The organism is Amycolatopsis sp. NPDC033938 (genome assembly GCF_055575975.1).
On the sequence record NZ_JBVIRO010000023.1, the window covers coordinates 56,551 to 112,604 of the forward strand.

Consider the following 56,054-nt stretch of genomic DNA (forward strand, 5'->3'; position numbering starts at 1 on the left):
ATCAAGGCCACCGTGACCCTCTATGACGGCACGGTGCACCGGATCCACGCCGTCTATACCGGCTATGTCCACGGCGAGTCGCACGACACGATCCTCCGGGTACTCAGGTGAGCCGCTCCGCGCGCCGGGTCAGGTAGTGCTTTTCGGGCTCGCTCGCGGTCTTCCCGGCGGCCCGGAGGTAGGCCTCGCGCGCGGCCCCGGTCTCCCCGGCCAGTTCCAGCAGATGTCCGCGGACCGAGTCGAGCCGGTGTGTCTGGTCCATCCGGGTGTCGCCGTCGAGGGTGGTGAGCAGCTCGAGGCCCGCTTCCGGCCCGTGAACCTCGGCGACCGCGACGGCGCGGTTGAGCGTGACGACCGGCCCCGGCGAGACCTTCTCGAGGACGTCGTAGAGCGCGAGGATCTGGGGCCAGTCGGTGTCGGCCGCGGTGGGCGCCTCGTCGTGGACGGCGGCGATCGCTGCCTGCACCTGATAGGGCCCGACAGGCCCGGTTTCGAGCACCCCGCTCACCAGCGAGACCCCTTCGGCGATCATGGCCGCGTCCCACCGTGAGCGGTCCTGATCGGCGAGGGAGATGAGCGAGCCGTCGTCGCCGGCGCGGGCGGCGCGGCGGGCGTCGGTCAGCAGCATGAGCGCGAGCAGGCCGGTGACCTCGTCCTCGCCGGGCATCAGCCGGTGCAGGAGCCGGGTCAGCCGCACGGCCTCGGCGGTCAGGTCGGCGCGGTGCAGCTCGGGGCCGCCGCTGGTCGTGTAGCCCTCGTTGAACATCAGATACAGCACGTGGAGGACGACGCGGAGGCGTTCGGCGAGTTCGGCGGGCGGCGGCAGGACGAACTCCGCGCCCGCCTTCTTGATGGTCTGTTTCGCCCGGCTGACACGCTGGGCCAGTGTCGATTCCGGGACAAGGAACGCGCTCGCGATCTCGCCGGTGGTCAGGCCGCCGACCGCGCGCAGCGTGAGCGCGAGTTGCGACGGCGCGGACAGGGAGGGGTGGCAGCACAGGAAGAGCACGGTGAGCGTGTCGTCCGAATCGGACACAGTGGACGCTTCGTCCGGGCCGGACGGGTCCATCAGCGCGGAGTTCTCCTCGCGCCGCCGCCGCGCGCTCTCGCTGCGCCACTCGTCCACCAGCCGCCGCGAAGCCACTGTCGCGAGCCAGGACTTCGGGTTGTCCGGGATGCCCTGCTCCGGCCATTGTTGCGCGGCCGAAAGCAGGGCCTCCTGGACGGCGTCCTCGCACGCGTCGAACTGCCCGTGCCGCCGCGCCAGCAGACCGATGACCTGCGGCGCCAGCTCCCTGAGCAGCGCTTCCACCTGGCGTTCCACATTCACGACGCCAGTCTTACCGCATTTGGTCCTCTCAATGCGTACCGACGGGGGAGTAGTGCGAAGCGTCGCCTTCGAGGGATTCGCTCGGCACCCCGTCGACGCCGACCGGGACGTCGCCCGCCACCGTCACCCGGTTCAAGCGGCGGGGCAGGTCGTCGTAGTTGTCGACGGCGTAGTGCTGGGTGATGCGGTTGTCGAACAGCACCAGCTGGTTCGGCGCCCAGGTCACCCGGACGACGTTCTCCGGCCGCGTCACGTACGACTGCAGCAGCCGCAGGATGTCCCGCGACTCGCCCTTGGACAGCCCGATGATCCGCTGCGCGAACCCGCCGATGTACAGCCCGCGCTCGCCGGTCACCGGATGGACCCGCACCACCGGATGCACCGAGCGGAACTTCCGCGAGATGAACACCTGGCGGCGTTCCTCCTCCGCTTCGTCGAGGGACTCCGGTGCCTTCGCGTAGTCGTAGTCGTTGGTGTGCTCGGCGCGCAGCGTGTCCGCGAACGCGCGGAGCGGCTCCGGCAGGTCACGGTAGGCGGCGGCCGAGTTGGCGATCAGCGTTTCGCCCCCGTACGGAGGCACGACCAGGCTGCGCAGCGTGCTGGCCTTCGGCGGGTTGTGCACGAAGGTGACGTCGGTGTGCCACTGGTTCGCGCGGCCCCGTTCGCTGTCGACCGGCAGGATCGCGGGCTCGCCGTCGACCGAGGGGACGGTCGGGTGCGCCTTCGTCAACTCCCCGAAGTACGCGGCGAAGCGCTGCTGGCCCGCGTCGTCGAGGTCGACGTTTCGGAAGACGAGCGCCTTGTGTTCGTGCAGGGCGTCGGTGAGGAAAGCGACGGTCGTGGTGTCCAGCTCGGCGGCGGGATCGACACCGAGCACCTCGGCGCCGATGCGGCCGGTGATCTTGCGGACCTCGACCTGGGTGTTGAGGGCGGTCATGCGGCGTGCTCCTTCACTGTGGTGGTGACGGTGGTGCGGTTGACGGGCCGGGCGAGGCCGTAGTGGCCGCGCAGGGTCGTGGCGGTGTACTCGGTGCGGAACAGGCCGCGCCTGCGCAGTTCCGGCACCACGAGATCGACGAAGTCCTCGAGTCCTCCGGGCAGCGTGGGCGGCATGACGTTGAAGCCGTCGGCGGCGCCTTCGGTGAACCAGTGCTCCAGTTGGTCGGCGACCTGGGTGGCGGTGCCGGCGAAGACGCGATGGCCGCGGCCGCCCGCGAGCCGTTCGATGAGCTGGCGGATGGTCAGGTTCTCGCGTCTGGCCAGGCCGGTGACCAGTTCGAACCGGCTCTGCGCGCCCTCGGTGAACGTGCCGACGTCGGGCAGCGGTCCGTCGAGCGGGTACGGCGTGAGGTCGTGGTCGAGCATCGTCGACAGCTGTCGCACGCCGTACGCGGGCGTGATGAGGGCGTTGAGTTCGGCCTCGCGTTCCTTCGCCTCGGCCTCGGTGCGGCCGAGGATCGGGCTGATCCCGGGCAGGATCTTGATCTCCTCAGGCGAACGTCCGTAGTTCGCGAGCCTGCCCCTGACGTCGTCGTAGAACGCCTTGCCCTCGGCGAAAGTCTGCTGCGCGGTGAAGACCGCTTCGGCGAACCGTGCCGCGTACTCCTTGCCCGTCTCCGACGAACCGGCTTGGACCAGCAAGGGGTGTCCCTGCACCGGACGGGGGATGTTCAATGGCCCGCGTACCTGGAAATGCGGGCCGTCGTGGTCGATCGGGTGGATGAGGCCGGTGTCGGCGTAGATCCCGCTCTCCCGGTCGATCCGGGTCGCGTCGTCGTCCCAGCTGTCCCAGAGTTTCTTGGCCACCTCGACGAATTCGGTGGCGCGTTCGTAGCGCAGCGCGTGCGAGGGCCGGGCGTCGCGGTTGAAGTTGCGGGCTTCGTCCTCGCCCGCCGACGTCACGATGTTCCAGCCCGCGCGGCCGCCGCTGAGATGGTCGAGCGACGCGAACTTGCGGGCCAGGTGGTACGGCTCATTGTAGGTCGTCGACGCGGTGGCGATCAGGCCGATGTGCTCGGTGGCCCCGGCCAGCGCGGAAAGCAGCGTCAGCGGCTCGAACAGGGTGTGCGAGTTGTAGCGGACGTTGCCCCACAAGGCGACGCCGTCGGCGAGGAACAGCGAGTCCAGCTTGCCGCGCTCCGCCGTGCGGGCGATGTCGACATAGTGCTTCAGTGTCGACGCGCGATGCGGATCCGTGCTCGGATGCCGCCACGCGGCCTCGTGATGACCGTTGGGCATGACGAACGCGTTGAGGTGCAACTGTTTCTTGACCGAGGTCATGCCTTCTCCTTGACACGCCAGGTGGAGAACCGCCGCTCCAGCGCGACGAAACCCGCGTTGATGGCCAGGCCGAGCACCGAAACCGTGATGATCGCGGCGTACATCTGCTGGATCTGGAAGTTGACCTGGGAGTTGTTGATCAGATAACCGAGTCCGGCCTTGGCACCGACCATTTCGGCGGCGATCAGGATGAGGATCGAGTACGCCGCCGCCATCCGGATGCCGGTGAAGATGGTCGGTACCGCCGACGGCAGGATCACCTTCCGGAAGAGGTTCGGACTGGACAGGCCCAGCGAACGCGCGGCCTTGACCAGCAAGGGGTCCACGGTGTTGACCCCGGCGATCGTGTTGAGCAGGACCGGCCAGACGCAGGCGTAGACGATCAGGGCGATCTTGGACACCTCGCCGATGCCGAGCAGGAGCGTGAACACCGGCAGCAGGGCCAGCGCGGCGGTGTTGCGGGCCAGCTCCAGCAGCGGGTTCAGGAACTCCGCGAGCGGGCGGTACCAGGCGATCAGCAGTCCGAGCGGCACCGCGACGCCGACGGCGAGCACGAATCCGGCGGCGGACCGGCCGAGACTCGCCAGCAGATGGTCGGCCAGCTGCCCGTTGAGGACCAGTTCCCAGAGGGCGGCGAGATCTTCCGACAGCGGCGGGAGGAAGGTCCGCGTGCCTTCGTCGAGGACGAAGCGGGGCGCGAGTTCCCAGACGGCGAGGAAGAGCAGGATCGCGGCCGAGCTGCGGAATCCCTTGCCCAGCCAGGTGTTCTTCTTCCGGGTCTTCCCAACCGGTTTCGCTCCGGTGTGGACGGTGGGTGCTTCGAGTGTGGCGGTCATCAGGCTGCCCTCCGGATCTCGTCGTGCAGGAGTTCCCACAGTCGATGCCGATGCGCCACGAACGCGGGCGCCGAACGCAGATCCGCGTTCGAACGATCGCCGAGGTCGATGTCGACGACGTCCTTGAGCCTGCCCGGCCGCGAGGTGAGCACCGCGACCTTCTGTCCCAAATAGACGGCTTCTTCGATGCTGTGGGTGATGAACACGATGGTCTTGCCGGTGCGGCTCCAGATCCGCCGCAGTTCCTCTTGCAGCAGCTCGCGGGTCTGCGCGTCCAGTGCCGCGAACGGCTCGTCCATCAGCAGCACGTCCGGGTCGTAGGCGAGGCTCCTCGCGATCGCGACGCGCTGCTTCATCCCACCGGAAAGCTGATGCGGGAAGTGGTCTTCGAATCCGGAAAGCCCGACGAGGCCGAGGAATTCCCGCGCCCGCTCCGCGCGCTGCCGTTTGGTGAGGGTGCCGCCTTCCAGGCCGAATTCGACGTTGGCGCGTGCGGTGCGCCAGGGGAACAGCGCGTACTGCTGGAACACGACCCCGCGATCCAGCCCCGGTCCGTTGACGGGTTTCCCGTCGATCAGCACCTCGCCGGAGGTGGGTTTCGCGAGCCCGCCGAGCAGGTCCAGCAGGGTCGACTTTCCGGACCCGCTCGGCCCGACGAGGGAAAGGAACGTGCCGTCCTCGACGTCCAGTGAGACGTCGTCGAGCGCGGTCAGGGCGCCGAAGGTCTTGGAAACCGACCGGAGGCTGATCTTGGCGGTCATGCGCCACCGCCTTCGCGGAACGGGTTGAACTCGTTGGTGTAGAGCTTCTTCAGGTCGATCTCGTCGTTCTTGACGAACCCGGACTGCTTGAGCCAGTCCGCCCAGAGTGTGTAGTCGTGATCCGAGATCAGGCCGCCCTTGGTGATGCCGACGCTCTTCCAGTACTTGAGCGTTTCGGTGTTCTCGTTGCGGCCGCGGTTCTGGATGATCTTGGTGAACCGGGCGATGACCTCGTCGCGGGGTGTGGTGCGTTCCCATTCGATCGCCTTGGCCACCCCGGTGACGAAGGTCTTGGTGGTTTCCGGGTACTTCTTGATGAAGTCGGTCCTCAGCACGTACGGGCCGCCGTTGTACGGACCGAACGCTTCGACGTCCTTGACGACGGGCCGTAGCCCACCTGCGGCGACGGCGCGGTCCTGCAGGACGCCGTTGAGCGCGGCGACGTCGATCTGGCCGTTGCGCAAAGCCTGTTCGGTGTTGATCGGCGGGATGACGACCAGTTGCACCTGGTCGATTTCCGCGTCGGACAGGCCGCTTCGCTTGAGCCAGGTGTCGAGCGCGGCTTCGAGGTTCGCGCCGACGGTGTTGACGCCGACCTTCTTGCCGATCAGGTCCCGCGGCGTGCGGATCGGGCTGTCGTCCTTGACGTAGAAGCCGAGGAAGGACTTTTCGTCGGAGCCGTAGTAGTTGACGACGGCCTTGATCGGTGCGCCCGCCTCGACGAGTTTCACCACCGCGCCGGTGAAAGCGCCGCCGAAGTCGGTCTGGTCGGTCGCGGCGGACTGGATGTCCTGCGGCCCGCTGATCGTGTTGCCGACCCATTTCAGCTTGATGGGGCCGAAGTAGCCGAGATCCTCGGCGAGTTCCGGCAGGGTGACGGCGTTCGCCGAGCCCTGGTAACGGAGTTCGAGTTTCTCTGGCTGCCCGGCCACGCCGACCGGGGTCGCGGAGGCGCCGCAGCCCGACAGCGCCAATCCGGCGAGTAGCGCGGCGATCAAGGGCACTGGTTTCTTCACGGTGGGCTCTTTCGTTCGGGTTCGCGTCGGTGAAGAAGATTCTTCGCAGCCCGTACGTGAGCGTCAATTTTGCGATTTTGTGAAGTAATCCGAGTGGATCACGAAGCGCGCGGCAGCTTCGCGAAAAGGGGATCCTCGAAAAGGGTTTTCAGCACGACCGCGCCACCGGCCGTCGCCAGCTCGGTGCCCGGGAAACTGGACGCCACAACGGAGTTCTTCGCGTCCTGGCAGATCCAGGAGCGCTGAGCGACCTCGTCCCGGATCGTGGAAAGGCAGTCCTCGACATCCCTTACACTCTGGTCGAGCACGATGAGGATCTCCGGGTTCAGGACGTCGAACAGCAAAGCGACGGCCTGTCCGATGATCCGGGCTCGATCCCGGAAAAGGGCAATCGCGTTTTCGTCGCCCGATTTCGCCAAATGGAGCACGTCGGCGAAATTCCGCGTGGTGACGATCCCGCTTTCGAAGGCCTTGCGGGCGACTGTGCGTTCGGACACCGTGGCCTCGAGACAGCCGGACCGCCCGCAGCGGCAAGGCTCGTCGCTGTCGTCGACCCGCAGATGCGCCACCGCGCCCGCCGCCGACCGAGGTCCATAATGGACGGTGTCGCCGGTGGCGAAGGCGGCGTCGACCACGTTGCCGGTGAACAACTGCACGACACTGCTGCGCGCTCTCGGGTGCCCCAGCAGCCTTTCGGCGTGAATCAGCGCGCGTGAATGCCCGTCGACCCGGACGTCGAGGCCGGTGGCCTCGCCGAGGAGATCGCGCAACGGGACCCCGTGCCAGCCGAGCAGACCGTGTTCCACCACCGTCCCCGACGCTTCGTCGACCCACCCGCCGGTGGCCACCCCCAACCCGAGCGGCGTGCGCTCCGGCGCGTGTCCGACGAGGAGGTCGTCGAGCAGCTCCGCGATCTGCGCGACCTGTTCGCCAGGCTCGGCGCCGTGATGCGGGACCTCCTGCTGTGTCAGCACTTTCCCGCGCAGGTCGAGCAACCCGACGGTGAGATTCTCGACGGCGACATGCGCGCCGCACACCACGAACCGCTCGGTGTCGAGATCCACCGGCACGGACGGCCTGCCGACCGCGCCGGCGACTTCGGGCAGCTCGGTGAGGAACCCCCGGTGGATCAGTTCCGCCACATGCCCGGTGACGGCCGCGGCGCTCAGCCCGGTACGGCGCGCGATGGTGCTGCGCGCTATCGCCCCTTCGTCCAGCACCACGCGGAGCACCGCACTGGCACTGGCGCTCCGCCTGCCGGTCACGGTGCCGATGTTCGCAAGCGGGGGCGGGCTGGCCCAGTGCTCTCAGGATGCGGGAGCTGGTCAGACCTCCAGCTGTCGCGTGAACCGGGCGCTGCGTTCGCAGCGGTCCTCGTACCCTCGCGCTCGGTAGAAGGCGTGCGCACCGGTCCGGTGACGGGAACTGGTGACCTCCATGGCGTGACAACCCCAGCGCAGCGCCTCCGCTTCGGCCGCGGCGACCAGCTCACGTCCGACGCCCGAACCGCGCTGGGTCTCGTCCACCACCAAAGCCACGATCCGGCCCGCGGAGCCTTCCCGCTCGAAAAGCGGGATCGCGACGACCGCGACGACACCGGCCACCGTGCCCTCCGATTCGGCGACGAGCGCGGCGCCTTCGGGATGACGAGACCAGCGCTCGATCCGGCGGCGCACGTCTTCCACGTCGTTGTCCGGGTAACCCAGCTCGGCGAGCAGCCTGGTCACGGCGGGGGCGTCGGTGCTGAGCGCGGGGCGGATCTTCATGAAACTCATTAAAGCGGAGGTCGCTACGCGGTCGGCCGGTCCGAGCGGAGCCCGGCGCTCGTGAGGTGTGGCTCGGCGGGGGGGGGGGGCGTCTTTGCGCGTGAAGGCCCCCTTCCCTCGGCTCAGCCGAGGGAAGGGGGCCTTCACGCGCACCAGAACCGGGCGTCAGGGGCCCCACACAGCTGCGGTGATCGGACCGGTCACGCGGGAGGCTGCGAGGCAGCGCGTGACATTAAAGCGGAGGGTCGCTGGGCGCCACGCCGGCTCCCGGACCGGGGCCACCGAGCCCGGCAAAGGTGAAAATCGCAGGTCAAAGACCTATGGTCGGGGTCCGTGAGGCCCTTTCAAGCCCCTCGCGCCAGGTACGGCGACTCCTGGAGATGGCAGAGGCGTGGCCAGATCAGCAAGTAGGTGATATACGTCACGTCCAGTCGCGCCGGACCGCTCGTCAGATCGGTGAGTCCGAGATCGACGAGCTGGCCGCCGCCTACGTGGCTGGAGCCACTGTGCGCGAGCTGGCCAATCGGTTCGGCGTGCATCGCAGCACGATCGGCAAGCATCTTCGTGCACGTGGCATCGACGCCACATCGCCTGGGCTTGCCCCGAACGATGTGCCTGTGGCTCTCGACCTCTACCGGGCTGGCTGGACATACGCCCAGATCGCCCAGAAATTCAGCGTGGGCCAAACAACGGTCAGGGAGCGGCTGCATGAGGCGGGAGTACCTAAAGCGGAACAATTTGGGCGGAGCGGTCGTAATCTGCCGAAAATCTAATTTTGGTAGGACTTGATTTTCTTGAACCACGCACTTGCCCGTTCGAGCTCAGTTGCCATGCGTTCTACAGTCGGTGCAACGAAGTTGGTGTCCTCGCTCTTGTCATGGCGACGCGCCCACTCGGAGACTTCACCGTACCCTTCCTGGAAAACTCGGTTGTCGTCTTCGGTGATCTTGGCGAGCATTCGAAATTTTAGGGGAGAGACAATGGTAGTCGCTCGATCGACAACCTGGTTGATTATGTTTGAGCGTACGATACGCTCGTAGGTCTGGGACAGATCGCCCGCCCACTCGCTCACGCGGCGAAGATATTCGTCTTGGGTCCATGTGTCACGCTCGCGCCTAATTTCGGCGAGTGTCTGCTCCAGGTCATGGAATCGCTTAGCCGCATCTTTCGACTTCCATGGATGTTCATTGCTAATCAAGCCAGGAATATCGCCGCCAGTTCGGTCAATACACCTCTCGGTAACAGCTACACCGTCACCTGCAGCAAATTTTACTAGATAGCCGAGAAAAGTCAGGTCGTGCGTAAACACGATGACCTGTCGATCGGCGGCTATCTCGACTACGCGTTTGGCTACATCGTTGCGTCTTGAATGAGACAGCGACGAGACTGGGTCATCTAGTATGACTGTTGATTTACTCTCATCGAAGTTGATCTCAGTGAACAAACCTGCAAGGCCCATTGCTGTCTGTTCCCCCTCGCTCAACACTACTTTGGGGGACTTGCTTGCACCGGCACCTAATAGTGATGGTTTGTGGCGTAGAAGTCCTTTCGTGCCACCTCGATCTGCAAGTGCTACCTTGTCGAGTCGAAGCCGGGCAGACTCACGAATGAACCGGTCGCTGACCTGGCTCGTCACATACGAGCGCGTCAAAGCGGCTGACTTTTGAGTAATTGCACCTGTTGAGACGCTATCGCGCGCCTTCTTGATCCTGCTCACTTGTGCAAGACGACTGACTTCTTGGATAATAATGTGCTTACCGTTCGCAAGTCCTACTTGAGCTGTCAGGCTTTGCCTTCTGGATCGAATGTCGGCAACCTGTCTTTTGAATTCGGTATCGTCGATTTTTTCTGCGCGATCTTCAAGGTTCTTGGCGAGTTCCCGAAGTTCAGCCGTATCGATGTCTAGTAACTGCAACGGCTCCGCAGTGGTCTCGTTGTTAAGTCGGCCGAGAAGTCGATTCTTTACAAGCTCCGCTAACTCAAGCCCCTTTCGGAGTGTGTCAGCAAGCTGTTCGTCCTCTGCTTGCAGGGCAAGAAGTGCGTCGGTCGTGGACGCGGTTGATACGGTGATGGTGGCTATCTCTGAGACTCCTTGTCGAAAGCGGGTCTCGGCCTCTGTTGCTCTCTTGCCGGTCTCGTCGTGTACGAAGTGGTGGAAGCGTGCAAGCCGGTCGCGTGCGTCTTCGGCGACCGGTTGCTGACAGAGTGGACAGCGATCAGTGTCGTGAGTCGGCGGGAACTCGCCGGTGGAATAAGGCCCTGATGTCGCAAAAGCTTCAGCGGCAGACCACAAGGCGCGCCAGGATGCGCTGCCGACTCCAGCAAGTGGCTCATCGGAAAAACTAGCTGTCGAAGCGAGATCGGCCACTGCGCGGAGACTTTGAGCGGCTTGCTGCTCCTCAATGAGGCTATGTGCCCGGGCGTGACCGATTTTAGACTTGAGGGTTTTGAAGTGTTCAGCGGTTGACGCGATCGAAGACGCAGCCGCCTTCAAGCGTGAACGCTCTCTTGCGGGGTTCGTTGCCTGAAGTCGTGCGTCTTCCTGTACAAGTCGTCCCAGTGTATCTTCCGCATCATCTTCCACTTTGCAGGCAGCTTCAATGTCTTCGAGTGTTGTTCGAGTAGAAAGGTTTTGTAGAAAAATGGCCGCCGCAGTTCCTGAGTCAACTTGAGGTAGAGCGGACGGTGTAGAAATGAGTTGTAGGCGCTCATCTAGTACCGTGCGCAGAGCGTCCGCTGAGGCGATGATGTCATCGAAGATTTTTAGAACTGATGGCCTGTATGACACATCGGTGTCAGATGTGATGTAGTCGTTACCGCAGGCTTCGTCGTAGAAGTGGATTGATTTGAGATCGGCAGCATCGTTGAGCTCGGGCCAGGTTGCTGATTTGTTGGCCCCGTCAACGGAGTACTCGATACCGGCCGCCTGCGGAACACCGTCGGCTGATGGATCGAAAGCGTTTGGAAGAACTTTCTCCTTGTGTCTTGCTCCCACAATCTCCTTGATGAGACGAGCGTAGCCAGACTTACCACTTCCGTTGTCACCGTAGACAAGGGTGAGTCCCGACGCGCCGAAGCCAAGCCTCTGGCCGGGCAACAAAGCGTTGACGTTGCTGAGGTCTCCAACGCTAACCAGTTGTACGCGCGAGTCAGGAGTGCCGCCAGCCGGTAGGTCTTTGGCTTGGAGGGGGTGAGTGGTGAGTTCAAGCGTTTCGTTGATTAGGTTGCTGGCAGTCTCATCCAGAAAAGCTTGATCGGCTTTACCGTCGCGAACTACTTGAGCGATGACATTCTGAAGCCAAACGGGCCTTCCTGTAACCCACTGGATTATTTCGTCTTCAATCGATGACATCGCGGTCTGCACCCACTTTAAATAGAATATGACTCGGGACAGGTTGGCCTGTGGTTAGCCGGTCTTGATGTATTATCAATGAAATCAATTAATGTGGCTAGGCTATCGCTTGGCTGGGCGGCACTTTCACTGCCGTGAACGTTCCTAGCACCGCGCCGTACAGCACAAAAGAGTTCACCAGCGCGGTGAACGACGGCTGGAGTACCCGGAAGATCGGCTTGGGCTGGTTCGGAACAGGCTGGCCGTCGTCTCCGATGACGGCCGCGCCCGGCCGAGACGCGATCAGGGAGACGAGGCCGAACAGGGCACAGAGGGCGAACGGGAACCACCCGCCGCGCGGCGGACCCCACAGGCTTTGGCCGCCACCCCAGGCCGCGGCGATGGCTCCGGTCATAGCAGCGAAGTTGGTCAGCGACTGCACCGTGATGAAGTCACTGACACTCGTAGTGCCGGCCGGAGCGTTCGCCAGGTTTCCGGTGGATGGCTCGTCTGCGGCGGCGGTGGTGCCGAAAGCTGCGGCAAGTGACATGGCTGGCTCGCTTCCTCGCGTTGAGCTGGCCCTGCCCTAACTGCTTAGTCAGCTCCGTAATGCCTCGGAGTCGACAGGAGGCTGGCAACCGTTACGCCGTGTAGCTGTTTGTTACCACTCGTCCATCTGGGCGCGATATAGGTCAGCCAAATGAGGCAGCTCATGCCAGGAGCCCCGCTTGCACCTCAACGGTCGTGACGCTGCGAATACGAGCAGGAACACTTTGCGCTCACCGGGTGACGGGTTCGCAACGACTCTAAGTCATCGTTGCGAATCCTCCGGCGACCTCGACATCACCTACGCAATGACAGCTGACCGGGAGGTATCCGTGAGCTCCAGCAGCGCTCGAGCGCAGCAAGCCACACTTTTGGGCAGCATGCGAGCTGCATCCGAGCATTCCGTGGCAACCCATGGTACAACTGTGACCACCGAAAGTTACTTCAGTCTTGCGCCACGCGGGTCTACTGCGGTATCATGCCCCGCCTTTTGGTGTATGATTTAGGTGCCACTAACTAAGGAGTGAGGTCATGGGCAACGGCGACGAGTAAGGTAATCCATGAGCATGTTGAGCAGCGTGACCCGTTGGTCCACGTCCGTTCGCATAGGCATCAGAGGCGCCAAGGCGAGATACAGCCTTGGCGTTTTTCTGTTGCTACTATTTGGCGTCGCCGGAGAGCTACTGGGACACCAACTGCTTGACGAGCACACCGTTGGCTACACAATCGTTCTTGGGCTTAGCGAAGCCCTGATATTAAGCGCCATACTCGCTGCCCTTGTTGATCCATACCTCAAAAAACGCATCCAGGACGAATCTGGCTGGAATGCCGTTTTTACTTTTCTTAACCCCAAGGCTCCGGAGAGCCTGCGAGAAGAGATTCAAGAGCTGACCACATTCGTCCGATATCACAAAAGAACCGTGTGGACGGCTGACTTCTCGTGGATTAACGAAGACAAGAAGATCCTCGCGGTCACGCTGGAAGCTCGCAATAAAGGACTCGTCTTAGGCAAAGAGCCATACGCACCTGCAGGCAAACCCTGGGTTCTTGCCTCGACCAGTGGCTACCAGAGTGAGTATCTTAGGTACGCTCTCAGCTGCCCGGACCATTTCGACTGGGTCGATATCGCGGACGGTGCCATGCAGCCATATGTTACTATTCAAAAAGATAAATCAGTTATCCTTGACGAAGCATCGGTGGTAAAAGGGAGACAAGTTCCACCCGGCTCATCGTACGAGAACACTCGTAAGACTCGCATGTACCGGCAACCAACAGGCTACATCCCTCTCCATCACGGCACATTTGGAGAGAATTTCCACGTAGAGTTGACCGGTGACGCACTCTGCGATCTAGAAGTCACGGTCGCCCACCCGCGACGTGAGGGTCTCCGAGCGCCAGACGAATGGAAAGTCACCCCAGCAATGGACGGTTCCCGTCGGCGGGAGTTCGGGCGAGTCATGCCAGGCCATGTGACACTAATTTCGTGGAGTCCGGCAGTATAGGCGCGTCTAGAAAAAGAATGCTTCTGAGACTCGCTCATATGACACGCGACTACGAACCGGCCTCTGCTCGTTGGAACGACTGGAGTTGTCGCTATGCTCCGCGCCCAAACTCCCCATACAGCACTTCGCCGTCAATCAGCGCGCGGTGCGCCAGCTCAACCCGCCGGGCCATGGACGGCCGCAGGCGCAGCTTGGCGGCGTCCAGCTCCAGGAACTCGAAATGGCTGAGTTCGTCCGCCGGCTGAATCTGCTTGATCTGCTCTTCGCTGAGCTCGCCGCCGTCGAAGATCAGCTGAAGACTGTCGCGCCATACCCCATGCGTCGGCATCCAGTCCACGAGCAGCAGCCGCCCCACGGTCAGGTCAATGCCGAGTTCCTCGCGGACCTCGCGGCGGCAGGCGGCCAGCGGCGACTCCTCATCTTCGGTCAGGCCGCCGGGAATTTCGAGAAACGGCTTGTAGGTCGGCGATACGAACAGCACCCGCCCAGCTTCGTCGCGAATCAGGGTGCCAGCGGCCACGTTCTTGCGAGGCAGCCGTTCGGCAATGCCGGGGTTGAACTCGGCTTCCGGCTCGCCCTCATCCCGCAGGTCATGCGCGAACACCACACGGTCGCCGCAGTGGTTGGGCTGCTCTTCGCTAACGGTGCCTCGCTTGGTAGGAGCACGGCCACCTTGTCTGTCAGCTCCCGCACCGGTTGGAGCTGCCGATGCTCATCGAGACGAGCCAGCAGGTCACGAACGATTTGGTACATAGCGTTAGCTGACCTTCACCATGCGCGCCACCATGCCCGAAAAGCGTTACGGTAATGTAATAAGTTTCTTAGGTGTGGCTCCGTGATTCCCTTGATTCAGCGCGCTGGAATGGATTCCATGTTGATGCGTGACCCTCGAGCGAGTTGTCTGGCGAGTCCTTATTTGCCCTCACTGCCACGCGGCTCCCTCTTTCTCAAGTTGATCTTATGTGATTAAATTGTAATTGTTGTAGGCGATCAGCTTTAAGTGAGAGGTGGGCCGAGTGAACGGCACTACTACAGTCGAGCAGCTTGCAAATAAGGATCTTGTTAAACCCGAGCTCTGGAACCGTCTGGTGGCTCGAATAGTGCAAACGGAGGGCTGCGACAGCTCTTTGGCCGAAAGCATTATGGACCAAGCACTTGGCTTTCTGCGCCTGTGCGCGGAAAGCCCCCTTGGGTCTTACTCACCGTCTCCGCTCGTGGATATCGGTTGGCATACCTTCATCCTCTACACTCGCGAATACGCAGAGTTTTGTGAGCAGATCGCAGGTCAATTCATTCACCACGCGCCAGCGGATGAGGAGGGGGTCGACATCGAGATCGAGTCGATCGCCAAGACCGTCTCTGCCATGAAGGTGCACCGCATATTCGTCCTCGACGAACTGTGGACCATGTCCGCTAATTGTGACAATGGTGTATCCTGTGCAAATAACTGCCGAGGGTACAAGTAGTGCAAATACTCACCCCGTTCGCCCTATCTTGACAGCTGGAGCGAACGGGGTATTTCTACCTTACGCCACGAATCTAGCAACCTCGTCGATCTCTTGAAAAAAAGTGCGTCGTGGAACGCGGTAATATACAAGCTCTCCGTTTGTTGTAGTAACTTGCAGCTCTATCCACTCCCGGTCGATAGCCTGAGCATGATCAAACCAAGATTCCTTAGGGTCCGATGCCTCATCATTTTCCCCAACTGTGTTAGCCATGACGCCTCTCTTAACTGTTAACTGTGACCTAGTCTGCTACGGCTGTCGCCGCCGCTTGCTTCATTCGATACCTATGAATCGCTAGATACAACCCCTGGGCAAATGCGGTACCAATCGAGGTGTCGTACATTTTGTTAAATACATTGGTTTCATGAGTGTCCACGCATAGGAACCCTATTACCTCGCGCAACTCTGGATGCTGGTTCGCGGGAGGGTGAGTGCGACCTATGGGCCATACGATAGTAGCGAGGTACTCGAAAGACTTGTCGCGAAAAACCTGGTCATCCCAGTGCGAATTTTCATAGCCATTGTCGCGCTCCTTCAGTAAGTCATTACTGAAGAAGAAATCAACATTATCTACAAAGATTTTCTTAAAGTCAGTATTCCCTTCAATGCGATCAGGATTAACTCTGCTTGGTTCTCGCCCTTCATTGCTTCTGCATAATGTCGAGACATGAATGTCGTGAATGTCACTAGCCGCCTGAGTGCCCGCCGAGATGATCTTGATTGATACTCGACAGTCGTGATCAGTTATAAGGCTAAATGCTCGAGCAAGATTTCGAAGCGACTTCTTTAGGTGCTCGATAAAAAGCTCTTCGGACCCGTCCCCCTGGATTATTGTCCACGACGCATTGGCCAGGTCTGTAAATGCGAGACGTAATGGTACAGTGGCTGGCCCGTAGTGGGCGTCTCTATGCCGCCGACGCTCTTGCTGAATCAAAAGGTATAGCAAAAATGTGGCGAGCAGGCAGACATATACGGCAAGAACCGTGGCGGGAACGCTGGTTGAATCGCTCGTAATGATCGCTACAACCGTGGCCACGGGCGTCAGGATTGTCACGATCGCAGAGGTGTTCGCCATGATGACGGTGACCCTGGGCGGCTTCGAGGTCTCGTCTAAATAATGGCCAGCGATCGAAGCATTCTTAAGTGCTCGCATATTCCTTTCCCCGGCAGTCGGCGAAACTGTCAGCTTAAGACCGCGCTACTAGGCCCTGCACCGCCATCCGAGTTAACACTGGCACCGTTCCGGGTTCACTGCTTGTAAATAGATCTCCGCTCAACCTTTAGGTCAACCTAAAATCGGTAAGGTCTCGAATGACCTCGACTGCTCCGGCCTGCCGCAACGCGTCCTCGCTACTCTTCCCGCTCGTCACCGCAATCACCCGCACGCCCGCGGTCAGTGCGGCTCTCACGTCGTTGGGTGTGTCGCCAATGAGTACGACGTTGGCGCTGTCGAACTTCGTGCCAGTGCGCTCCTCCGCACGCTGACGAGCGATCTTCACCAGTTCCGCTCGGTCGGCGTGGTCGTCGCCGTAGGCGCTGCTGCTCAAATCGATGTAACTATCGAGCCCGAAGACCTCGAGCTTGATGCGCGCCACCGCGCGGAGGTTGCCCGTCAAGATGCCCTGGTGAACGGACGGGTCGGCGGCCAGCCGCTTGAGGGTTTCCCTGGCTCCCGGCAACGCCCGGCCGGTGGTGGCCAGTTCCTCTCGGGCATCCTCGTACCCCTGAACTAAGGCGGCCGCCAGCGTGCGCACCGCCTCGTCCGTCGGCTCAAGGCCGTTAACGCGCAGCGACTGGGCCATGATGTCGAGCTCGGTGCGTCCAGCGATGCGGGCAAGCTTGACCAGCGGCTTGCCGGTCGCGGCCGGAAACGCCCGGTCGTAGATCGCCCTGCCCACGCCCCGTGTCTCGATCAGGGTGTGGTCGATGTCCCACAGCACGAGCGTGCGCGGCGGCTCGGTGAGCGCGTTCATGCCGCCGAGTTTGCCACCCGTGACGGACCATGCCGGGCGCGATACCATTTGCGCTGGTCACGCCCCTAGATGGGATGGTACGGAAACGGCGATGAACGATCATTTGGCCCGCGTGGTGGGCGATCGCGTCCGGTTCTACCGGACGGCCGCCCACCGGACCAAGACCGTCGTGGCCGGGCTGGTCGGCATCACGCCGGATTACCTGTATCAAATCGAGCGCGGCCAGAAGCTGCCCACCATCGCGGTCTTGGCCGAGCTGGCCAGTGTCCTGGGCGTGGAGCCTGGCGATCTGCTCAGCACCATGCCGGCGGCCGACCGGCCGCGGACCTCCGGCCAGGCCGGAGACGCGCTGTACCGCGCACTTACCGGTCCGGTGCCCAACCCGCTCTCGCCACCGGCACTCGATGAACTGCACCGCGACGTCCTGGAGGCATGGGCCACCTGGCAAACCTCACCGCATCGCTACAGCCTCCTGACGGCCCGGCTGCCTGGACTCATCTCCGGGACCGAAGCGGCGCTCCGTGGTTCGCAGGCCAGCGACCGTCGCACCGCCCAGCGCTACGCCGCCGACTTGTATGGCCTGCTGCGAACCGTGACGAAGCGCATCGGCTGCGGTGACCTGTCGCTGCTGGTGGCCGACCGCGCCGTCCGGGCGGCCGAAGCCGCCGATGACCCCGTTCGGCTGGCGGCGGCGCAGTGGAACCTGACGCAGGTGCTGCTGGCAGATGGCCAGGCGCAAGGAGCGGAAGACGTCGCCGTTCACGCCAAAGACAGCCTGCGGAACCTGGTGGCGGGCGGCAACGCCGACGCCATGGCGCTGTCCGGCTCGCTGCTGCTGATCGCGGCCATTGCCGCCGCGCGCGGCGGGAACGCTTGGGTGGCGCGTGACCGTTTGCGCGAAGCGGTGCCGCTGGCCAAGCAGGTGGGCGAACGAAACACCTGTTGGACCGCCTTTGGCCCGACCAACGTTGCGATGTACGCGGTCACAGTGGAAGTCGAGTCCGGCGAAGCCGTGGAGGGTCTGCGGCTGGCCGAGAAGATCGACCACGACCGGTCGCCGTCCATTGAGCGGCGGGTAGCGTTTCTGCTGGATCAAGCTAAGGGCTATGGCCAGCGCCGGGACTACGCCAGCGCCTTGCTGCTACTCAATACGGCCGAACGCGAAGCGCCGGAAGACATCCGGTTTCGTCCAGCCGCCCACGCCGTGTTGCGCACCGTGGTGGAACGCGGCCGCCGGTCGGTATCCGCCGAAGCCGCCCGCTTGGCCACCCGCGTCGGCCTCCCGCTGTAGATCATCCGGACCGCCAAACCACCCGAACTGACAGTTCGGGTTACTGGCCGGTAATCGTCATACGGTCGTGAATCGGCACCCCGGCGGCCGGTTGACACTTCTTCGCCTCTCACCGGCCCGGACGGCTCCCGCAAGCAATACCGCTGTTCGTGGTCATTCGTCCCGGCCGCTGGGTGTGTCGTCCACCCGCTTACGACGAGGACGAAGAGGACAGGCACATGACCGGACGAACCCTCACCACGGCTGCATTGGTTGTCCCGGCCAGCTGGCAGCGTGGCCGCAACGGCTTCACGATGGCGCCGGAGCCACGGGTACCGCAGCCAGCGCAGCTCTACGCCTTAATCGTTCTGTACCTCCAGCTGCACGCCCCACCGCCGGAGGCCCGTTCCTCATCCGCTCGCTGCGTCAGCTGCGACCAGCCGTGGCCGTGCCGCTCGGCTCGCCTGGCGTATCGCCTGCGAGAGGGGTTCTAGCCGTGGCGAACGACGTTTTCCCCGAACTGCAAGCGTTGACGGCACGGCTCATTGCCATGCCGCCGGTCGAGGCGGAGGCGACGAGCGCCTTGCCCACGGTCTACGGCTACGTCTGGGCCGAGCACCCGAAGCCTGCCTACATCGAGGCCTGTGCCGACGTCCTGACCTGGTGGAGCGTCGCCCGGGGTCTGCGGCTTTCCGTGGTGTTCCGCGACGTCGGGCTTATGCCTGCCACCCTGCTGCGACCGGGGTTCACCGCGGCGACGGACGTATTGGGGCTGCCGGATGTCGGCGGCCTGCTGGTTCTGACCCGACGCCATTTGTCCACCGTGCCGTCGGTGGCGGATCGGCTGGCGCTGGCAATCCGCCGCACCGGCTCGTCCCTACGTGTCCTGACAGATGAGGTCCGCCGGTGAACCGCCAGACCGCCGAACTCGTCCGGGCCCTCACCGGGGTAACCAAACACGTCCCCCAGCTGACGACCGAACTGCTCGCGGGCACCTTGACGCCGGACCGGCAGCGCCAGTTTGCCGGACTGCTGGCCGAACTGGCCCAGCTGCTCCGGACCCACGCGGACCACCAGGACAGCGGCGTCATCCCGATACCGTCCGGTCTGGAGTCGCCAGCTCAGCTGGACACCCCGCCGGCGACCGCGGAGGGGCCGGACCTGTTCGAGCCGCCCGACCAACCAGGGCCATGACCTGGTTGGGCACCTACGCCTTCGTCATCTTGTCGCTGCCGCTAGTGCTGGTCATCCGATGGGTGGCGGCGGACTACCTCAAAGCTCGGCGACGAGCCAAGGTCGGGACCGGTCCGTCTGACGATCCCTGGCACGCCAACGCCATTGTGGCCAGAGTCAACAAGAACGCGCGGACGAGCAAGCGGCCGAAGCACCCACGGAAGTCCTGCCGGTGGTCCCGCCCGAGGACGAGCCGACGCAGCGGCTGCCGCCGGTGACGCTGCCGAAGCGCCAGCCCCGCGCCGCGCTGCGAACCCCGACCCCGTACCCCCGGAAGCCTTCGATCCCGCCAGACCCCGCGCTGATGCGGCGGGTTCTTAAGGGGTTGGAGGCGTTGCCTGACGACCCGCCCAACAGCCCTCACCGAGAAGAACGGTAAATGTCTCGTCCCATCATCGGCCGCGGAGCCCACCGCTCCACCCTCCCTGAGGTGATTGCCCACGTCATCAGGCGTGAGCTGGCCAACGAAAGCTCACCGTGGCACGCGGCTCTTCCCACCGCCCAACAGTTGGCCGAGCGCTACCGGACATCGCCGGGCACCGTGCGAAGCGCCTTGAAGCTGGTCCAGGCGCAAGGGCTCGTCACAAAGCACGCCGGGAGGTACGTATCGTCCCAGCAACCTAAGTTGCCGCTCACGCTGGTCGATCTGGCGAGCGAGCTCGCCGCCGCGATTATCGACCGGTCCATCACGGGAAGACTGCCTTACCAGCGGCGGCTCGCTGAGCGTTACGGCGCGCACCTGACCATGGTCAGCCGGGCCGTTGGGATCCTGATGCAGCAGGGGTTTGTCGAGCGTAGCGACGACGGTCACGTCGTCGCGGCAACCATACCGACCACGTTCACGGCTCCGAAGCTAGAGCGCTCACCGACACCCTTCACACCACCGCGGATTGTCCGCAAGACGCATGAGCGGAAGGTCTTTTCAGCAGCGCAGCTCATCGCCTACGACTTCCTTAGCCAGTGTTCGACTGGTCTTGAGGAGGCCGGGATCGCGGCGCCGGAAGATATTGCGGAGCGGTACGACGTGTCGATGGAGATCGCGGGGGACGTCTTCTTCCGCGTACTGGAGGAGTGGAAGGGCTGAGTAGGCCCTCTGACGTGTACCCGCCGGGGGGACGAATGCGAGCGACTAGATTTCAACATTACAGCCCAATAGTTGACTTGAATAGTCGAAAGTGATTAAATGTGTAATTCACGAAGTCAAACTCCTGCCTCTTAGGGGCAGGAGCCTGGCTTGGTGAAGTACCAAGCCTCAAGCCAATGAAGGGTTTGAGATGAAGAAAAAGCGCAGCCTGTATACCGTGCGACCAGGCCTCGACACAGCGCCAGACTTCACTATGGAAGAAGTTTTTTCTTGCCTCGCGACGCAGCGTCGTCATGCGCCTCGGACCATTGCGCTTGAAGTGCACCGCGAAATGCTATACGGCCGTGTTTCCAGGAGGGTGCAAGCATCAGCCAAGCAACTGGCCAAAAGGCAACCCAAAGCCCATGTGAACCATAATTTACCGTTTGTCACTATCCACGTGGTCCCCACCAATGTCCGAGTAATATATATCGCTGATTCCGACTAAGAATTGCCGGAGTATGAGATTGAAGGCTGGGTCTGCGCTGACCGCGATGAGCGCATATGGGTCCGCATCTCCGCCCGAACCGGCGACTCGCCCGACGTCGTCGAGGCGTCCGTCTATCGCCTGCGCCTCAACGAGCAGTATGGCACCGACAAGACTCCAGGCATCGACTAATGACGCCGATGCCGTCAAACAATCCCCCCGCAAATATGGGGGGGTTTTTCTTTTACCACTGCCAAGTCAGGCCGTATGACCAGCCTTCGCGGGCCAGTCCAAAGTCTTTGGCATAGAAAAGTGGCCGGACCGACTCCAGGGTCCGGCTTGGGTCGAGACCGCGAAAGCGGGAATTGATATCGGGGACTTGGTACCAGCCGATGCGTCGCGGCTGCTTTCGCTCATGAAACTTAGCTCGCATGATCAGGTGACCCCAGCTTCGCGTCGGTGACATCTGAGCATAGCCTTCATTCTGGTCGGGTATTGCGTCAGTCTCATAGTCGACTCGATACGTCAAAATATGCTGCGTGTCGAGGCACGCGGGAGGGTCAAGATTGACAATAACTGTAATTCCACCCTCAATTTCATTTGGACTCACTTCACGTACACTGCAACCAGTTAGTGGCGTGTACTCACATACCCCAGGTCGCCTATCAAGATTATAGACAGCATTCGTTCGCACCGTCTCCAGAAGCGGCACCAAAGAACGCACCTGCAGAAGCTGCTCGTGACTTTTTACCCGTCCCACTTCGTCATACGACATCGTCGCTTCGATACGATCTACCTCATAGCTAGTCGCCAGCGCGTACGTCAGGCCGTACAAACTCCCGGCCAGGACACGCAGCAGCTCTAGTTCTATTCCTTGTCCTGGGCGACGCCAAAGTTCATGATTAGGCACCGCGCCAAGCTTGATGGACGCCTCCTCTCGCCTTTTGCGCTGAGAAGCGTCTTGATACCTCGCTGACAGCCCAAGCAGCACGCGAAGGCACTCCTGCACCTGCACCGCAGAGGCGTCGAGGTTCAAAGAAGTAAAATGTTTAGGACCGCGAATATTCTTAATGCCATTAATAAGTTCATTGCGTAATTCCATCGCCAATTGTGCGTCAGATGGGTGATCTTGAAGAAACGTCCGAATATGGGGAAGTTCTCGCAGCGCCGAGCACCGGAGTAGCCACTTCGGCTCCGTTCCCCGGCCAGCTAGGAGCCTCAGCCCTACGGCCAGATCTTCGACGTCAGCGGAGCTTCCTTGACCTGCCACCGACCATCCTTTCTGCCACAAACCTGCCACGACGACACCGACTTGCCTCATGCTCAAAAGTTCTCCATGCACGCTCCTCTCGTCGTGGTGCCCTGGTCATATAGCCATCAGGGAAGAGACAGTATGACTGGCCAAGTATCGCCCGGCGCTGCTGACCGGGGCAGTCCCGGTCCGGAGTCTCAGCTCGTCGGTCGCGCCGCGGAGTGCGCGGCGTTACGCCAAGAGGCAGACGCCATCGGCGATCTGCTGGCTGGGCTCACGTGCGAGAACGACGACGTGATGCAGCTGGCCACGATGTGGACCGGGCTGCTCGACGCGCTACGTGTCGGCGCGTACGACCAGCCCGCGGGCACGGTCGAGGACGCCTTATGGCTGCTTGCTACGCCCGTCGTTGAGCCCGGCGGTAGCACCTGGGATCACTCGGCGGTCGAGACCATCACTCGTCCGATCCGTCGGCTGACGCGCTGGACGGCAACGTCGGCGCACTTCCACCCGGACGCTCTCGAACGGTTGGCGGAGATCGAGGAGACGTACGAGTTTCTCCTTCATCGGCTGTCGCCGGATGCCTGACTAGCCCTCGCGTTCGTGTGCGAGGGACACAACCAACAACAGAAAGAGGTTAGAAATGAATGACATCACCCGAAAAAGCCAGGGCGACCTCGTGCCGCTGCCGGCCGCTGTGCCCCGGCGGCTGCCGCGCGAGCTGCGCGAGCGGATCGTCGAGGAGATGGCCGAGGGCTACGTCAGCGCCGCTCGCGTGGAGGCCGCGGCGTGGGTGGCATCCCGCGCCACCGCGCAAACAGCGTTCCTGACCAACTTGGAGCTACGGCAGACGGCCCAGGACCCGGTGCGCGCTGAGCTATTCAACTCCTACATCGAGGATTTCGCCCTGGTCGCTCGGCAGTCCATCCGGCGTTTAGGGATGCGCCCATGACGACCGCACTGTGGGTGTCCGCCTCGTTGGGCCTCGTGTTCGCCCTGGTCTTGTTGCTGCTAGCCGTCTTCTATATCGACTACCTCATCGACCGGTGGCGCCGGCGGTTCGAGACCTACGGCCGGCTGGCCGCCGAGGACGTAGCCGCCCTCCGCGAGCTGCTCCGCATGATGGCCCGGCACTGGCGGACGGTTCGGCGGCTGCTGGCAGAGGCGGACGCTCGGGACGCTGCCGCGCACGCTCAGCATGGCGTAGGTGGTCAGCGATGATCGAGGTGGCGAATTCGTCCGGCTCCGCGCCGACCGATGCGCATCAGGCGATGAACGCGCTGCTGAGCCGCACGATCATCGAAGCGGCCCGGCAGCGACAGGACGAGCTCCCCGGACTGGTCGTTGTCCGGCGACCGCGGAGCACGGTTCCCGATGAAGCCGATGACGAGCCGGACAGCTCCCACAGCACCGTCACCACACCGCCGCCGGCCTCCCGGCCGAAGTACGTGTTCGCCTCGTGCCGGTGCCAGGTCGGTCGGCGGCCGGTGAAGCTGCGCGTCGCTCGTGGCTCGTGGCGACCGGGCGTCGTCCGGTGTACAGCCTGCGGCGAGAACTTCACGGAGTCTCTGACGGTTGACCGTCAAGCCGGACCGGGCAGGGCGTGAGCCTCGTGCGTCCCGAACTCGGCGTGGTGCTCGGGAGGGTCTTGGCAGTCATCGGCGGCCTGGTCCTGACGGGCATCGTGCTGCGGCTGCTGGTCGCCATCCTCCAGTCGATCTTGCCCCTGTTCCTCATGGACAGCTTGAATTCGGGGTGGACCACCTTGCTCGACATCTTGGCTCCCGCCATGGGCCCCATTGCGGCGGTGTTCATTCTGGCGGCGGGGTGCTGGATTTTCTTGGGACGGCGACGCTAGTGGCCAGGCAACACGGTGTCGATTCCCGGGGGCTGAAGCAACGAGTCATCTGGCTGACGGTCATCGCTGCGGGCGTCGTCATCTTCGAGCCGGTGGCGGCCATGGTGCTGCCAGTGCTGTTGTTCGCTGTCGTGGTCGTGATGTTGGTCGGCACGCGCAAATCGTAAACGTGGTCGCGAAGATATTTGAGTTCAACTCAATTGGGAAAGAGAGGTTTCATGTGCCCAGACGTACCCGCAAGCAAATCGTCGGCAAGACGGCCGAAAACAGCGAGATAGAGGCGCGAGAAGAGGCGTATCAATGGCTCGCGTCCGAGCTGCGCGTGGCGCAGATGAGGCGTGAAACATCGGGTATGGCAGAGAACCTTCATGCGCACAGAGTCCGGGACCTTAGCACTTATAACCGAACGGCGCAGGATTTTCCTCTGGCGTTTATCCAGAAGAACACCTTGTCAACGGGGTTTTCACAGGTGAAAACGTCCATTGCTTTACCTGGCGCAGCTCCGGAATAATTAATAGTCCTGAAGTGTGCCGCCGAACCGAAAAGGCAAAGAGATGTCGGAATCTCCTCGCCTGCTAGTTTCGACCGACGACACACACTCAGGTTGACGCACACAAGCAGACTCGGGACGAGCGCTGTGCGCATCTTCAATTATATGCCTACCGCACGTTTGCCTCAAGTGCGAAAAGGCGTGTTTGATGCGACCTGGCTACCTCGTTTCGAGCCCAACTCGAAAGGGGGTTTTATGTCCCGAAGTTCAGATCAACCCATCATTGTTACGGCGCAGGAGCGAGCGCATCCGGCCATTCGCCGCCTCGCCCGGGCATGTATCGCTCTAGCCCGGCAGAGCCTGAAGTCTTCTCCTGGCCCCACGCCGGCCGACGCCTCGCGGGCCATCCGGGAGGAGGGCGCCCATGATTGAACTCACCTGGCACGAAGCCGTCCCGCCGCGCGACGCCAGCCTCGCCGACATCACGCAGATGCTGCGTGTTCTGGCCGGACGGCCGCGCTACGGCCTGCGGCGCTTGCAACCGGTCGTGGTGTTTGAGGTCTGGGTGCACCCCGAACGCGTGCGCTGGCTCGTGGGGGTGGAACCGCGGATTGCACGAACGCTGCCCGGTGAACTGGTCGCTCAACTGCCCGGCCTGGTTTTGACGGAGACTCAGGCTCCCGAGCGCCCCGCGCCCATTACCGCCCGGCAGCTACGGATTACCAGCCTGATCTACCCGCTGCGGCTTGATACCGCTCGTGGCGTCACGTCCGGACTGCTCCAGTTGCGTACGCACTTGCGGCGCGGCGAGGCCGTTGTCCTGCAGTGGACGGTTGGGCCGAGCCAAACTTCAACGCGCCTACCCATGGCCGAAAATCCACTCGACTTCCTGGGATTTACCACGCCGCGCCAGCCGGACGGGGACGAACAGCGTGCTTGGAAGTCCAAGCTGGCCGAGCCGCTGTTCGGCGTACGTGGCCGGATTGGCGGCGTGGCGGGGCATCCTCGCCGGGCCGCTGAACTCCTCCGGCCCGCCGTCTCGGCCCTGGCGATGGCCAGTGGCGCCCATGCCCGCGTCTATGCCGGGCCGCAATCGAGCCGCACGGCTGATCAGCTGGTCCAGGTCATGGGCCGCACGCGCAGCTGGTCGAACATCGCCAACGCGGGTGAGCTGGCCGTCCTCTTGGGCTGGTGGCTCGCTGGGCTGAACGTGCCGGGGAGCGCTGGTCGGTTCGCGCCCCCATCACCGGCGCTCATGCCCGGCGAACGTCCCCGTCTTGCGGCCGCCGCCCGGCCATTGGGCGTGAGCACCCATCCCGCAAGCCGCGGCGGATTCGTCTGGCTGCCGCGTTCCAGCTACGCCACCGGCAGCTACATCGTCGGCCCTCCTGGACGCGGCAAGAGCACGCTGCTGGCGCAGTGGGCCCTGAGCGACGCGGCGGCCGGAACGTCAGTGGTCGTCCTGGAGCCCAAGGGCGACCTGATCACCGACATCGCCGCACGGCTGGTCGAGCACGGCAATGTCGTGGTGATCGACCCCGGAGCAGAGGGCCCGGTCGTCGGCCTCAACCCCTTATGCGGACCACGCGAAGACGCCGAACGCCGCGCCGACAGTATGCTGAACCTGCTGCGTGAACTATTTGGCTCCGCCATCGGTCCAAGATCAACAGACGTGTTGCTACACGCGTTGATCTTGGCCTCCCGGCTGGACGATGGCGCGCTGACCGACGTCATGCCGATCTTGACCAACCCAGCCTTTCGCCGCCGGGTCGTGGCGCGCGTCGGCGACCCCCTGACCATCGCGCCGTGGCTGGCGTGGTTCAACAGCCTGTCGGACCCCGACCGGGCCCAGGTGGTGATGCCGATCCGGAACAAGCTCACGCCTTGGACTGCCCGGCCCGCCGTTCGCCGTCTCCTCGGCCAGGCACAGCCCAAGTTCGATCTAGCCTCGGTGTTCGAGCGCCCCACCGTGCTGCTCGTCAATTTGAACGCCGGAGCTATCGGGCCGGAAACCGCCCGACTGTTGGGCAGCCTGATCTTGCACCAGCTGTGGCAGGCCATCCAGCGTCAGACCACGCGGCCACCGTCACTACGTCGGCCGGTCTCGGTCTTTGTGGACGAGTGGCACAACTTCGTGGCGGGCTTGGACTTCGCCGATGTTCTGGCCCGCGCTCGTGGCGCAAACGTCAACTTCGTGGCCGCCCATCAGCACCTCGGACAGGTCAGTGCCGATCTCCGCACAGCGGCGCTGGCCAATCTCGGCAGTCACGTCGTCTTCCGGCCCGCCGACGACGACGGCCGAGCCCTGGCCCGGGTGCTCGGGGAACCGGTCACGCCTGACGATCTAGCACACCTGGAGGCGTTCCACACGGTGGCACGCGTGCCGCTAAGCGGTAGTCCCACGCCAGCGTTTGAAGTCGTCACCCCGCCGCTGCCGGACGTGCTGCGCGACCCGGCGGAGGTCCGGTGCATCAGCGCCGAGCGCTACGGCGTTAGTGCTGCTGAGCTCGATGCCGCCCTGCTCGAACGATGGCGAGGTGAAGCACCGCCCGACGCACCGGTCGGCGTGCGGAGGACTGGCCAATGAGGCGGCCCGTGGTTCTCGCCACGGCTACCGTCCGCCCTACAGGTCCCTCGCCGCAGAGCTTTGCCCTGACCACGGGAACTACCGCTCAACTACCACCGAATGTCTGCCGGTCTGGAGGTGTCTTATGACCGACCAGATCACGCACGGTCGGGCAAGCCGCCTCCGCGAACGCCTCAGCGAACGAGACATGGCTGTGCTCGGGTCGCTCGACCGGTTCCGGCTGGCCACGCCCCGGCAGTTGCAGCGGCTGCACATTCCGGACGGCTCACCGGGAACCCGAACGCGCCGGATGCGGGCACTCTTGCAGCGGCTGGCGGACCACGGTCTGGTCGTGCGACTGGCCCGCCGGATTGGCGGCACCCAACCTGGCTCATCGGCTTACGTCATCGGGCTATCCGGCTTGGGCCAAGCAGTTCTGAGCGTCCAAGGGCCCTATGGCCGCAGGCGGAGGCGCGTTTGGGAAACCACACCGCACTTTGTCCGCCACGTTCTCGGCGTGACCGAGTTGGCCGTTGAGCTGACCGAGCACTGCACCACGGGCACCGCCGAACTACTGACCTACGACGGCGAACCAGCCTGCTGGCGACGCTTCACCGGCGTGGGCGGCGAGGTCGTCACCCTCAAACCGGACGCGTTCGCGCGCCTTGGGGTAGGCGGCTACGAGGTCAGTGCGTTCCTGGAACTTGACCACAGCACCGAAAGCAGCCCCGCCATCGCCCGCAAGCTCGACGTCTACCTGGCGTACTGGCGCTCCGGCCTGGAGCAGGAGCGCCATGGCGTCTTTCCGAAAACCTGGTGGCTCGTACCCGACACCGCTCGGCTTGGGGCCATCACCCGGACCATTCAGCAGCTCCCTGTCGAAGCCCACCAGTTGTTCACCGTCTGCCTCATTACCGAGGCCGCCGACCTGTTGCCCCGTACTCCCACCAAAGGAGGTGCCCGATGAACCAGACCCACCATCCCAACCTGCCCGCACGCCGCATCCTGGTCGGCGACGTGCGTACGCGGCTGGCTGACCTACCGGACGCCTCCGTGGACTGCGTGATTACCAGCCCGCCCTACTGGAACCTGCGCGACTATGGAAATCAAGATCAAATCGGAGCGGAAGCCACAGTGGACGACTGGGCGGCCGAAATCGCCGCCGTCTGCGAGCAGCTGCGCCGCGTACTCACCCCAGCCGGCGCGCTGTGGCTGAACCTGGCCGACTCCTTTAGCCGCCACCCCAAAGAGGGCGCGCAAAAGAAGAGCCTGCTGCTTGGCCCGCCTCGGGTAGCGCTGCGACTGACCCGCGCGGGATGGCTGCTTCGCTCGCAAATCGTCTGGAGTAAGCCAAATCCCATCCCCAGCAGCGTCACGGACCGGTTCACCACCACGCATGAGTTCCTCTACTTCTTCACCCGCCAGCCGAATTACACGTTCGACCTCAACGCTGTACGCGAAACCGCCAAGACGCCAGCGCGACGGCCCCAGCGCAGCGGCCGCCGCGGCTACCTGCCACGAGAAGCCGTACCGACGCTGGGCAGCGGCACCAGTCCCCGCGTCGATCTCAACCATGGCCTGACCGGTCTCAAAGCCGCCGGACTATCCAGCCACCCGCTCGGCAAGAATCCGGGAGATGTCTGGACCATTCCCACGGGTAACTACCGGGGCGCCCACTTCGCCACGTTTCCACTCGCCTTGGTACGTCGGCCGCTACTCACCACGTGCCCCGAACGCGTCTGCGCCACCTGCGGCGCACCCTGGCAACGCGCTACTCAAGTCCGGGACGGCCGCAAGCTCGCAGTAGGGCCGCTGCGGGCCGCCTGTGGACATACCGAATGGCGGCGCGGTGTCGTGCTCGACCCGTTCATGGGCGCGGGCACGGTAGCCATCGCGGCGGAGACCTACGGCCGGGACTGGGTCGGCATCGAGCTCAACCCGGATTACGCCCAGCTCGCCGAAGAACGACTCGCGACCTGGCGAGCCACGCAGGGCGGCGCGGCCTCGTGAGCCGCCTCGCCCGGGCCCCTCGTCGGTGGCCTGCGGCTGTCGTCGTCATCTCGCCTGGAGATGGCCAGCCGCACCACACCGAGGAGGACGTCATGTCCGATCCACGAACCAGTGGCGTGAAGACGTTGGGCATTAAGTTGCCCGACGCACTGCACGCGCAGTTCACGCTCGTCGCGCAACTCGACGGCATCTCGCTGGGCGACGCCGCCCTGCGCGCCGTCGAGCTGTACGTGGCCACCAAACGGCAAGAGCCCGACTTCGCCGCTCGCGCTTCCGCCGCCCTGGAGGAGATCGAGCGAGAAGCTGCTGCCCGACGCGGGGCGATCGAGGGGTTGTTCGGCACCAAGCCCGACCAGCCGGCGACGCCGCCGAAGCCTGCCAGCCGAAGCCGCAAAGCCACGACTGACGAGTGACCACCGCCCGACCGGTGATGGATGGCCGCGTAGTGCGGCTATCCATCACCACCAACTTAACTTTGTCATTTCCGAAATAAGGACAGGATTTCCTATCTTGGCACCATGTGAAAATGCTGAAAAAATAGAAGAGGCAAAATCAATTAATGGCTTCCTGAAGCTAAAAGGAGGAGTCGATAATGTTGGAGCATGATAACAACGAGAATAAAACTAGGCCGCAACTAGCTCATAGGCGGGTAGCTCTTGATGCTGTTCAAAGCGTTCGGCGGGATACGTCGCCTCGGGGCGGACCCTCGCATGGCCGCGCCGCGAAGATCGGCTTCATCTACTTGCGTGTCAGCACCCGGGAGCAAGCGCGCAGCGGTGGCGGCGCGGAGGGCTACTCCATCCCGGCTCAGCGCGAAGCCTGTTGTGGCCGGGCGGCGAAGATGGGCGTCACTATCCAGTGTGAGTACGTAGACGCCGGAGAGTCCGCCCGCTCAGCCCAGCGAGACGACCTCCAGCGAATGCTGCGCGACATCAAGGAGGTTCGGCCAGACTTCCTTCTCGTTCACAAGATCGACAGGCTGGCCCGCAATCGCGAAGACGATATCGCCATCAATCTCCTGCTGCGCAAGTACGGCGTCAAGCTCATCTCTTGCACGGAGAATGTGGACGACACACCCAGCGGCAAGCTCCTCTATGGCCTCATGGCCGAGATTGCCCAGTTCTACTCGGCCAACCTGGCGCAAGAGGTCCAAAAAGGACTGGTACGCAAGGCCATGGAGGGCGGAACGCCGTTTCGGGCGCCGCTGGGATACGACAATCGGCGGGAAAGCCGTGACGGGATTGAGCGTTCCTGGGTCGAGTTGGACCCGGAGCGCGCGGAGATCATCCAGTGGTGCCTGGAGCAGTACGCCACCGGTGACTGGAGCGCCATTGACCTCACCCTGGCGGCCAGGGCCAAGGGGCTGACGAGCCGCTCCAATCGCAGTCGTCCGGCGAAACCTATCGGGCTGACCGGCATGTACCACATTCTGCAAAATCCGTACTACATGGGCATTGTCAGCTACCAAGGCATCTCCTACGAGGGCAACCACAAAGCACTCATTGAGCCGGACACTTGGCTGGCCGTTCAGTACACTTTGGCTGCTCACAACCACACCGGAGAGAAAGATCGCGTTCACAGGCATTACCTGCGCAGCACTATCTACTGCTCAGCCTGCGGTGGGCGAAAGGTGTACTCGGAGAATACGGGCAACGGTGGCACGTATGCGTACTTCTTTTGCGTCAAGCGCAAGACGAAGACCAACAACTGTCAGCGTTCAGCCATCCGGGCGGAGAAGATCGAAGAGGGGATCGCCAGCTTCTATCGCACGTTCCGTGTACGGCCTGAGTATGCCGAGCAGATTCAGGCCGCCGTCCGGCAGGAGCTTGTCGGCCAGCAAATCGAAGCCACGCGAGGGCTAGAACGTGCTCGCCGCAACAAGCAGCGCGTCGAGGGCGAGCGGCAGAAGCTGCTCAGCGCTCACTATGCCGGGGCGGTACCGCAAGATTTGCTTGCATCCGAGATGAAGCGACTGACCTACGCACTTGCTGAGGCCGAAAGTGAGATCAAGGCCGCTCAAGCCACGACCGCTGACGTTGAGGTCATCCTCGACCGGGCCTTGGCGGCTGCGAGTCACTGCGAGACCGCGTACCTCAATGCGCCCGACAACATCCGGCGGCAGATCAATCAAGGCTTCTTCGAGAAGCTCTATATCGGACAAGACGGCACCGTCGAGCGAGCCGACCTGACGGAGCCGTTCGCCGCCCTGCTGGAGGTGGGAGAGGTCATCCGGCTGGCCACGATGTCGGGAGGCATGGATACGGCGTCTCACGTGGCCGTTGGCGCGGTGAACGTGTCCGGTGCGGCCACCGATACCAGCAACCGTGCTCGTCCGCCTGGCGTCTTCGTCGTGACGTTCGGCGAACGCGCCCCGGTAACGGAACGTGTACAAACAAACACGTCCGGCGAGATTTCGCTCGCCGGACGTGGTGTGAAAGATGACTATCTGGTCGGGATGACAGGATTTGAACCTGCGACCCTCCGCTCCCAAAGCGGATGCGCTACCAAGCTGCGCCACATCCCGTGACTTCCCCGATCTCCCGGGGGGTGTGCGCACAGCCTAGCGGGTCACGCTAAGCTGTTTTCGCACCCGGTACTCCGGGGGCATGCGGGTGTAGCTCAATGGTAGAGCCCTAGTCTTCCAAACTAGCTACGCGGGTTCGATTCCCGTCACCCGCTCCACAGCTCGACATCCGAACCCGCAGGCGCCTGGCCTGCGGGTTCTTTCGTTTCCCAGCCGACCGTGAAGGCCTCCTTGAGGGACTCTGGGTCCCTCAAGGAGGCCTTCACGGCCGTGACTTCAGTCCGTGTCGGACTCCGAGACGTCCTCGGAGGCGGCCACAGCGGCCTGTGAGAGGCCGCTGGAGGCCGCGTCCGCCTCCAGGTGGGCCGCGATCAGGTCCAGCAGCCTGTCGGTGTCGACAGGCTTGGTCACGTAGTCGTCCGCTCCCGAAGCCAGCGTCCGTGCCTTGTCTTCCGCGGTCGCCTTTGCTGTGACAGCAATCACAGGCAGGTCCTCGTGGGCGGCTTCGGCGCGGATGGCGGTGATGGTGGCGTTGCCGTCCAGTTCCGGCATCATCACGTCCATCAGGACGAGCGCGGTGTCCTCGTGCCGTTCCAGCGCCCGGATGCCCGCGACGCCGGTCTCGGCGTAGATGACCTCCAGACCGTTGCGTTCCAGCACGGCGGCCAGTGCGAAGACGTTGCGCAGGTCGTCGTCGACGATCAGGATCTTTTCGCCGTGGAACCGCAGCGACGGCTTCGCCGGGGTCACCTGCGGGACGGCCATGATCAGCGGGACACCGCTCGCCTGCGTGGTCGGGACGATCAGGTTCGACGCGCTCACCGGCAGGTACAGGGTGAACGTGCTGCCCTTGCCGGGTTCGCTGCGGACGCGGAGTTCGCCGCCGAGCAGTTCCGTCAGCTGCTGGCTGATCGACAGGCCGAGCCCGGTGCCGCCGTATTTGCGGCTGGTGGTGCCGTCGGCCTGGCGGAACGCGTCGAAGATGATCGCGAGTTTGTCCGGCGCGATGCCGATCCCGGTGTCTTCGACGGCGAACGCCAGGACGCCGGGGGCTTGGCGGAGCGAGTCGGCTTCGACCTCGCCCGGGTCGGCCATCCGGATGTGCAGGCGTACGCCGCCCTCGTCGGTGAACTTCGCCGCGTTGGACAGCAGATTCCGCAGCACCTGCTGCAGGCGGTGTTCGTCGGTGTGGATCGACGACGGCACCGGCGGGTCGATCAGGACGGCGAACTCCAGGCCCTTGTCCGAGGTGAGCGGGCGGCAGATCGATTCGACGTACTCCACCAGTTCGGGCAGCGTGACGTCGGACATCTGCAGGTCCAGGTGACCGGCCTCGACCTTGGCCATGTCGAGGATGTCGTTGATCAGCTGCTGCAGGTCGCTGCCCGCCGAGTAGATGGTGCGCGCGAACTGGACCTGTTTCTCCGTCAGGTTCCCGTCCGGGTTCTCCGAAAGCAGTTTCGCCAGGATCAGCGCGCTGTTGAGCGGTGTCCGCAGCTCGTGCGACATGTTCGCCATGAACTCGGATTTGTACTGCGACGCCATGGTCAGCTGCCCGGCGCGCTCTTCGAGTTCCTGCCGCGCCTGCTCGATCTCGCTGTTCTTGACCTCGATGTCGCGGTTCTGCTGTGCCAGCAGTGCCGCCTTCTCCGCCAGATCGGTGTTGGAGCGGCGCAGTTCCCGTTGCTGTGCCTGCAACTGCTCGGACCGCGCGCGCAGTTCCTGCGCCAGGCGCTGGGATTCGGTCAGCAGCGCCTCGGTGCGCGAGTTGGACTGGATGGTGCTGACGTTGACCGCGATGGTCTCCTTCAGCTGCTCCAGCAGATCGATGTGGACGGTGCTGAAGGCGTTGATCGTCGCGAGTTCCAGCACCCCGAGCACCTCGCCCTGGAACAGCACCGGCAGCACGATCACGTTGACCGGGGCGGCCGAACCCAGGCCGGACGAGATCAGCGCGTACTCCGGCGGGGCCTCGTGGACCAGTATCGTGCGGCGGTCGACCGCGGCCTGTCCGATGAGGGACTCGCCGGGCGCGAACCGCAGGCCCGCCTGTGACTTCGCCAGCCCGTAGGTGGCGATGCTCTCCAGGACGATTTCCTCTTGCTCGTCTTCGCGGGCGAGGAAGAACGCTCCCTGCTGCGCGGAGACCAGCGGGGTCAGCTCGGACAGGATCAGCGACGCCACGGACGCGAGATCGCGGTGACCCTGCATGAGCGCGGACAGCCGGGCGAGGTTGGTCTTGAGCCAGTCCTGTTCGCGGTTGGCGCGGGTGGTCTCCTTCAGGTTCGCGATCATCTGGTTGATGTTGTCCTTGAGTTCGGCCACCTCCCCGGACGCGTCGACGGTGATGTGGCGGGTCAGATCGCCCGCCGTCACCGCGGTGGCCACCTGGGCGATCGCCCGCACCTGCGTGGTCAGGTTCCCGGCCAGCTGGTTCACGCTCTCGGTCAGCCGCGACCACGTACCCGCGACGCCGGGCACCTCCGCCTGACCGCCGAGCGTGCCGTCCGTGCCGACCTCGCGGGCGACACGGGTGACTTCGGAGGCGAAGGACGAGAGCTGGTCGACCATCGTGTTGATGGTCGTCTTGAGTTCGAGGATCTCGCCGCGGGCGTCGATGTCGATCTTCTTCGACAGGTCGCCCTGCGCCACCGCCGTGGTCACGGTCGCGATGCTGCGGACCTGGCCGGTCAGGTTGTCGGCCATGACGTTCACGTTGTCCGTCAACGCCTTCCACGTGCCCGCCACGTTCGGCACGCGGGCCTGGCCGCCGAGGATGCCTTCGGTACCCACCTCGCGCGCGACCCGGGTGACCTCGTCGGCGAACGCGCGCAGCGTCTCGACCATGCTGTTGATCGTCTCGGCGAGGACGGCGACCTCGCCCTGCGCGTCGATCGAGATCTTCTTCGACAGGTCGCCGTTCGCCACCGCCGTCGTCACCGTGGCGATGCTCCGCACCTGGTCGGTGAGGTTGTCGGCCATGACGTTGACGTTGTCGGTGAGGTCCTTCCAGGTGCCCGCGACGCCGCGCACCTGCGCCTGGCCGCCGAGCTTGCCTTCGGTACCCACCTCACGGGAGACGCGGGTGACTTCGTCGGCGAACGCCGAGAGCTGGTCGACCATCGTGTTGACGGTGTTCTTGAGTTCGAGGATCTCGCCGCGCGCGTCGACGATGATCTTCTGGGTCAGGTCGCCCTTCGCGACGGCGGTGGTGACCTGGGCGATGTTCCGGACCTGGTCGGTCAGGTTCTTCGCCATGAAGTTGACGTTGTCGGTCAGGTCCTTCCACGTCCCGGCCACGCCGGGCACCTGTGCCTGGCCGCCGAGGCGCCCGTCACTGCCGACCTCGCGCGCGACCCGGGTGACCTCGTCGGCGAACGACGAGAGCTGGTCGACCATGGTGTTCAGGGTGTTCTTGAGCTCGAGGATCTCGCCCTTGGCGTCGACGGCGATCTTCTGCGACAGGTCGCCCTTCGCCACCGCTGTCGCCACCTGGGCGATGTTGCGGACCTGCGCGGTGAGGTTGTTCGCCATGAAGTTGACCGACCCGGTGAGGTCGCGCCACGTCCCGGCGACACCGGGGACCTGCGCCTGCCCGCCGAGCTGACCTTCCGTACCGACCTCGCGCGCCACCCGGGTGACTTCGTCGGCGAACGACGAGAGCTGGTCGACCATCGTGTTGACGGTCGTCTTCAGTTCGAGGATCTCGCCGCGCGCGTCGACCGTGATCTTCTGGGTCAGATCGCCCTTCGCGACGGCCGTGGTGACCTGGGCGATGTTGCGGACCTGGTCGGTCAGGTTGTCCGCCATCTGGTTCACCGAATCGGTGAGCCCGCGCCACGTGCCCGCCACGCCGGGGACCTCGGCCTGTCCGCCGAGACGGCCTTCGCTGCCGACCTCGCGCGCGACCCGGGTGACCTCGTCGGCGAACGAGGAGAGCTGGTCGACCATGGTGTTCAGGGTGTTCTTGAGTTCGAGGATCTCGCCCTTGGCGTCGACGTTGATCTTCTGCGACAGGTCACCCTTCGCCACCGCCGTGGCCACCTGGGCGATGTTGCGGACCTGGTCGGTCAGGTTGTCCGCCATCAGGTTCACCGAGTCGGTGAGGTCGCGCCACGTGCCCGCCGCGCCGGGGACCTGCGCCTGACCGCCGAGACGGCCTTCGCTACCGACCTCGCGGGAGACGCGGGTGACTTCGTCGGCGAAGGACGACAGCTGGTCGACCATGATGTTGACGGTGTTCTTGAGCTCCAGGATCTCGCCGCGCGCGTCGACGTTGATCTTCTGGGTCAGATCGCCCCGCGCCACCGCGGTGGTGACCTGGGCGATGTTGCGGACCTGGTCGGTCAGGTTGCTGGCCATGACGTTCACGTTGTCGGTCAGATCACGCCACGTGCCCGACACGCCGGGGACCTCGGCCTGTCCGCCGAGACGGCCTTCCGTGGCGATTTCACGGGCCACCCTGGTGACTTCGGTCGCGAAGCGGGAAAGCTGCTTGATCAGGCCGTTCAGCGTTTTGGCGACCTCGAAGAACTGACCTTGCAGCGGCCGCCCGCCGACTTCCAATGGCATCGTCTCGGACAGATCGCCCTCGGCGACCGCGCCGAGTACCCGGTTGAGCTCGGCAGTGGGCCTGCTCACGTCCTCGATCAGCCCGTTCACCACGTCGACCGCGGTCGCCCAGCCGCCGGGACCGATCTCGGCCGCGACGCGCTCGGTCAGCCTGCCTTCCTTGCCGACCGCCTCGCGGACGCGCAGGAGTTCGGTCACCAGCCGCTGGTTGCGTTCGGCGATGTCGTTGAAAGCGCCCGCGAGCTGGGCCGCGAGCCCGTCGCCGTGCGCCACGAACCGCCGCCGGAAGTTGCCGTCCCCGAGGTCACGGGCCGCCGAGAGCAGGCGTTCCAGGGTCGCTTCATCCACCTGGCCGCCACCACCTTCCACGGGGGTCCGGTGCCTTTGGGAGTGCTGTGTCATCTGTGTCGACCCTCTCCACCACGCATGCCAAGCCATGGTCGTCGCATCAGCGTGCCATGATTCGACCTACACTTCGAGCCAGTCCGCCCGCTCACGCTGCGCTACCCGCCAGGCAGGAGGAGGTCCGGGAATGGTGTCACGGCCGGCCCCGGCCTCGACGTCGCTCCCCTCGGAGCCGTCGGCAGGGGCGAGTGAGGGCGCGCTGCCCGAATCCGGGAGGTTCTGGCGCGAGCTGCTCGAAGACGTGCGTGACGCCGTGCTCGTGCAGGACGTCGACGGCGCGCTCCGCTGGTCGAATCCCGCCGCCCGTGAGCTGTTCGGCGGCGGCCGTCCGGTGCTGACCGCCGAGGGCCCCGAGGTCGGGCACGTCGAGCACACCGGCCGCCGGTTCCCCGCGCGGATCCGGACGCTGCCCGGCGGCTGGCACGCGTGGACGGTGACCTCCGCGGTCGCCGCCGACGGCCCGCGGGTGGACGGCTTCCTCGCCGCCTCCGCGCCCCGGCTGGCCTCCGCACGGGGACGGCACGGGACGGCGAAGGTGATCGCCGAGGTCGCCGCCGCCGAACTGGCCGACTGCGTGTTCGTCCTGCTGCCCACCACCCGCGGCCGGTGGGAATGGTGGAGCTGCGACCGCCGCACCAACCACGGGCACGGCCGCATCCGCCGTGTCCCGGCCCAGCTGGCGCCGGTGCTCGCCGGAACCTTCGCCTCCACCGAGGAACCCGAGGTCAAGACCGTCCCGGAGGAGGAGGTCGCGACGCTGCCCGCGATCGTCGCGGAGCGGCTCGCCGTCCATCCGTCGGTGACCGTGGTCTCACTGGGGCTCGACGGTGGTGCCGGGGTCACCGGCGCGGTCGTGCTCGCCAGGCGCGGCGCTCCCGCGTTCGGCGACGACCACCCTCGCGCGGTGGCCGAATTCGCCCGCGCGGCCGGGACGGCCTTGGCGAACGCGCACCGCTACGCCCGTCAGGAAGAGGCCACCCGCGGTCTCGAGACCACGCTGCGCCCGACGCCGCCGCCGGAGGTCCCCGGGGTCAAGTTCGACGTCTGGTACGAGCCCTCGGGCGGGCTGCTCGACGTCGGCGGCGACTTCTACGACGTCCTGCCGCGTGAGGACGGCGGCGCGACGTTCGTCCTCGGCGACGTTTGCGGCAAGGGCGCCGAGGCGGCCGCGCTCACCGGCCGGGTCCGGCAGACCATCGCCGCGCTGAACCTCGTCGAACAGGACGGCACCACGCTGCTGAGCCTGCTCAACGCCCTGCTGATCAGCGGTGGCAGCGGCCGGTTCGCGACGCTGGTGCTCGGTTCGGTGCTGGCCGGGGACGACGGCCCCGCCCTCACCCTCGCCTCGGGCGGGCATCCCGCGCCGCTGGTGGTGCGCCGCCACGGCGGGGTCGACGAGATCACCCTGCCCGGCACCTTGGTCGGGATCTCCCCGCAGGCCCGGTTCGCCGAGACGACCATCCGGCTGGCCGAGGGCGACGTCTGCCTGCTCTACACCGACGGGATCACCGAAGCCCGCCACCACGAGCGGCCGTCGGACCTGTTCGGCGACGAACGGCTGCGTGAACTGCTGATCGGCTGCCGGGGACTGTCCGGCCGCGACGTGGTCCGCCGGGTGCGTTCCGCGGTGCGGGAATGGCTCGGCAGCGGGACGCACGACGACATCGCCGTCCTCGCCATCGAGGCCACCGCGCCGCCCTCACGAACCGCCGAGTAGCCGCACCACCGCGCGTTCGACGATCGTCCGCGCCTCGTCCGGATCGGAAACCCTCTCGGCGCGCCGTACAGCGCGCTCGATGGTCCGGTCCTTTTCGTACGCCTCGATCACCCGTGGGTCCACATAGGACTGCCGTGCGACGGTGGGCGTGTTGCCGAGCCCCTCGGCGACCTCCGTCATCACCGCCTTCTCGACGCGTTTCAGTCCTCGTTCGCTGGAGGGCTTTTCCTTGCCCGCGAAGGCCGAAGCAGCGAGCACGGTGGCGTTCCAGGTCCGCAGGTCCTTCGCGGTGAAGTCTTCGCCCACGAGTTCTTTGAGCCGTTCGTTGATGTCGTCGGCCTTGACCTCGTGCCGGTCCGGACCGTCGCGGTAGGCGAGCAGGCGGACGTCGCCGCCGCGAGCCCGCCGGAGCGAGCGGACCAGCCGTACCAGGCTTTCGTCGCGCAACCGCACCTTCCGCTGGATCCCGTGCTTCGCCGGATAGTCGCAGACCAGGCATTCACCGGCCAGTTCGACGTGTTCGCACAGCAGCGTCGCCACCCCGTGCGTGCCGTGCTCGTCGGCGTAGTTCTCACCGCCGGTCCGGAACACGCCGAGGTCGATCATGCGCAGAGCCCCGGCGAGGACGCGTTCGCGAGTGAGGCCCCGGGAATCGAGATCCTCCTGGACGGCTTCGCGGAGCCGGGGGAGTTTCCGGGCCAGCGCGAGGACGCGTTCGTGTTTCTCCTCGTCCCGTGCCCGTCGCCACTCGGGGTGATAGAGATACTGTCGCCGTCCGGCGTCGTCCACCCCGACGGCCTGGATGTGGTCGTTCTCGTGCGGGGAGATCCACACGCGCCGCCACGCGGGCGGGATCGCGAGCGCGGTGATTCGCTCGATCGTGTCCTTGTCCTTCAGTGGCTCGCCCTCAGCGGTCAGGTAGCCGAAGCCGCGACCTCTGCGCCGCCTCCGGATGCCGGGGGACCCGAGGTCCGCTCGCCGAAGTCGCATACGCGGCGAATACCCGCGGTGACCGTGATCCATGCCCATGGTTCGGCGCGGGCGACGCGGGGTAGTCCGGGGGCGAAGACGACCTAAGGAGGGAAAACCCATGGCGACATCGCTGAGCGGACGCCGCGTGGCCATCCTGGCGGCGGACGGCGTGGAACAGGTCGAACTGGTCGAACCGCGGAAAGCGGTCACCGACGCGGGGGCCACGGCCGAGGTCGTCTCGCTGGAATCCGGCGAGATCCAGGCCATGAACGGCGACATCGACAAGGCGGACAAATTCACCGTCGACCGGGTCGTCAAGGACGTCTCGGTCGACGACTTCGACGCGCTCGTCCTCCCCGGCGGCACGATGAATCCGGACAATCTGCGTGCCGACGAGAACGCGGTCCGGTTCGTCCGCGATTTCGTGAACAGCGGCAAACCGGTCGGCGTCATCTGCCACGGACCGTGGACGCTGGTCGAGGCCGACGTCGTCCGCGGCCGCACGCTCACGTCCTACCCCAGCGTGCGCACCGACATCCGCAACGCCGGCGGCACCGTCGTCGACCAGGAGGTCGTCAACGACAACGGCCTGATCTCCAGCCGGAACCCCGGCGACCTGCCCGCCTTCTGTGCCGCGATCGTGACGGAATTCGGGAAATGACCCGGCCGGTACCGGCCAAATGAGTGGCGCCGGTCACAGTCTTGGGGGATTCTGGTGACAGAGAAGGAGGTGCCGCGATGACCGTGCATGCCAGACGCTACGGCCGTTGGTGCCGTGAGCATTTCGACACCGCCCCCGGGCCAGGCCAGGAGAAATCCGCCCAGCGGCCGATGGAGACTTCCGCCGCCGCGAACGTCACCGACGCCCAGGCCGAGCAGGCCCAGGCCGGTGACGTTCCGCAGGGGGAACCGGGCTCGCTCAGCTGAGCGTCCGCCGGTACCAGACGCGCTTCGGGCCCGGCAGGCCGATCCGCGAGACCAGATCGGTCACCACGCCGCCGATGATCAGCCACAGCAGGGCGGCGAGACCGTCGTTGAGCAGGGTGCGGAGTTTGGGGCCGTCCGGGGTGAAGAGGTTGCGCAGGCCGAGCGAGACCCCGCGTGACCACCCGTCGATGAGTTGTGCGAACCCGTTGCCGGGATTGGCCTCGCCGAACACGAGCAGGATGTGCACGAGCAGCACCAGCGCGAAGATCCAGCACACCGCGTGGACGATGGCGTTGATGACGCGCACGACGCGGATTCGGGCAGGCGTCTGCTCGACGATCTCCTCCTGCGGCTCACGCGGGTCGTTGATGTAGGTCATCGCCGTCTCCCATCATTCGTCCACAGTGGACAGCCCGGCCGGGCGGATGCTCAGCCGGGGCCAGGGGTACTCGGTTTCGTCCTCGTGGTGGGCCGGGGCTTCGACTTGCTGGGCCGGTCCGACGTGCTCTGCCCGCCGCCGCTCGCGGACGGGCGTTCCGGTGTCGAGGTGACATCGGCGTTTTCGCCGCTCCCCGGCGGATTCGTGGTCGCCGGGCTGTCGTCCTGGGTCACCACGACGGTGCCACCGGAGCCCTCCGCCCCGCGCGTGGGCACCTCGACGACCTCCGTGGCGGGAGCGTCGCTGCCCGCCGGCCGGCCGGGTACCCCGGTCGCCGCCGGCGGGACCATCCCGTCCGGCCGCAGCGGCGGATTCGCGTCGGTGTGGTTGACCGCCAGCAGTACGCCGATGGTGATCGCGGCGGCGGGCGCGCTGATCGCGGCGACCAGGGCCGCCCGTTTGCGGGTGGCGGGCGCGAGGTGGGTCACCACCGTCCCGGTGGAGTCCTCCAGCAGGATCCGCGCGATCGCCGCGGCCGTCGGGCGCTGCGACGGTTTCCGCGCGGTCATCCCGCGCAGCAGGGTGGTCATCGTGGTGGACAGCCCGGCGGGGATCCGGGGCTGGCGGTGCAACCGTCCGACCGCGGCCTCCACCGGCGTCCCGGTGTACTCGCGTTCGCCGGACAGGCATTCCAGCAGGACCAGGCCGAGCGCGTAGACGTCGGCGGGCGGGCCGATGTTCTCCCCGCGGACCTGTTCGGGCGCCATGTACGCCGCCGTGCCGACGACGCCGCCGGTCTCGGTCACCCTGGTCGCGTCGAAGGCGTGCGCGACACCGAAGTCGCCGATCAGCGGTCCGTCGTCGGACATCAGGATGTTCGCCGGTTTGAGATCGCGGTGGGTGATGCCGTGCGCGTGGACGTGCGCGAGCGCGTCCGCCAGCCGGGCGGCCAGCTCGACGACCGCGCCTTGGGAGAGCGGGCCGGAACGCAGGCGCTGGGCGAGGTTCGGCCCTTCGACCAGGCGCATCGTGAGGTAGCTGTAGCCGTCGTCGGAACCCGCGTCGTACATCGGGACGAGACCGGGATGCCGTACCGCGCTGAGGGTTTTGATCTCCTGCTCGCGCCGGCGTTCGTCGCGGGTCATCGTGTCGGCGTGGAAGAGCTTCAGCGCGACTTCGCGCTGTTCGAGCAGGTCACGGGCACGGAACACGCGGGCGGTCGCGCCGCGGCCCAGCAGGTCGCCGACCTCGTACCGGCCGGCGAGCTTGCGCGGCAGATGATCCGGATCGTGGACGTTCAGGCTGAAGCGGCGTTGCGTGGTCCCGGCATCGAGGTGTTCGTCCTCGTCACCGTCGTCCATCGGTGCTACCTCCGTCTCACCGGCCGAACGCCGTATACCCGGTCCGGCGCCGGGCGAAACAAGGCTTGCGAGCGTACCGGAGGTGAACAATGGGTTCACTTCGAATGGCGGGCAACCCCGGCGAGGGCCGGACGTCTCGTGGTCATGAAGCCGAACCGGTGGGCCGCGCTCGCCGCCACCGCACTGTCCGCACTGGCCGTCCTCACCCCGGCAGCCTCCGCCGATTCGTTGGTACCCAAGGGTTTCGCTCCCGCTTCGACGAGCTGGACCGGACCGAGACACGGCTTCGTCCTCGGGTTTTCGCCCTGCGGCAAGCCGGGATGGTGCGCGTCGTTGCTCTCGACCACCGACGGCGGGGAGCGGTGGCGGCAGGTCGGTACCCCGCCGATCTCGTTGCCGGACAACCACAACCAGGTCAAACTCACGGTGATCGGGGACCGTGACCTCTTCCTCTCCGACGGCACCCAGCTGCTCGCCAGCCGCGACGGCGGTGGCAAGTGGTCCCGCGTCCGGCTCGCCGGTGTCCGGGAGCCGTTCTATATTTCGAAAATCACCGAATCAGGGCCGCGGGTGTTCGCGATGGTCACCGGTTTCGGCAGCCCGTCGACGACGACGCTCTACTCCGGGCTCCCCGGCGCGCGGGTCCTGCTGCCGGTACCGGGGTTCACGGTCACCGGCTCCGCGACCTACGGCGATGTCGCCGTCAGCGGCGGGGTCCAGGTCTCCATGGGGGCCGACTACCGCGTCCAGAAGTACTGGACGTCGCCGGATGGGGTGAAGTTCGCGAGCGCTCCGCCGCCCTGCCCGCCGGACAGTTCGGCTTCGTTGAGCGGAATCCGGCGGGGTCAGGTGCTGGCGCTGTGCAGCGGGGGACCGGGCACGCCGCATCCGGGTGCGACCGTCCGGCGGCTGTGGCGGGCGCCGAAGCTCGGCGGGACGTTCACCGGGACGGCGCAAGCGCCCACGCTGGGGATCAACCAGAGTTTCAGCGCCGCCTCACCCTCGGCGGCGACCGTCGCGGCGGAGGGCGGCGGCACCGGCTTCCTGCACAGCACCACCGACGGCGGCGCGACCTGGACGACAACGGTGCTCAGCGGGCGCGGGGTGTGCCTCAACGACCTGGACTTCCCCGACGAGCGCGTCGGGGTGGTGGTCGACGGTTTGCCCGACGCCGATGGCGGATCGGCCCTCTACCGCACCGCCGACGGCGGCGTCACCTGGAGTGAACTCGCCTTCGCTTGACGCGACCCTGCCCGCATGAGTGATCACCGCAGGTAGGCAAGGCCCTCAGGGAGGTTCACACGCCCACACGCCATGTCGTAATCTGAGTACTGTCCGTCGATGTCGAGGGAGCCGTGGGACGCGTTCGCGCGCCCCGTGCGCGGCTGAAGGGTGGAACGTGTCCATGACTTCGGACGAGGTCCGGTCTGTGCCGAGGCGGCCTCTGCCTCTCGATTACAGCAAGCCCAATCTCGCCCGGATGAAGGACGCTCTTCTCGGCGGTCACGACCACTACGAGGTCGACAGGCAGGCCGTCGCGGATCTGCTCGCGTTCGCCCCCGACGCCGCCGCCATGGCCAAGGAGTTCCGGTCCTGGGCGAACCGGGTGGTCCGGTTCCTCGCCGGCGCCCGCGGAATCGACCAGTTCCTCGATCTGGGCTCAGGACTGCCCACGGCGGAGAACACCCACCAGTCGGCGCAGCGGTACAACCCCGACGCGCTGGTCGTCTACGTCGACCACGACCCGGTCGTCCAGGCGCACGGGCTGGCCCTGCTGGAGGATCACCTCGTCCACGTCAGCGGCGCGGATCTGACCGATCCCGCGCAGACCCTCGCCGATCCGGTGGTCGCCGAGCACCTCGAATTCGACCGGCCGGTCGCGGTGATCCTGAACTCGGTGCTGCACCACGTCGAAGACCTCGGCGAGGCACAGGGGATCGTGCGCGCCTACGCCGACGCGATCGCGCCGGGGTCGTACGTGCTGATCACCCACGACTTCAGCCCCGGCGACGGTCCCCGTAGCGCGCTCGCGTGGAAGATCGACGACCTGATGGCCGAAACCGGGTACCGCACGGTGCACCGCAGCCGCGAGGAGATCGAATCGCTCTTCGACGGGCTGGAGATCCTTGAGCCCGGCGTGGTCCACCTGCACGAATGGTGGCCGGAGGGGCCGCGCCTGGCGCCGCTGAGCGACTTGAACTACCTCAGTCTCGGCGGGGTCGGCTTCAAGGCCTAGCAGTGGATGTCGGTTAGAGCGAACGCGTGAAGGCCCCCTTCCCTCGGCTCAGCCGAGGGAAGGGGGCCTTCACGCGCAGCCGGTGTGACTGGTGGTGCTGGTGCGGCTCGCGATGGCCTTCCGCTACGGGACCCACCCACCGTAGGCACCTGAAACACCCTTGGCCAGAATCGTGATCACCGCTCACGCACCTAGCACGTTTCCGGCGCTCAGCGGTCTGCCTTCAGTGACCGGAAGTACGCCTTCAGCGCGTCGTGCGCGGTCCCGAAGTCCTCGGTGTTGCCGGTGATCGCCAGTTCCAGCGTCTCGCCGTCGGACAGTTCCATCGTCAGGTAGGCGGTGAGCTTCCGGCGAGGGAAACCGCCCGCGACGATGTCGGTGAACGGGATCCGCCGCGCCCCCGGTCCGGCGCGCAGATCGTCGAGTCCGCGGTCCCGTAGCCGCCGGATCCGCTTGCGGTCGGAGACCCCGCGCGCCCCGATCAGTCCGGCGACGCCGCGGCGGAGCAGCACCGAACGCGCCATCGGCAGCAGGATCACTTCGGTGTCGCAAACGATCAGGTCGTAGAGCTTCCGCTTGGCCTTGAGCGCGGTGAACATCCCGAGCAGCCGGGCCTCGGCGGGATCCGGCTCCCGTTCGGGCTCCTGCTTGCAGAAGTAGCCGGCGGGCACGTTGAGCAGTTGCAGGTTGTGGACCAGTTCGTCGACCGCGCGCGGGCTCGCCACTGCCGGGCCGACCAGTTCGGCGACGTCGAACGGCTCGCCGTCGCCGAGGCACAGTTCCCAGCCGCCGCCCCAGTTCAGCCGGTGCGCGGCGACGCCGTTGTCGATCATCGCGGCGGTGACGGTGTCGGCGATCAACCCGGTCAGCAGTTCGCGGCCCTCTTCGCGGGACGGGGCCCGCAGGGGTTTGGCGAGCGCGTCGGCGTCACCGTCGCGCAGCACCCGCACGATCTCGCCGACCGTGCCGCGAGGCGCCAGCCTGCTCTCGATCCCGGCAGCGGTCAGCAGTTTCGCGCCCTCCGCCACCGACGCCCGGCCGGCGCGTTTGACGACCTCGTCCCAGTCCGCCCGCGGCCCGACGTCGCGGATCAGCACGGCCGATTCCGCCTCGGGGACGTCGACCTTCGGTGCGCCCAGCAGCGACCAGCCCGGCCGCGCGTCCGGTCGCACCGGGTTGTCCGGCACCCCGGCCAGTGCGGCGATCCGCCGTTTCGTGGGCGGGTGGCTGTCGAACTTCGACAGCTCTTCGCCGTCGAGGATGTCGTCGGCGTACTCGGTCACCCAGTCCCGCTGGACCGGGTGGTTGAGGTACGAACGAAAGCCCAGCAGTACCGCGGGGGTCCGCCGAGCCCGCGCGCCGAGCGAGACGTAGCGCTCGAGGTAGTCCTCCCAGAGCGGGCCCAGCGTCGCGACCTTCCGCAGCGCCGCGGCCGCGGTCCGGCTTCCCGCCGCGAGTACGGACGCCTCGTCGGCCTGTAGTTCCTGCCGCCGGTTCGCCGACCGCGCGATGAGCAGGTACAGCTTCGAATAGGCCGAAAGCAAGGCCCTGGCGGGGCCGCCGTCGAGCCTGTCGACGGTGAACGCCAGCGTCTGGGTGCCGCGATAGGTGAGCGCGAGCAGCCGGGTGTGGCCGCCGCTGTAGTGACCGAGTTCGTGCGCGAGCACCGACCGGAGTTCGCTCACGCTCATCGCGGCCAGCAACGGCAGCCCGATCAGCATCGTGCGGCGGCCCGGCCGCAGGCCGAGGAACCGGGCGTCCTCGGTGACCGCCGCGTTGATCTCGCCGATCAGCACGATCTCGTCCGGCGGCCGTGTCTTCACCTGCGCGGCGAGGTCGTCGATCATCCGCCACAACGCGGGATGGGCGTCGCGCTCCAGCCGCGGCCCCTCGATCGGGGGACGCCGCGCCCGCAACGCGCTCACCAGTCCGAAGCCGAGCGCGATCATCATCGCGAGCCCGGCGAGCATGACGTAGGTGCCGATCTTGCCCTGGATCCGCAGGCCGGCCAGCACACTGGCGGCACCCACCGCGACGACCGCCAATGGGAACGCCACGAGCAGAAGTGTCGCGAGGACGGCTCGTCCTCGGGCCTGCATCGTCCGGTTACCTCTTTTCGCACAAGAGCCCTCTGTGCGGCCGAATAGTAACCGGCTACACAGAGGGCTCGTGCGAAAACGAAGAGCTACGGGACTCAGGCGACGTTGAAGGTGTCGGGATCCGGCCCGGTCCGCTCGCCGCGGTCCAGCGGGGACAGCGACGCGATGTCTTCATCCGACAGGGTGAACCCGAAGACGTCGAGGTTCTCCTTGATCCGCGACGGCGTCACGGATTTCGGGATCACGACGTTGCCCAGCTGCAGGTGCCACCGCAGGACGATCTGCGCGGGAGTGCGGCCGTGCTTGTCCGCCAGCGCCTTCACGGCGGCTTCGCCGAGCAGGTCGCCGCCCTTCGCCAGCGGGCTCCACGCCTCGGTCGCGATGCCGTGCTTCGCGTCGAACTCACGCACCTCGGACTGCTGCAGGTACGGGTGCACCTCGACCTGGTTCACCGCCGGGACGACCGAACCGCTGTCGAGGACGCGCTCCAGGTGGGCGGGCTGGAAGTTGGACACGCCGATCGCGCGCACCCGGCCGTCGGCGTAGAGCTTCTCGAAGGCCTTCCACGTGTCGAGGAAGAGATCGCGCTCCGGCGTCGGCCAGTGGATGAGGTAGAGGTCGAGCCGGTCCAGGCCCAGTTTGGCCATGCTGGCGTCGAACGCCTTCAGCGTGGAGTCGTAGCCCTGTTCGCTGTTCCACAGCTTGGTGGTGATGAACAGGTCGTCGCGGGCGATCCCGGACTCGGCGAGTGCCTTGCCGACACCGGCTTCGTTGCCGTAGATCTTGGCGGTGTCGATGCTGCGATACCCGGCGTCCAGCGCGGTCTTGACCGCGGAGGTGGTCTCCTCGTCGGGTACCTGGAAGACGCCGAATCCGAGCTGCGGCATCTCCACCCCGTTGTTCAGCTTGACGGTGGGAATGTCGGTCACTTGCTGTCCTTTCGATGGGTACTTCACGGATCAGGCGACGGGGGCCGGTTCGGCGCGACGAGCCTTCCGCCGCCCGTGATCGAGCATGCCTGAGATCACCGCGACCAGCAGTCCGGCGAGCGCGAGCGCGGCGCCGATCCAGTTGGGCGCGGTGTAGCCGAGACCGGCGTCGATGGCCTTGCCGCCGAGCCAGGCGCCCCCGGCGTTGCCGAGGTTGAACGCGGCGATGTTGGCGGCCGAAGCCAGTGCGGGGGCGCCTTCGGCCTTGTTCATGACGCGGGCCTGCAGCGGCGCGACGGTCGCGAAACCGGCGGCGCCGAAGAGCGCGATGGTGATCGCGGCGGGCAGCTGGGCGTGCGCGGTGAAGACGAACACGACCAGCACGGCCGCGAGCGCGGCGAGGATGACGTACAGGCTGGGCATCAGCGAGCGGTCCGCGGCCTTGCCGCCGAGCAGGTTGCCGACGAACAGGCCACCGCCGAACAGGACGAGCAGCCAGGTCACCGCGCCGGGGGAGAAACCGGCGACCTCGGTCATCATCGGGGCGATGTAGGTGAAGGACGCGAACACCCCGGCGAAGCCGAGCGCGGTCATCGCCAGCGCGAGCCACACCTGCGGCCGCCGGAACACGGCGAGCTCACTGCGCAGGCCCGCGGACCGCGTCGTCGCCTGCGCCGGAACCAGCGCGAGGATCCTGATCAGGCCGAGCACGCCGAGGACGCTCACCGCCCAGAACGTCGAGCGCCAGCCGAACGCCTGCCCGAGCGCGGTCCCGGCCGGTACGCCCAGGACGTTCGCGACGGTGAGCCCGGTGAACATCATCGCGATGGCGCCTGCCTGTTTGTTCGGCGCGACCAGCGAGGCGGCGACGACCGAGCCGACGCCGAAGAACGCCCCGTGCGCGAGCGCGGCGACCACGCGGCCGGTCATCAGCAGGCCGTAGGCCGGGGCCAGCGCGGACACGACGTTGCCGGCGATGAACAGGACCATCAGGCCGACCAGCACCGTCTTGCGCGGCACCCGCGACGCGAGCGCGGTCAACACCGGGGCGCCGATCACGACGCCGAGCGCGTAACCGGAGATCAAGAGCCCCGCGGAGGGGATCGAGACGCCGAAGTCGCCCGCGACCTCGGGCAACAGGCCCATGATCACGAACTCGGTGGTGCCGATACCGAAGGCACTGATCGCCAATGCGAGCAGAGCGGCAGGCATGAGAGGTCACTTCTTCCCGTAGAGTGGTGTTAACTGGCGTTAGCAACTACGAGCGCCTGAAATAGTTGCACACGCCGTATATTGCACACGCTTGATGATGCATGATGCAACGAAGTTCGGGCAACCGGGGAAGAGGTGAACCGTGTCACTGGCCGACGACGCCGTGGAGGCACGCGCGCAGGGCTGGCGGACCCTCGCCGCACTGCACGCGCGGATCGAGGACGCGCTGGAACGCGCGCTGGCGCGGAAGCACGAGCTGTCCGTCAGCGAGTACACCGTGCTGGACGTGCTCGCCCGGCAGGATGGTTTCCACCTGCGGATGAACCAGCTGTCGAACGCCGTCGTGCTCAGCCAGTCGGCGACGACGCGGCTGGTCTCGCGGCTGGAGGACCGGGGGCTGTTGCAGCGGTACCTGTGCCCGACCGACCGGCGGGGGATCTACACCGAGGTCACGACGACAGGGAAGGAACTGCTCGCGGCCGCGCGTCCGACGCACGACGCCGTCCTCACCGAGGCCCTCGCGGCCGCGGAGGAACTTCCCGAACTCGCGCCTCTGGTGGCCGCCCTCGGAAAGCTCACCTTCGCCCGCTCCTGATCGCCGCAAGTAGGTGACTACCCGCGAGGCGGGCTGGCAAGGTGTGGGCGTGGACGATCTTCTGTTGCGCCGGGTCCGGGTCGGTCTGGCGGGCTCCCTGTCGGACGTGCTGATCAAGGGTGGCCGGATCGCGGCCATCGAAGGGCCGGGGCACGCGGGTGAGGCGTCGGAAATCCTGGACGGGCACGGCGGCACGCTGCTGCCCGGCCTCGTCGACGCGCATGTGCACACCGCGCAGTGGTCCGCGGCGCGCCGCCGGATCCCGTTGGGGGAGGCGGCCTCCGCCGCGCACGCGGTCGATCTCGTACTCGCCCATCTGCTGGCGCACCCGGTGCCGCCCGGTGATCTCGTGCTGGGTACCGGCTTCCGCGACGGCCTCTGGCCCGACGCGCCGCACAAGGACCTGCTGCAGAAAGCGCTCCCCGGGCATCCCGTCGCCCTCTTCAGCGCCGACCTCCACACACTGTGGCTCAGCCCGGCCGCACTGAAGCTTCTCGGCCGCGAGCATCCGACCGGGGTGCTGCTGGAGAACGACTGCATGCGCGCGACGGCCGAACTCCCGGTCGCCCCCGGCGAAGTCATCGACGGGTGGGTCGCCGACGCGCTCGACGCGGCGGCCGCGCGCGGGATCACCAAGATCGTCGACTACGAATACACCGACACCGTCACCGACTGGCGGCGACGGCTGGCACGGAAACCTTTGCCGGTCCGGGTTTCCTGCGTGATCGCGCGGCATCTGCTCGACACCGCCGTCGAACGCGGCCACCGCACCGGTGACGTTCTCGAAGACACCGGAGGGCTGCTGACGGTCGGCCCGTTCAAGCTGTTCGTCGACGGCTCGCTGAACACACGCACCGCGTACTGCGTGGGACAGTACGCCGGAACCGAGTCCCACGGGCTGCTGGAGCTGCCGCCTGAAGAGCTGGAACCGTTGATGCGCAAGGCGTCCGAACACGGGCTCACCCCGGCGGTGCACGCGATCGGCGACCACGCCAACAAGATCGCGCTCGACGCCTTCGCGAACATCGGCTGCGCCGGCCGTATCGAGCACGCGCAACTGCTGCGTGCCGAGGACGTCGCGCGCTTCGCCGAACTGGGCGTCGTCGCGAGTGTGCAACCCGCCCATCAGCCCGACGACCGCGACGTCGCCGACCGGCACTGGCACGGCTGGACCGACCGGGCCTTCCCCTACGGCGCCTTGCACCGCGCCGGGGTACGCCTGGAGTTCGGCTCGGACGCGCCGGTGGCGCCGCTGGATCCGTGGGACGCGATCGCTTCCGCCGTCAGCCGGACCGACGACGACCGTCCGCCGTGGCATCCCGAACAGGCCATGCCACTGGAGGCCGCGCTCGCGGCGGCGTCCGGCGGCAGGACCACAGTGGCCGTCGGGGACGTCGCGGATCTGGTCATCACCGCCGTGGACCCGGTGAAGCTCTCGCCCGGCGGGCTCCGCGACATCCCCGTCACCGCCACCGTCATGAACGGCAGGGTCACCTTCGTGTCGTGACCCCTGTTCCGGTGACGGCGGCTGCGCACGGTGGCCGGGTGCGGCAGGGTGAGATGATCGTGGAAGGAGCGCCCATGACCACCGAGAAGCTGTTCCGGATCGCCATCGCCCTGAAGGGGCTCGACGGTGCTCTGCAGCTGGTCGGCGGACTCGTCCTGATGATCGTCCCGGCATCGGCCGTCACCGGTTTCGCGCACGCCGTGGTCACCCGCGATCTGCTCGGCGACCCCGAGGGGACACTTGCGCGGCATCTCGAACTCGCCGCCGGCCACTTCGTCGAAGGACGCACGTTCGCCGTCGTGTACCTCGTCGCGCACGGGCTCATCAAGCTCGGCCTGGTCTGGGCGCTCGCGCGCAAGGTGATGCGGGCCTACCCCGTCGCCGCCGTGGTGCTCTCGGCGTTCGTGGTCTACGAGGTCTTCCGCGCGATCCACACGCACTCACTCGCGCTGCCGTTCTTCGCCGCGCTCGACGTCGTGATCGTCGTGCTGGTGCTGCGCGAGTACCGGCAGCTCAAACGGGATCGCGTCGCGGCCTGACCGCCCGGTTCAGGCCGCGACGCGAAATTTCTCGGTGGTGCGATCCGCACCCGGCGGATCCACCACGATCGCGGTGGCGTTGTCGGAGCCACCGAGTGAGATCGCCGTCCGCACCAGCTCCGTGGCCGCCCTGTCCGGCATCGCGAGGATGTCGAGCATGGTCGGCCCGCTGAGCGTCTTGTGCACGCCGTCGCTGGTGAGCAGAAGCCCGCCGGTGGTGACGGTCGCGGTGCCGATCTCGTGATCACCGGCGGTGCGGACGCTGGTGGTGACGACGTGTTCCATCCGCGGTGTCACGGGTTGTCCGTGGTCGCGGAAGTACTGCGCGAGCGTATGGTCCTTTGTCACCTGCCGCACGCTGTAACCGTCCCAAGCGTACGCCCGCGCGTCCCCGACCCACGCGATGCCATACCCCTCGTCGGTCCGGACGGCCACGACGAGGACGCAGTCACCTGCCCCGCCGAACCCGAGCACAGCGCGCTGAGCAGCCAGAACGGCCGCGACCGCGCCCTGCCCGGCAGGCGTCCGGGTCGCCGCCGAGACCGCCGTCCGCGCCGCGTATGCCGCGTTCGGGTGATCCCCGACACCGTCGGCCAGCGCGAACACGATCCCCGACCCGTCCGCGGCCGCGTACGCCCCGACGGCGTCCGCGTTGTGCTCGCGCGGCCCCTGCGCGCTCGCCGTGTGCCAGTGTGGAAGCTCCCTCATGGCTTTCTCCTCACCGCCGGGTGATTCTTTCCCCGGTTCCAGAATCCGCTCGGTTCCTGTGTTCCGGCTGAGGGTTCGCTGTCGAAAGGCTGGTGAGTGTCGGAGCGTTGGGGCCGTCCCCGGTGGTGCGGGCGGTTGGGGAGGTCTTCAGGTCTTGGTTCTGTGGCTGTGGCGGGGTCGCATGGGCCGGTGGTGGAGCTTGATCAACGGAGGATCGGTGACGCTCAATGTCTCCGATCCTCCGTTGATCTTCCGTTGATCAAGGATGAGTCGAGGTGGGGCGAGCCTGATTGTGGGCGTCGACGGGGTTTCGGTGTCCACAAGGGACACTGGTGTCCAACTTGAGCAGTTTGCGTGGTTTCGGGATGGGGTCGTACTTCTAGGCGTCAATCGGACACCGAGCCGGTTGGTGACGGCGGGAGCCAGCCGCGGCAGGGTCGCGAGCGCCACGCTTGAGACGCTGATCGTCCCCGGCGAGGCGCATGAGACATCCGGGCTCCTCACTCCTCATGGTCACACCCGGAACCGCACCAGGGCGTGCCATATTTGCCTTCCCCGCCTATAGAACGCTCATTGACGCTCACGACCTCCTGGCGAAACCGCGCAGTTCGCCCAAGCCGGGCACGGTTGTGTCGTGAAGTGTCCCTTGTGGACAGTTAAGGCCGGGAGTGTGGTCCCTTTGGGTGAGCCCGTTCCCGCTGAGTCCATGACGGCAGGTTCGCTGTGTCCCGCTCTGGTTATGCGACTTTGCCGGGACCCCCGACGCAAAGGTAGGGAAGGAGGCCTTCATAGCTTTCTCCAGTCCGGTCTGCAGGCATGGTGAGGGGCCCGTCGCCGGTGTGGCTGGCGGGCTCCTCGGGTCGTGCGGGATCAGGCGGCGCGGTGGAGGGTGTTGCGCCGGGGTCTTCGTAACGGATCCAAATACTGCGGCGGTCTGAACTCCGGTAGCCCGTCGGCCGCCATCCGGACTTCCCAATCCCCATGGTGAATCAGCCGGTGATGAAAACCGCACAGCAGGGTCAGATTCCGCAGATCGGTGGGTCCACCATCAGCCCAGTGATCAATGTGGTGGGCGTGGCAGTGCTTCGGCTGCCGATGACAGCCGGGGAACGCACAGCCCCGGTCGCGGATGTTCAACGCCCGTCGTTGCCCGGGAGTGACGAACCGTCGCAGCCGCCCCATGTCCAACGGTTCCCCAGCGGCGCTCAGCACCACCGGCAACATCAAACAATCACAGGCGGCCAGTCGTGCCTCGCGGGCGGTCATCTCCCCGACGAAATCCAGACACGCCGTGCCGATCCCGGACTTCAACTCCTCAAGCCCGACGGTGACATGCACCAAGGTTCGGTAGCCGCTGGTGCCGGGCTGGTCCGGGCACGCGATCGCCAGATCCAAGACCTCCGCGAACGCGTCACCTTGCCGTTCCGCCTTGGTGCGCGGATCCGCTTGGCCGAACTCATCGACCGGCCGTGGTTTCGCGTACGCGTCGAGCACGGCCGCGGTGCGGGCGCCCAGCTCGTCATCCAGCAACCCCGAGAGTTTCCAGAAGCCGTCTTTGCGGCGTTCCAGGCTGACTTCCCGCGACGGTTGGGTGGGTTCGGGATCCTTCGGCTCCTTGCCGTCGGGGTCGAGCCAGCCCAGCAGGTTGGCTTCAGCCTTCGTCAGCTCTCGAGGTCCCGCCTCCCGGGCCAGATCAGCCAGGACCTTCTCCGCATACTCCCGGTCCTCTACGGCTGTATCCGCCGGGATCTTCTTCAAGATCTCGAGGATCTGATCGATCCGATGCTCCCCGATCACACCCTCCGCAGCCGCCGCCGCGGTCGCGGGAGCCAACGCCGGAATCTCCGTGCCATCAAGTGCGCGGGTCGGGTTCAGTGCGATTGCGCGACGCACGATCGCGCCCGCCTCGCCCCGGGTCAGCCCCGCCACATCAGCAAGCCACGACGCCGTCGAACCATAGCCATACAAATCTTTCGGACCCCGAGACTCGACCTCCGCCAGAAACTGCCCCAGTGCGGCGGAGGCGATCCGGATCACCTGCAGAGTGTGCTGCACGCCGTGGGCAAGCTCCAGCTTGCCGGCACGCCACAACTCCTGCGGGAGTTCAGGAAGAAAAGTCTCGGACACCTCTCAATAATACCAAACAATGCTCGAACAGGTGTTCGTAATTTTACGTAACCATGAATCGGCGCATTGACCACTGAAGGGTGATATCGCCAGCTAAACACGGCTACAGTGTGAGACACAAGCTCATGCCTCGTAAGGCATGAGCTTGCGTGGCCGATCGGTTGTCCTCCATGGCATCCACACGCTCGCCTTTGGTCCGCAGCGCTCTCGATGCGGCACGCGCCCCATCGCATTCAGCCGACTAAACGCGGAAGGGTGGTGGGGGGGGGGGGGGTGGGGTTGTTTAAACACACACCCCCCCCCCCCCCCCCCCCCCCCCCCCCCCCGCCCCCGCCCCCCCCCCCCCCCCCCCCCCCCCCCCCCCCCCCCCCCCCCCCCCCCCACACCAATGCCCCCCCATAACTGGCGGTGGGGGGTTGTTTTGGGGTTTTGGTGAAACAAACCCAACCCCCCACCACCGACCACCCGCACCGGAAGCGTCGCGAAACCGGCCCGCCCAAATCGCGTGAGAGCCCCAGTACGCGAGGCCCTACCGCAGCCGCGTGATCAGCGTCCGCAGCCAGCTCTCCGCCATCGCCGGTTCGCGCCGGAGGTGCCGCACCAATAGCTCCCGGGTGGACTTCGAGCGGCCCGCTTCGACGATCGCGACCGCCTCGGCCAGGCCCTGGAGCCGCTTTCCGGAATGTTCCGGCGCGCTCCCGTTCTCGTCCGACCAGCGTGGCCGGGGGAACGACGCCGTGAGTTTCGGCTGCACGTTTCCGAAATAGTGCCAGACCGGCCAGTCCAGCGAGATGTTCCGGACGGCGTTCGCGGGCAGTTCGGCTGGCCAGTCGAAGGTCTGCTGCCAGCGGAACGCCGATGGTGTCGTTTTTTCGCGAATGGTGATGCCGAGGAAACGCAGTCGCCCGCGGATGATGCTCCAGGCTTCGCGTTCGTCCTCGATCCACTCGCGCAGCAGCCGGTAGAGGCCGGTGAACGTGCCTCCGGTGTAGACGAGGTCGACGAACGCCTTCGGCCTGCCGCGGGCGAGATCGTACGGGCTGAGGCCCGCCGAAGCGAGATAGGCGCGCAGTCTGTCCACATCGGAATCCGCGAGGCCGTCGCGGGTGCCGGCGAACGACAACGGCAGCTGGTGGATCCGTTCCCGCCACGGGGTTCCGCTCAGCAGGTCGTGCACGCTGTCCGCCGAACGACCGACGAAATACAGCTCCGCGTCCCCGGCGCGGGCGATCACTTTCGCGGCGCATTCGATCAGTTCTTCCAGGAACCACAGCGACGGTTTTCCGGCGCGTTCCAGCAGCGTCCCGAGCTGGTCGGGGCGCACGAGATCCCAGCGGTACGGCCGTTTCACGCCGTCCAGGTTCCCGTGCGCCCCGACATCTGTCGACGCATTTTCAGGAGATCAGCTTGTACACCGTCTGTTCGCCGATCGTGGTGGCGGTGAAGTTCGCGGCGACCCATTCGGAGATCTCGTTCGATCCGCCGCCGGGACCGCCGCCTCGGCCGCCCTCGACGTAGTAGCCGATCTCACCGTTCGCCACGTATTGCTGGAATTCCGCCAGCGTCGGCGCCGGGTCCTGGCCGCTCCAGCCGCCGATGCCGATCACCGCTTTCCCGCTCGCGAGTTCCAGGCTCGCCGCCGATTGCGAACTCGCCGTCGCCGCCGCCCATTTCGTCGTGGTCGCGGCCAGTACGGTCCCGATCTCGGCCGAGGAGCCCTCTTCCATGCCCGGTCCGCCCATGCCGCGCTCACCACCGGTGTTCGGACCCGAGAGAGGGATCGAACCGGAATGCGCCTGCGAAGCGGTTTCGATGGCGTACGCGGTGGTGCCGAGGCCGACCGTCAGCACCGACACCGTCGCGACGACGGCGACGAGTTTGCGCATCGGCGGGACACCCACTCCCACGATGGTCGCGGTCACCAGGCCCAGCCCGGCGACGATCCAGCGCAGCGCGGGCAGCCAGTCGGCGTTGCGGTCCAGCAGGACGTAGGCCCAGACGGCGCTGGCCGCGATCATCAGCGACAGGAACACCCGCGGCGCGAGGTACGCGCGCCCGCGCCACAGCGAGGTCCCGGAGACCGCCACCACGGCGGCGATCGACGGCGCCAGCGCGACGGCGTAGTACGGGTGCACGATGCCGCTCATGTAGCTGAACACCAGTGACGTGA

General features: G+C 65.8%; 53 protein-coding genes, 2 tRNA genes and 1 pseudogene (2 of these 56 only partly in view). 29 read left to right on the forward strand and 27 right to left on the reverse strand.

Translation table 11 applies throughout. The annotated features are described in order from the left end of the window. Positions 1–111, forward strand: the end of a protein-coding gene (locus ACZ5ZX_RS36680) for a M48 family metallopeptidase (protein WP_465506576.1). The gene continues 1,665 nt to the left of window position 1, outside the view; the window shows 111 of its 1,776 coding nt (coding positions 1,666–1,776); its start codon lies off the left edge, out of view; it ends in the stop codon at positions 109–111. Here ACZ5ZX_RS36680 and ACZ5ZX_RS36685 read toward each other — a convergent pair. The 8 genes from ACZ5ZX_RS36685 to ACZ5ZX_RS36720 all read right to left on the reverse strand — a co-directional run bounded on the left by ACZ5ZX_RS36685 (position 104) and on the right by ACZ5ZX_RS36720 (position 7,989). Next, positions 104–1,330 carry an RNA polymerase sigma factor gene (locus tag ACZ5ZX_RS36685; RefSeq protein WP_465506577.1) on the reverse strand — a complete coding sequence of 409 codons (1,227 nt, stop codon included), beginning with the start codon at positions 1,328–1,330 and terminating at the stop codon, positions 104–106. The genes ACZ5ZX_RS36680 and ACZ5ZX_RS36685 overlap by 8 nt on opposite strands. Before the next feature lie 28 nt (positions 1,331–1,358). Then, on the reverse strand, positions 1,359–2,267 hold the full coding sequence (locus ACZ5ZX_RS36690) for a TauD/TfdA dioxygenase family protein (protein WP_465506578.1): 909 nt from the start codon (positions 2,265–2,267) through the stop codon (positions 1,359–1,361). Then, on the reverse strand, positions 2,264–3,610 hold the full coding sequence (locus ACZ5ZX_RS36695) for an LLM class flavin-dependent oxidoreductase (RefSeq protein ID WP_465506579.1): 1,347 nt from the start codon (positions 3,608–3,610) through the stop codon (positions 2,264–2,266). Before ACZ5ZX_RS36695 ends, ACZ5ZX_RS36690 begins: the two co-directional genes overlap by 4 nt. Beyond that, positions 3,607–4,446, reverse strand: coding sequence for an ABC transporter permease (locus ACZ5ZX_RS36700; RefSeq protein ID WP_465506580.1), 840 nt, complete (start codon positions 4,444–4,446; stop codon positions 3,607–3,609). Before ACZ5ZX_RS36700 ends, ACZ5ZX_RS36695 begins: the two co-directional genes overlap by 4 nt. After that, entirely contained in the window at positions 4,446–5,207 is a 762-nt protein-coding gene (locus ACZ5ZX_RS36705) for an ABC transporter ATP-binding protein (protein WP_465506581.1), read from the reverse strand. Before ACZ5ZX_RS36705 ends, ACZ5ZX_RS36700 begins: the two co-directional genes overlap by 1 nt. Continuing rightward, the gene (locus ACZ5ZX_RS36710; protein ID WP_465506582.1) at positions 5,204–6,223 is read right to left on the reverse strand and encodes an ABC transporter substrate-binding protein; all 1,020 of its coding nucleotides are present in this window, start codon (positions 6,221–6,223) and stop codon (positions 5,204–5,206) included. Before ACZ5ZX_RS36710 ends, ACZ5ZX_RS36705 begins: the two co-directional genes overlap by 4 nt. Before the next feature lie 98 nt (positions 6,224–6,321). Further along, a complete protein-coding gene (locus ACZ5ZX_RS36715; protein ID WP_465506583.1) occupies positions 6,322–7,488 on the reverse strand; it encodes an ROK family protein in 1,167 nt (388 codons plus the stop codon). 60 nt (positions 7,489–7,548) lie between these two features. Further along, positions 7,549–7,989, reverse strand: coding sequence for a GNAT family N-acetyltransferase (locus tag ACZ5ZX_RS36720; RefSeq protein ID WP_465506584.1), 441 nt, complete (start codon positions 7,987–7,989; stop codon positions 7,549–7,551). Between the two features lie 380 nt (positions 7,990–8,369). Here ACZ5ZX_RS36720 and ACZ5ZX_RS36725 point away from each other — a divergent pair, with 380 nt between their 5' ends. After that, positions 8,370–8,762 (forward strand): hypothetical protein, encoded by a 393-nt coding sequence (locus ACZ5ZX_RS36725; RefSeq protein ID WP_465506585.1) that lies wholly within the window; start codon positions 8,370–8,372, stop codon positions 8,760–8,762. Here ACZ5ZX_RS36725 and ACZ5ZX_RS36730 read toward each other — a convergent pair. Together ACZ5ZX_RS36730 and ACZ5ZX_RS36735 are read right to left on the reverse strand one after the other, a co-directional pair. Beyond that, complete coding sequence (locus ACZ5ZX_RS36730; protein ID WP_465506586.1) at positions 8,759–11,353, reverse strand: AAA family ATPase; 2,595 nt, start codon at positions 11,351–11,353, stop codon at positions 8,759–8,761. The two genes, ACZ5ZX_RS36725 and ACZ5ZX_RS36730, sit on opposite strands and share 4 nt — an antisense overlap. Before the next feature lie 85 nt (positions 11,354–11,438). After that, complete coding sequence (locus ACZ5ZX_RS36735) at positions 11,439–11,870, reverse strand: hypothetical protein (protein WP_465506587.1); 432 nt, start codon at positions 11,868–11,870, stop codon at positions 11,439–11,441. Between the two features lie 556 nt (positions 11,871–12,426). Between ACZ5ZX_RS36735 and ACZ5ZX_RS36740 the strand changes: the two genes are divergently transcribed. Beyond that, positions 12,427–13,368, forward strand: a complete 942-nt coding sequence (locus ACZ5ZX_RS36740; protein WP_465506588.1) for a hypothetical protein — start codon at positions 12,427–12,429, stop codon at positions 13,366–13,368. A 91-nt stretch (positions 13,369–13,459) separates the two neighbouring features. Here ACZ5ZX_RS36740 and ACZ5ZX_RS36745 read toward each other — a convergent pair whose 3' ends face one another. Continuing rightward, positions 13,460–13,975 (reverse strand): NUDIX domain-containing protein, encoded by a 516-nt coding sequence (locus ACZ5ZX_RS36745; protein ID WP_465506589.1) that lies wholly within the window; start codon positions 13,973–13,975, stop codon positions 13,460–13,462. A gap of 409 nt (positions 13,976–14,384) precedes the next feature. Between ACZ5ZX_RS36745 and ACZ5ZX_RS36750 the strand changes: the two genes are divergently transcribed. Next, entirely contained in the window at positions 14,385–14,834 is a 450-nt protein-coding gene (locus ACZ5ZX_RS36750; RefSeq protein WP_465506590.1) for a glycine-rich domain-containing protein, read from the forward strand. A gap of 280 nt (positions 14,835–15,114) precedes the next feature. On the opposite strand, the gene ACZ5ZX_RS36755 is transcribed toward ACZ5ZX_RS36750, so the two are convergent. Together ACZ5ZX_RS36755 and ACZ5ZX_RS36760 are read right to left on the reverse strand one after the other, a co-directional pair. Next, positions 15,115–16,026: a hypothetical protein gene (locus ACZ5ZX_RS36755; protein WP_465506591.1), complete on the reverse strand. Its 912-nt coding sequence runs from the start codon at positions 16,024–16,026 to the stop codon at positions 15,115–15,117. Positions 16,027–16,153: 127 nt separating this feature from the next. Beyond that, on the reverse strand, positions 16,154–16,846 hold the full coding sequence (locus ACZ5ZX_RS36760) for an HAD family hydrolase (protein ID WP_465506592.1): 693 nt from the start codon (positions 16,844–16,846) through the stop codon (positions 16,154–16,156). A gap of 91 nt (positions 16,847–16,937) precedes the next feature. On the opposite strand from ACZ5ZX_RS36760, the gene ACZ5ZX_RS36765 reads away from it, so the two are divergent. The 4 genes from ACZ5ZX_RS36765 to ACZ5ZX_RS36780 all read left to right on the forward strand — a co-directional run bounded on the left by ACZ5ZX_RS36765 (position 16,938) and on the right by ACZ5ZX_RS36780 (position 20,433). Beyond that, positions 16,938–18,137, forward strand: coding sequence for a helix-turn-helix domain-containing protein (locus tag ACZ5ZX_RS36765; protein WP_465506593.1), 1,200 nt, complete (start codon positions 16,938–16,940; stop codon positions 18,135–18,137). 475 nt (positions 18,138–18,612) lie between these two features. After that, on the forward strand, positions 18,613–19,026 hold the full coding sequence (locus ACZ5ZX_RS36770; protein ID WP_465506594.1) for a hypothetical protein: 414 nt from the start codon (positions 18,613–18,615) through the stop codon (positions 19,024–19,026). Continuing rightward, positions 19,023–19,310: a hypothetical protein gene (locus tag ACZ5ZX_RS36775; protein WP_465506595.1), complete on the forward strand. Its 288-nt coding sequence runs from the start codon at positions 19,023–19,025 to the stop codon at positions 19,308–19,310. The genes ACZ5ZX_RS36770 and ACZ5ZX_RS36775 overlap by 4 nt, the downstream gene beginning before the upstream one ends. A gap of 418 nt (positions 19,311–19,728) precedes the next feature. After that, positions 19,729–20,433 carry a GntR family transcriptional regulator gene (locus ACZ5ZX_RS36780; protein ID WP_465506596.1) on the forward strand — a complete coding sequence of 235 codons (705 nt, stop codon included), beginning with the start codon at positions 19,729–19,731 and terminating at the stop codon, positions 20,431–20,433. A gap of 710 nt (positions 20,434–21,143) precedes the next feature. Here the strand turns inward: ACZ5ZX_RS36780 and ACZ5ZX_RS36785 are convergent. Further along, the gene (locus tag ACZ5ZX_RS36785; RefSeq protein WP_465506597.1) at positions 21,144–22,001 is read right to left on the reverse strand and encodes a hypothetical protein; all 858 of its coding nucleotides are present in this window, start codon (positions 21,999–22,001) and stop codon (positions 21,144–21,146) included. A gap of 291 nt (positions 22,002–22,292) precedes the next feature. Between ACZ5ZX_RS36785 and ACZ5ZX_RS36790 the strand changes: the two genes are divergently transcribed. The 12 genes and pseudogenes from ACZ5ZX_RS36790 to ACZ5ZX_RS36845 form a co-directional block, all read left to right on the forward strand. Continuing rightward, positions 22,293–22,739: a hypothetical protein gene (locus ACZ5ZX_RS36790; protein ID WP_465506598.1), complete on the forward strand. Its 447-nt coding sequence runs from the start codon at positions 22,293–22,295 to the stop codon at positions 22,737–22,739. A 55-nt stretch (positions 22,740–22,794) separates the two neighbouring features. Further along, positions 22,795–23,103, forward strand: coding sequence for a hypothetical protein (locus ACZ5ZX_RS36795; protein WP_465506599.1), 309 nt, complete (start codon positions 22,795–22,797; stop codon positions 23,101–23,103). Beyond that, the gene (locus tag ACZ5ZX_RS36800) at positions 23,100–23,372 is read left to right on the forward strand and encodes a hypothetical protein (protein WP_465506600.1); all 273 of its coding nucleotides are present in this window, start codon (positions 23,100–23,102) and stop codon (positions 23,370–23,372) included. Before ACZ5ZX_RS36795 ends, ACZ5ZX_RS36800 begins: the two co-directional genes overlap by 4 nt. Further along, positions 23,369–23,758, forward strand: coding sequence for a hypothetical protein (locus ACZ5ZX_RS36805; RefSeq protein ID WP_465506601.1), 390 nt, complete (start codon positions 23,369–23,371; stop codon positions 23,756–23,758). Before ACZ5ZX_RS36800 ends, ACZ5ZX_RS36805 begins: the two co-directional genes overlap by 4 nt. After that, positions 23,755–24,009 (forward strand): hypothetical protein, encoded by a 255-nt coding sequence (locus ACZ5ZX_RS36810; protein ID WP_465506602.1) that lies wholly within the window; start codon positions 23,755–23,757, stop codon positions 24,007–24,009. Before ACZ5ZX_RS36805 ends, ACZ5ZX_RS36810 begins: the two co-directional genes overlap by 4 nt. Then, a complete protein-coding gene (locus ACZ5ZX_RS36815; RefSeq protein WP_465506603.1) occupies positions 24,009–24,176 on the forward strand; it encodes a hypothetical protein in 168 nt (55 codons plus the stop codon). The genes ACZ5ZX_RS36810 and ACZ5ZX_RS36815 overlap by 1 nt, the downstream gene beginning before the upstream one ends. Before the next feature lie 2 nt (positions 24,177–24,178). Next, a complete protein-coding gene (locus ACZ5ZX_RS36820; RefSeq protein WP_465506604.1) occupies positions 24,179–24,520 on the forward strand; it encodes a hypothetical protein in 342 nt (113 codons plus the stop codon). A gap of 403 nt (positions 24,521–24,923) precedes the next feature. Then, a complete protein-coding gene (locus ACZ5ZX_RS36825; protein WP_465506605.1) occupies positions 24,924–27,086 on the forward strand; it encodes a type IV secretory system conjugative DNA transfer family protein in 2,163 nt (720 codons plus the stop codon). 124 nt (positions 27,087–27,210) lie between these two features. After that, complete coding sequence (locus ACZ5ZX_RS36830) at positions 27,211–28,032, forward strand: replication-relaxation family protein (RefSeq protein WP_465506606.1); 822 nt, start codon at positions 27,211–27,213, stop codon at positions 28,030–28,032. After that, the gene (locus tag ACZ5ZX_RS36835; protein ID WP_465506607.1) at positions 28,029–29,075 is read left to right on the forward strand and encodes a DNA-methyltransferase; all 1,047 of its coding nucleotides are present in this window, start codon (positions 28,029–28,031) and stop codon (positions 29,073–29,075) included. The genes ACZ5ZX_RS36830 and ACZ5ZX_RS36835 overlap by 4 nt, the downstream gene beginning before the upstream one ends. A 92-nt stretch (positions 29,076–29,167) precedes the next feature. Then, positions 29,168–29,488: a hypothetical protein gene (locus ACZ5ZX_RS36840; RefSeq protein ID WP_465506608.1), complete on the forward strand. Its 321-nt coding sequence runs from the start codon at positions 29,168–29,170 to the stop codon at positions 29,486–29,488. 179 nt (positions 29,489–29,667) lie between these two features. Continuing rightward, positions 29,668–30,822 (forward strand): annotated as a pseudogene (locus ACZ5ZX_RS36845) (recombinase family protein); the annotation flags it as partial. Between the two features lie 111 nt (positions 30,823–30,933). Here the strand turns inward: ACZ5ZX_RS36845 and ACZ5ZX_RS36850 are convergent. Both ACZ5ZX_RS36850 and ACZ5ZX_RS36855 read right to left on the reverse strand, forming a co-directional pair. After that, positions 30,934–31,467: a hypothetical protein gene (locus ACZ5ZX_RS36850; protein WP_465506609.1), complete on the reverse strand. Its 534-nt coding sequence runs from the start codon at positions 31,465–31,467 to the stop codon at positions 30,934–30,936. 55 nt (positions 31,468–31,522) lie between these two features. Then, positions 31,523–31,599: transfer RNA gene (locus tag ACZ5ZX_RS36855), tRNA-Pro, on the reverse strand. An 84-nt stretch (positions 31,600–31,683) separates the two neighbouring features. Here ACZ5ZX_RS36855 and ACZ5ZX_RS36860 point away from each other — a divergent pair. Beyond that, positions 31,684–31,757, forward strand: a tRNA-Gly gene (locus ACZ5ZX_RS36860). Positions 31,758–31,875: 118 nt separating this feature from the next. Here the strand turns inward: ACZ5ZX_RS36860 and ACZ5ZX_RS36865 are convergent. Further along, positions 31,876–36,519 (reverse strand): HAMP domain-containing protein, encoded by a 4,644-nt coding sequence (locus ACZ5ZX_RS36865; RefSeq protein WP_465506610.1) that lies wholly within the window; start codon positions 36,517–36,519, stop codon positions 31,876–31,878. Positions 36,520–36,703: 184 nt separating this feature from the next. Here ACZ5ZX_RS36865 and ACZ5ZX_RS36870 point away from each other — a divergent pair, with 184 nt between their 5' ends. Continuing rightward, entirely contained in the window at positions 36,704–38,293 is a 1,590-nt protein-coding gene (locus ACZ5ZX_RS36870; protein ID WP_465506611.1) for a SpoIIE family protein phosphatase, read from the forward strand. Here ACZ5ZX_RS36870 and ACZ5ZX_RS36875 read toward each other — a convergent pair. Continuing rightward, positions 38,276–39,283 carry a DNA topoisomerase IB gene (locus ACZ5ZX_RS36875; RefSeq protein WP_465506612.1) on the reverse strand — a complete coding sequence of 336 codons (1,008 nt, stop codon included), beginning with the start codon at positions 39,281–39,283 and terminating at the stop codon, positions 38,276–38,278. The genes ACZ5ZX_RS36870 and ACZ5ZX_RS36875 overlap by 18 nt on opposite strands. A 100-nt stretch (positions 39,284–39,383) precedes the next feature. Here ACZ5ZX_RS36875 and ACZ5ZX_RS36880 point away from each other — a divergent pair, with 100 nt between their 5' ends. Continuing rightward, the gene (locus ACZ5ZX_RS36880; RefSeq protein ID WP_465506613.1) at positions 39,384–39,926 is read left to right on the forward strand and encodes a type 1 glutamine amidotransferase domain-containing protein; all 543 of its coding nucleotides are present in this window, start codon (positions 39,384–39,386) and stop codon (positions 39,924–39,926) included. Positions 39,927–40,003: 77 nt separating this feature from the next. Then, positions 40,004–40,192 carry a hypothetical protein gene (locus ACZ5ZX_RS36885; protein WP_465506614.1) on the forward strand — a complete coding sequence of 63 codons (189 nt, stop codon included), beginning with the start codon at positions 40,004–40,006 and terminating at the stop codon, positions 40,190–40,192. Here ACZ5ZX_RS36885 and ACZ5ZX_RS36890 read toward each other — a convergent pair. Further along, complete coding sequence (locus tag ACZ5ZX_RS36890; protein ID WP_465506615.1) at positions 40,185–40,571, reverse strand: hypothetical protein; 387 nt, start codon at positions 40,569–40,571, stop codon at positions 40,185–40,187. The two genes, ACZ5ZX_RS36885 and ACZ5ZX_RS36890, sit on opposite strands and share 8 nt — an antisense overlap. A 50-nt stretch (positions 40,572–40,621) precedes the next feature. Beyond that, positions 40,622–41,932 carry a serine/threonine-protein kinase gene (locus tag ACZ5ZX_RS36895; RefSeq protein WP_465506616.1) on the reverse strand — a complete coding sequence of 437 codons (1,311 nt, stop codon included), beginning with the start codon at positions 41,930–41,932 and terminating at the stop codon, positions 40,622–40,624. Between the two features lie 144 nt (positions 41,933–42,076). Here ACZ5ZX_RS36895 and ACZ5ZX_RS36900 point away from each other — a divergent pair, with 144 nt between their 5' ends. Together ACZ5ZX_RS36900 and ACZ5ZX_RS36905 are read left to right on the forward strand one after the other, a co-directional pair. After that, positions 42,077–43,174 (forward strand): WD40/YVTN/BNR-like repeat-containing protein, encoded by a 1,098-nt coding sequence (locus tag ACZ5ZX_RS36900; protein ID WP_465506617.1) that lies wholly within the window; start codon positions 42,077–42,079, stop codon positions 43,172–43,174. A gap of 163 nt (positions 43,175–43,337) precedes the next feature. Further along, a complete protein-coding gene (locus ACZ5ZX_RS36905; RefSeq protein WP_465506652.1) occupies positions 43,338–44,168 on the forward strand; it encodes an SAM-dependent methyltransferase in 831 nt (276 codons plus the stop codon). Positions 44,169–44,377: 209 nt separating this feature from the next. Here ACZ5ZX_RS36905 and ACZ5ZX_RS36910 read toward each other — a convergent pair whose 3' ends face one another. From ACZ5ZX_RS36910 to ACZ5ZX_RS36920, 3 genes are all read right to left on the reverse strand, one after another. Then, positions 44,378–46,225, reverse strand: a complete 1,848-nt coding sequence (locus ACZ5ZX_RS36910) for a M48 family metalloprotease (protein ID WP_465506618.1) — start codon at positions 46,223–46,225, stop codon at positions 44,378–44,380. Between the two features lie 137 nt (positions 46,226–46,362). Beyond that, positions 46,363–47,196, reverse strand: a complete 834-nt coding sequence (locus tag ACZ5ZX_RS36915) for an aldo/keto reductase (protein ID WP_465506619.1) — start codon at positions 47,194–47,196, stop codon at positions 46,363–46,365. Between the two features lie 30 nt (positions 47,197–47,226). Beyond that, the gene (locus ACZ5ZX_RS36920) at positions 47,227–48,408 is read right to left on the reverse strand and encodes an MFS transporter (RefSeq protein WP_465506620.1); all 1,182 of its coding nucleotides are present in this window, start codon (positions 48,406–48,408) and stop codon (positions 47,227–47,229) included. A 142-nt stretch (positions 48,409–48,550) separates the two neighbouring features. Between ACZ5ZX_RS36920 and ACZ5ZX_RS36925 the strand changes: the two genes are divergently transcribed. The 3 genes from ACZ5ZX_RS36925 to ACZ5ZX_RS36935 all read left to right on the forward strand — a co-directional run bounded on the left by ACZ5ZX_RS36925 (position 48,551) and on the right by ACZ5ZX_RS36935 (position 51,049). Next, positions 48,551–49,003 carry a MarR family winged helix-turn-helix transcriptional regulator gene (locus ACZ5ZX_RS36925; RefSeq protein ID WP_465506621.1) on the forward strand — a complete coding sequence of 151 codons (453 nt, stop codon included), beginning with the start codon at positions 48,551–48,553 and terminating at the stop codon, positions 49,001–49,003. Between the two features lie 49 nt (positions 49,004–49,052). Further along, positions 49,053–50,510: an amidohydrolase gene (locus tag ACZ5ZX_RS36930; RefSeq protein WP_465506622.1), complete on the forward strand. Its 1,458-nt coding sequence runs from the start codon at positions 49,053–49,055 to the stop codon at positions 50,508–50,510. A gap of 74 nt (positions 50,511–50,584) precedes the next feature. After that, positions 50,585–51,049, forward strand: a complete 465-nt coding sequence (locus ACZ5ZX_RS36935; RefSeq protein WP_465506623.1) for a DUF2127 domain-containing protein — start codon at positions 50,585–50,587, stop codon at positions 51,047–51,049. A gap of 9 nt (positions 51,050–51,058) precedes the next feature. Here ACZ5ZX_RS36935 and ACZ5ZX_RS36940 read toward each other — a convergent pair whose 3' ends face one another. From ACZ5ZX_RS36940 to ACZ5ZX_RS36955, 4 genes are all read right to left on the reverse strand, one after another. Further along, positions 51,059–51,757, reverse strand: coding sequence for a PP2C family protein-serine/threonine phosphatase (locus ACZ5ZX_RS36940; protein WP_465506624.1), 699 nt, complete (start codon positions 51,755–51,757; stop codon positions 51,059–51,061). 870 nt (positions 51,758–52,627) lie between these two features. After that, complete coding sequence (locus ACZ5ZX_RS36945; RefSeq protein ID WP_465506625.1) at positions 52,628–53,884, reverse strand: HNH endonuclease signature motif containing protein; 1,257 nt, start codon at positions 53,882–53,884, stop codon at positions 52,628–52,630. Between the two features lie 529 nt (positions 53,885–54,413). Beyond that, on the reverse strand, positions 54,414–55,235 hold the full coding sequence (locus tag ACZ5ZX_RS36950) for a hypothetical protein (protein ID WP_465506626.1): 822 nt from the start codon (positions 55,233–55,235) through the stop codon (positions 54,414–54,416). A 43-nt stretch (positions 55,236–55,278) separates the two neighbouring features. Further along, positions 55,279–56,054 carry the 3' portion of an ArnT family glycosyltransferase gene (locus ACZ5ZX_RS36955; protein WP_465506627.1) on the reverse strand. It continues 1,087 nt past the right edge of the window, so only the last 776 of its 1,863 coding nucleotides appear in the window; its start codon lies off the right edge, out of view — the gene reads right to left on this strand; the stop codon is at positions 55,279–55,281.

What these genes read in the sequence shown, in the direction of transcription:
- ACZ5ZX_RS36690 (WP_465506578.1), bottom strand. Translation starts at nt 2,267, where the DNA reads ATGACCGCCCTCAACACCCAGGTCGAGGTCCGCAAGATCACCGGCCGC.
- ACZ5ZX_RS36695 (WP_465506579.1), bottom strand. Translation starts at nt 3,610, where the DNA reads ATGACCTCGGTCAAGAAACAGTTGCACCTCAACGCGTTCGTCATGCCC.
- ACZ5ZX_RS36700 (WP_465506580.1), bottom strand. Translation starts at nt 4,446, where the DNA reads ATGACCGCCACACTCGAAGCACCCACCGTCCACACCGGAGCGAAACCG.
- ACZ5ZX_RS36705 (WP_465506581.1), bottom strand. Translation starts at nt 5,207, where the DNA reads ATGACCGCCAAGATCAGCCTCCGGTCGGTTTCCAAGACCTTCGGCGCC.
- ACZ5ZX_RS36720 (WP_465506584.1), bottom strand. Translation starts at nt 7,989, where the DNA reads ATGAAGATCCGCCCCGCGCTCAGCACCGACGCCCCCGCCGTGACCAGG.
- ACZ5ZX_RS36725 (WP_465506585.1), top strand. Translation starts at nt 8,370, where the DNA reads ATGGCAGAGGCGTGGCCAGATCAGCAAGTAGGTGATATACGTCACGTC.
- ACZ5ZX_RS36735 (WP_465506587.1), bottom strand. Translation starts at nt 11,870, where the DNA reads ATGTCACTTGCCGCAGCTTTCGGCACCACCGCCGCCGCAGACGAGCCA.
- ACZ5ZX_RS36740 (WP_465506588.1), top strand. Translation starts at nt 12,427, where the DNA reads ATGAGCATGTTGAGCAGCGTGACCCGTTGGTCCACGTCCGTTCGCATA.
- ACZ5ZX_RS36755 (WP_465506591.1), bottom strand. Translation starts at nt 16,026, where the DNA reads ATGCGAGCACTTAAGAATGCTTCGATCGCTGGCCATTATTTAGACGAG.
- ACZ5ZX_RS36760 (WP_465506592.1), bottom strand. Translation starts at nt 16,846, where the DNA reads ATGAACGCGCTCACCGAGCCGCCGCGCACGCTCGTGCTGTGGGACATC.
- ACZ5ZX_RS36765 (WP_465506593.1), top strand. Translation starts at nt 16,938, where the DNA reads ATGAACGATCATTTGGCCCGCGTGGTGGGCGATCGCGTCCGGTTCTAC.
- ACZ5ZX_RS36780 (WP_465506596.1), top strand. Translation starts at nt 19,729, where the DNA reads ATGTCTCGTCCCATCATCGGCCGCGGAGCCCACCGCTCCACCCTCCCT.
- ACZ5ZX_RS36785 (WP_465506597.1), bottom strand. Translation starts at nt 22,001, where the DNA reads ATGGAATTACGCAATGAACTTATTAATGGCATTAAGAATATTCGCGGT.
- ACZ5ZX_RS36790 (WP_465506598.1), top strand. Translation starts at nt 22,293, where the DNA reads ATGACTGGCCAAGTATCGCCCGGCGCTGCTGACCGGGGCAGTCCCGGT.
- ACZ5ZX_RS36795 (WP_465506599.1), top strand. Translation starts at nt 22,795, where the DNA reads ATGAATGACATCACCCGAAAAAGCCAGGGCGACCTCGTGCCGCTGCCG.
- ACZ5ZX_RS36800 (WP_465506600.1), top strand. Translation starts at nt 23,100, where the DNA reads ATGACGACCGCACTGTGGGTGTCCGCCTCGTTGGGCCTCGTGTTCGCC.
- ACZ5ZX_RS36805 (WP_465506601.1), top strand. Translation starts at nt 23,369, where the DNA reads ATGATCGAGGTGGCGAATTCGTCCGGCTCCGCGCCGACCGATGCGCAT.
- ACZ5ZX_RS36825 (WP_465506605.1), top strand. Translation starts at nt 24,924, where the DNA reads ATGATTGAACTCACCTGGCACGAAGCCGTCCCGCCGCGCGACGCCAGC.
- ACZ5ZX_RS36830 (WP_465506606.1), top strand. Translation starts at nt 27,211, where the DNA reads ATGACCGACCAGATCACGCACGGTCGGGCAAGCCGCCTCCGCGAACGC.
- ACZ5ZX_RS36835 (WP_465506607.1), top strand. Translation starts at nt 28,029, where the DNA reads ATGAACCAGACCCACCATCCCAACCTGCCCGCACGCCGCATCCTGGTC.
- ACZ5ZX_RS36840 (WP_465506608.1), top strand. Translation starts at nt 29,168, where the DNA reads ATGTCCGATCCACGAACCAGTGGCGTGAAGACGTTGGGCATTAAGTTG.
- ACZ5ZX_RS36870 (WP_465506611.1), top strand. Translation starts at nt 36,704, where the DNA reads ATGGTGTCACGGCCGGCCCCGGCCTCGACGTCGCTCCCCTCGGAGCCG.
- ACZ5ZX_RS36875 (WP_465506612.1), bottom strand. Translation starts at nt 39,283, where the DNA reads ATGCGACTTCGGCGAGCGGACCTCGGGTCCCCCGGCATCCGGAGGCGG.
- ACZ5ZX_RS36880 (WP_465506613.1), top strand. Translation starts at nt 39,384, where the DNA reads ATGGCGACATCGCTGAGCGGACGCCGCGTGGCCATCCTGGCGGCGGAC.
- ACZ5ZX_RS36885 (WP_465506614.1), top strand. Translation starts at nt 40,004, where the DNA reads ATGACCGTGCATGCCAGACGCTACGGCCGTTGGTGCCGTGAGCATTTC.
- ACZ5ZX_RS36890 (WP_465506615.1), bottom strand. Translation starts at nt 40,571, where the DNA reads ATGACCTACATCAACGACCCGCGTGAGCCGCAGGAGGAGATCGTCGAG.
- ACZ5ZX_RS36895 (WP_465506616.1), bottom strand. Translation starts at nt 41,932, where the DNA reads ATGGACGACGGTGACGAGGACGAACACCTCGATGCCGGGACCACGCAA.
- ACZ5ZX_RS36900 (WP_465506617.1), top strand. Translation starts at nt 42,077, where the DNA reads ATGAAGCCGAACCGGTGGGCCGCGCTCGCCGCCACCGCACTGTCCGCA.
- ACZ5ZX_RS36905 (WP_465506652.1), top strand. Translation starts at nt 43,338, where the DNA reads ATGACTTCGGACGAGGTCCGGTCTGTGCCGAGGCGGCCTCTGCCTCTC.
- ACZ5ZX_RS36920 (WP_465506620.1), bottom strand. Translation starts at nt 48,408, where the DNA reads ATGCCTGCCGCTCTGCTCGCATTGGCGATCAGTGCCTTCGGTATCGGC.
- ACZ5ZX_RS36935 (WP_465506623.1), top strand. Translation starts at nt 50,585, where the DNA reads ATGACCACCGAGAAGCTGTTCCGGATCGCCATCGCCCTGAAGGGGCTC.
- ACZ5ZX_RS36940 (WP_465506624.1), bottom strand. Translation starts at nt 51,757, where the DNA reads ATGAGGGAGCTTCCACACTGGCACACGGCGAGCGCGCAGGGGCCGCGC.